Raw genomic sequence first — 57,671 nt, 5'->3', positions numbered from 1 at the left:
GGTGTCCATCGCGGACAGGTCGCTGCCGGCGGCCGGCTCGCTGAACCCGACCGCCGCCAGCTGCCCGCTGGTCAACCGGGGCAGCCAGGCGCGCTGCTGGTCGGCGTCGCCCAGCCGCTGGATCGTCCAGGCGGCCATCCCCTGCGAGGTCATCACGCTGCGCAGCGAGCTGCACAGGCTGCCCACGTGCGCGGTGAACTCACCGTTGGCCGCGCTGCTCGCGCCGAGCCCGCCGTGCGCCGCGGGCACCTGCGCGCAGAGCAGGCCGGCGGCACCGAGCTGGCGCAGCAGCTCCTCGGGCAGCTCACCGGCCAGGTCCCACTTGTCGGCCTGGTCGCCGACCAGCGCGCTGACCAGGTCGCGCTGCCCGGCGAGCGGGTCAGCCATCGGCGGCCGGGGCCGAGTCGCCGCGCAGCCGCAGGACCAGCGCGGTCATCGACCGCACCGAGCGGAAGTTGTCCAGCTTCAGGTCGCCGCCGACGATGCTCACGCCGAACGACTTCTCCAGGTGGACGATCAGCTCCATGGCGAACATCGAGGAGACCACGCCGGAGGCGAACAGGTCCTGGTCCACCTCGGGGGTCGTCCTGGTGCGCTCCACCAGGAAGCCCAGCACGGTGCTGGCGACCGTCTCGGCGGTCACCGCCGAGGCCGCCGTCTGTTCAATGGTCACGACAGTGCCTTTCGGTCGTTGGTCACGACAGTGCCTTGCCGTCGTCGGTCACGACGGTGTCCGTGCGGTCGCTGGTCGCGACGGTGTTGGGTCCGTCGTCGGTCACGACAGCGCCTTTCCGTAGTCGTAGAAACCCCGGCCGGACTTGCGGCCGAGTTCGCCGGCGCGAACCTTGTCCAGCAGCAGCGGGCAGGGGCGGCAGGCCTCGTCCCCGGTTCGCTTGTGCAGCACGGTGAGCGAGTCGACGAGGTTGTCGATGCCGATCAGGTCGGCGGTGCGCAGCGGGCCGGTGGGGTGGCCGAGGCAGCCCTGCATCAGCGTGTCCACCGCCTCGACCGTGGCGGTGCCCTCGCCCACGATCCGGGCCGCGGCGTTGATCATCGGGTGCAGCAGCCGGCTGGTCACGAAGCCCGGGGCGTCCCGCACCACCACGGCCTTCCGGTCCAGTGCGGCCAGCAGCGCGGTGACCGCGGCCATGGTGGCGGCTCCGGTGCGCGGGCCCTGGATGACCTCGACCATCGTGATCAGGTAGGGCGGGTTCATGAAGTGCGTGCCGACCAGCTCGTCCGGCCGGCGCACCCACTCGGCCATCTCGGCGATGGGAATGCCCGAGGTGTTGGAGATCAGCGGAGTGCCCGGGCGGACCACCGAGGACACCTCGCCCAGCACCGCGGCCTTGGCCTCGGGCAGCTCGGTGATCGCCTCGACCACGGCGGTGGCCTCGGCGGCGTCGCGCACGGACAGGCTGGTGGTCAGCTCACCGACGGCGCGGTCGGCCGGCAGCGCGCCCATCAGCTGGGCGTGCCGCAGCTGCTGGCTGATCGCCGTCCGCGCCCGGTCGAGGACGGCCCGGTCCACGTCGACCAGCAGGACGGGGACGCCGTGGCCGAGGGCCATCGTCGTGATGCCGGTACCCATGACACCGGCTCCCACCACGGTGAGCCGGTGCGCTGCCTGGTCGTTGGTCACCGAACCTCCGCAACATCGTCAGGCGCCCGTCGCGGTCCACCGGCGCCGGCCGAGGGAGCTGTCCCGGCGGCGAGCGCACGCAGGTGTGCCGGCAGTGGCCGGTGAATTCGCCGACGGGTTTTCCGACAGGGTTTTCGGACAGGGTTTTCCGATCGGGGCGGAACACGTGCAGGCTATTGATGGCGCACTGCCCCGGTCAATCCCCCTGGTGTGGTGGTGGCGGCACCCCTATCGGCACTTTGTCAGGTCGATATGCGCCCGGCAACAACTGTGCGTGCGCCCACTGCCGCGGCTCGTTAGTGGATTGTTAGCGCGATGTGCTTGGCTGGCCGGGAAGCAGGCGGGGGGATGCTGAAACGGTTGCCGATCGAGAGTCGGGTGAGCTGGGGTGTTTGCTGGGGACGCCGACGTGGTGCACGAGGGGCTGGCCGATTTCGCCGCGGATGTGTTCGCGCCGCTGCCGAGATCGGACCAGCGGGCCAAGGCCGAGCTGTACCTGCGTGGCCTGATGCTGTCCGGTGGGCGCAAGTCGATGCAGCCGATGGCCGAGCGGCTGGGCATCGACCACCAGGCGCTGCAACAGTTCGTGACCTCGTCGACCTGGGACGTCACCGCGGTGCGGGCTAGGCTGGCCCGCCGTGCGGCGGCCGTGCTGCGCCCGGTGGCCTGGGTGGTCGGGGAGGCCAGCTTCCTCAAGGACGGCGCCGGGTCGCCGTGCGTGGCCAGGCAGTACGTCCGTGCCAGGGGCCGGGTGGCCAACTGCCAGCTCGGGGTGAGCGTGCACCTCGTCGGCCAGACCGCGTCCACCTCGGTGAACTGGCGCCTGTTCATGCCCAAGAGCTGGGACGACACCCTTGCCGCCAACCCGGCGCAGGGCTGGGAGACCGCCCGCCGCCGACGCCGCTGCGGCATCCCGGACAGCGAGCGGCACCGCCCGGCGTGGGTGCTGGCGCTGCGCATGCTGGACGAGCTGGTGGGGTGGGGGCTGCGGCCGAACCTGGTGGTGGCCGGCCCCGGCTACGCCGACAACGCCGAGTTCCGGGCCGCGCTGGACCGCCGGCGGCTGCCCTGCCCGACGCAGCCGGACAGCGACGTGGTCGCCGGCGCGGTGATCCGGCCGGCCGAGCTGCACCGCCGGCTGGAGAACGGCCAGCGCGAACTCACCTCGGAGCTGGGGCTGGACCATTTCGAAGGGCGTTCCTGGATTGGCTGGAATCGCCACGTGACGCTGGTTTCGGCCGCGCAGCTCTTCCTGGCGAGTACCCGGGAAAATGGTGCTGGCGCGGTTGGGAAGAATGAGTTGAAAACCGCCTGACAAATTGCTCGGCGGTTTATCTGGTTCGGGGTGGTCGACGCTGGAAAATCAGCGTCGACCACCCCGTCGCATTCCTGGCGGAACAACCCCGCGGTCGGCCGCTAACGCGCCCAGGAGCGCCCCACCTTGTCCAGCACATCCGTCCCGTACAGCCGCAGCGCCTGTTCGGCGGCGAATTCCGCCAGGTACGCGCGGAAGGCGTCCCTGGGCTCGTCGGCGAGGTTGAGCATGCGCCGGTTGGCGGCCACCGCCGGGTTGTCCAGCCGCACCACGGCCGCCTCGACCGCGGCGTCCACCTGCTTGGGATCCACGACCTCGTCGCAGACCAGCCGGGCCGCCGGCTCGTGCGCCCAGATCTTGCGCCCGGACAGGATCACCTGCCGGGACAGCCGGGGACCGGTGATCCGGCTCAACCGGAAGTTGGCCGCGCCGGGCACGATCCCCTCCTGCGCGGCAGGCAGGCTGAAGTAGGCGTCGGCCGCGGCGATCACGTGGTCGAACACCAGCAGCAGCTGCATGCCGCCGCCGATGGCGAACGAGTCCACCGCCGCGACCCACGGCTTGTCCACCCGCTGGCGCGGCCACGCCGCCGGGTCGGTGTCCACCAGCAGCCCGTGCGCCAGCTTGCTGAGGTAGCCGAGTTCGCGGCGCAGCAGGAAGTCCACCAGGGAGATCTGCCCCTGGTGCAGCCTGGTCAGGTTGATGCCGGCGCTGAACACCCGGCGGCCCAGGTGGCGGGGGTGGGTCATCGGCCCGCCGCGCAGCACGCCGACCCGCACCTGCTCGTCCAGCAGGGCCAGGTCGACGGCGACCTCCAGGTCCGCGATCAGCGTCTCGTCCTCGGCGTTGAGGTGCGCCTCGTTGCACACGGTCAGGTGGGCCGCGCCGGCGCGCCGCTCCATGTGCACGGTGTCCAGCCGGACCTGCCCGGTGCGCTGGAACTCCGGCAGCAGCGCCACGGCCCGCTCGGTCGGCAGCAGCATGGTGTCGGCCAGGTGGGCGCCGGCCTCCGGGTGCCGCAGCACCGCGCGGAAGAACAGGCCCTGGTCGATCTCCCGGCCCTCCTTGGCGGCCTGCGCGTGCCGGCGCTCCTCGGCGATCTGCTCCCGGGTGGGCAGCAGGCCCGGCACGGCCTCGGCCGCGGCGAAGGCCAGCTCGGCCAGGCGCGGCCGGAGCACCCGGCCCCGGGTGACCCGGTCGTAGACCTCGCCGACGTGCCGGTGCAGGAACCGGGCGCGCAGCCGCCGGCTGGCGTGGTGCACCTCGTCGGCGACGGCCTGCTGCGCCGCGGACCGCTCCGGCCGGGGTGGCAGTCCGGCGAGCACCGCCTCACCGGCCCGCACGTGTCGCCCCAGCGCGTCCGCGTCCGCCTCGAAGGTTCCGTCGAGCACCACGTCGGGCAGCGCACCCGTGGTCGTCATGGCGGTGCTCACAGCGCGGCCATCGCCGCGGGCCGGGCCTCGGCCGGTGCGGGGGCGCGGCGCAGGGTCCGGTCGCACGCGGCCAGGTGCACGCCCAGCGCCTCCTCGAAGCTCGTGGTCGGCGCGTCCAGCAGCAGCCGGCGGCGGATGGCGAACTCCGGCCCGCGCACCGCGCGCAGGCTCGCCACGGTGCGCTCCACCGCGGTGGCCACGTCCTCGGCGATCTCGTCGACCAGACCCAGCTCGACCGCGCGCGCCGCGGCCAGTTCGGGCGCGCGCAGCAGCAGCTGGCGGGTGCGCGCCACGCCGATCTGGGTGGCCAGCCGGTGCACCAGCATGCCCGGCCAGAACTCACCGGTGTCCGCCGGCAGCGCCAGGCTGGTGGTGGGCGTGGCGATCCGGTAGTCGGTGGCCAGCAGCAGCTCGATGTCCGGGCTGGTGCAGCGGCCGGCGGCGACCGCCACGGTGACCGCGCCCAGCCGCTCCAGCCGGCGCAGCGCCCGCTCCCAGCGGTTCACCGCGTGGATGGTGACATCACCGGGCCAGGACGCGGCCGGCGCCGGCCGGTCACCACCGACCCGGAGCACCGCGACGGTCCCGGCCGGCGCGTCCTGCACGCGGTCGCAGAACTCGTTCACCGCGAGCAGCAACGACTGCGACAGCGAGCCGTCTCCGGCCACGTCCAGGCTGAGCACGTCCTGACCGGCCAACACGTCACTGGAAGACATCGGGTTCACCCATCTCCTAGCCGGGCGGACGGACCACCCGATCGCGAATCAGTGCCACGCCACTGGACGAGTGCCGTCTCGATGGTCGATCCCGGCCCCATCGTCATCAGCACCCCGTATTCGCCCTGCCGCACCAGGCCCTCCTCGACCAGCCCGCTGTAGGAGAACAGGAACGAGCCGCTGGAGAGGTTGCCGTAGTCGCGCAGCACGTTGGTGGTGTGGCGGACGTCGTGCCGGCTGAGCCCGAGGTTGATCATCACCGAGTCGATGACCTTCTTGCCGCCGGAGTGGATGATCCAGTGGGCGATGTCGTCCCGGCGCAGGCCGGTGCCCGCCAGCAGCCGGGAGATGATCAGCTCCGCGTGCGCGCCCACCACGTAGGGCACCTCGCGGTCGAGGAAGAAGCTGAACTTGCCCGCCTCGTCGTCCCAGTCGTAGCGCATGGCGTCGATCGCCTCGGGAACGATGCAACTGGCGAACTTCAGAACCGTCGGGCCCTCCCGCCGGTCCTCGGGGTCGGCCAGCACGGCCACCGCCGCCGACCCGTCCCCGAACAGGCTGTTGACCACCGAGGTCCGCATGGTCCCGTCGAAGACGTAGGCGGCCGAGCACGCCTCGATGCACAGCATCACGGCCAGCTTGCCCGGGTGCGCGCCGGCCCAGCCGGACACCGCGGTGAGCCCGTTCAGCCCGGCGTTGCACCCCATGCCGACCACGTCGAGCCGGCCGCAGTGCTGACCCAGCCCCAGCTCCCGGATCACCAGGGCGCTGAACCCGGGGGTGAGGAATCCGGTCGAGGACACGCAGCACAGGTAGGCCACGTCGTCCAGGTCGGCCTCGGCCTGCTTGAGGCAGGCCTGCAGCGCGCGCACGCCCATCTCGATGCCGTGGGTGCGGTGCTTGGCCAGCAGCTCGCCCTGCGTCTCGATCCGCCGGGTGCCGTCGTCCTGCTCCGGCGGCAGGTTCAGGAAGCGCCGCTCGATCGCGCTGTTGAGGAACACCGACCGGATCCGGGGGTCCTCGATCCGGAACACGTCGAGCAGTTCCTGCTGGGTGTAGGAGAACGCCGGCACGGCCGTGCCCACCCCGATGATCCGCGGTGCCGCGGCCACCGAATCCGGCTCCACAACACGGTCGTCGCCGACCGGTGTCGAGCGCGCCAACTGTTGCGTTTCTGTCATCAGGACTCCGCAGGAACTGTCGGTCGAACCCGGACCGAACGCCGTTGATGATTGCCGGCTATTGCCTGCCGACTGGATGCTAGGCGCGCCGGTGCATAATCGGCAACCTGTGTCGAGAATTTGTTAGGTTCATCGTCTCGGGGTGTGTTGCCGATGTGTTGACTAATTGTCACGCCACCCCCGTCACCTGCGAAAACGTTTTTAGGGGTGGGATGAGGGGTGCCCCGGGAAGCTGATAGGGGGTCCTCCTGAGGTGGGTTGTCAGGGGCACCCTGAGGGAGTGGGTCGGGGTTGTCCCGGAGGATGTCACCCGGATAGCCTCAGGGCGATCTCGTGCACTCGGGCTCATACTGGGGTGAAATTCTCCGAGGCTCCGACGCTGGTGCGGTGAGTTGTGTCGTTTTTTTTGGCGCAATTCACTGGAAACAGCGCGGGCCGATTTTTTCGCGGATGAATTCCGCTCCTCGGTGCTGGTCTCGGCGTGCAGGCGCGTGAGCGAAACCAGGAGGCGACTTCATGGCGCGATCCGAGCTGATCCGGCCGCTGCCCGACCTGCTGCGGGCTCATGCGACGCGGCGCGGCGACAAGGTGGCCTTCGCCGACGCGCGGCGCGCCGTGACCTACGCGGAGCTGGAGCGCCGGACCGCGTGGCTGGCCGGCCACCTGGTGGCCGCCGGCCTGCCCCGCGGCGCCCGCGTCCTGTTCTGGCTCAACAACGGCGTCGAGACCATCGAGAGCTACCTGACCGCTGTCCGGGCCGGCGGCGTCGGCGTGCCGGTCCACCCCCGCACCTCCGCCGACGAACTGGCCTACCTGCTCGACGACAGCGGCGCCCAGGTGGTGATCACCGACGCCACCCACCTCGACCAGCTGCGCGCGGTGGCCGCCGACCGCGCCGGGCTGACCGTGGTGGTCGCCGGTGCCGCCGCACTGCCGAGTGGCGCGCTGGACTACGAGCGGCTGGCCACCACCGAACCGGCCGCCCCGGCCCGCGACGACCTCGCACTCGACGAGGTGGCGTGGATGCTCTACACCTCGGGCACCACCGGCCGCCCCAAGGGCGTGCTGTCCACCCAGGGCAGCTGCCTGTGGTCGGTGGCCGCCTGCTACGTGCCGATCCTCGGGTTGTCCGAGTCCGACCGGGTGCTCTGGCCGCTGCCGCTGACCCACTCCCTGGCGCACGTGCTCGGCCTGCACGGCGTGCTCGCCGTGGGCGCCACCGCGCGCATCGCCGACGGCTTCGCCAGCGACGAGATCACCCGGCTGATGCGCGAACAGCCGTACACCTTCCTGGTCGGCGTGCCCACCATGTACCACGACCTGCTCCGCCAGGCCCGGGGCGAGGGGCTGGACGCGTACGCGCTGCGGGTGTGCATGGTCACCGGCGCGGTCACCTCGGCCGCGCTGAGTCAGTCCTTTGAGGACACCTTCGGTGTTCGACTGGTCGACAGCTACGGCAGCACCGAGACCTGCGGCGCGATCACCATGAGCCGGCCGACCGGCGCGCTGGTGCCCGGCTCGTGCGGCACGGCCGTGCCCGGCTTGAAGGTGCGGGTGGTGGAGCCGAGGACCGGCGCGGACGTGGCCGACGGCGACGAGGGCGAGGTCTGGGTGCGCGGGCCGAACGTGATGCTCGGCTACCACAACCAGCCCGAGGCCACCGCCGCCGCGCTGCGCGACGGCTGGTACCACACCGGCGACCTGGCCCGCCGCGACGAACTCGGCCACCTCACCATCACCGGCCGCACCAAGGAGCTGATCATCCGCGGCGGCGAGAACATCCACCCCGTCGAGGTCGAGGACGTGGTGCGGACCGTGCCTGGCGTGGCCGACGTGGCCGTGGCCGGCAAGCCGCACACCCTGCTCGGTGAGGTCCCGGTCGCCTTCGTGGTGCCGGAAACCGCCGGGCGGGTCGACGCCGAACGCATCCTCGCGGTGTGCCGCGAGCGGCTGTCCTACTACAAGGTGCCCGACGAGATCCACGAGATCGCCGCGATCCCGCGCACCGCCTCCGGCAAGGTGGTGCGGCGCCGGCTGCTGGACGGGCCGAGCCGGCTGGTGGCGGCCAAGGACGCCGTGCACGAGTCACTGTTCCGAGTGGACTGGGTGCCGGTGGCCACCCGGCCGGCGCGGCTGACCGACGCCGCGCACTGGGTCGTGCTCGGCGCCGACGACCTCGGCCTGCCCGCACTGACCCACCCCGACCTTGCCGCGCTGCGCGCCGCCGTGGCCGGCGGCGCACCCGTGCCCGAGGTGGTGCTGGCCCCGCTGACCACCGCCACGCAGCCCGACGCCGGGGCGGCCGACGCGCGGAACCTGCTCGACGCCTGGGCCGCCGACCAACTCCTCGCCCCGGCCCGCCTGGTGGTGCTCACCCGGGGCGCCATCGCCGTCGGTGCCGGCGAGGACGTGCCGGATCTGGCGCACGCCCCGGTGTGGGGTGTGGTGCGCGCCGCGCTCGCCGCGCACCCGGACCGGCTGGCCCTGGTGGACGTGGACGAGAGCGGCCCCACCGACCTGATCGCCTCGGTGCGCGCGGGCGTGCCCCAGGTGGTGCTCCGCTCCGGGGTGCCGCGCTCGCCTCGCCTGGCCCCGGTGCCCGTCACCGCCGGCGCGGTGGCCCCGCGCGCGCTGGACGGCACCGTGCTGCTGGTCGGCGACGAGGACGGGCTCGCCGCGCACCTGACCGACCGGCACGGCGCCCGGCACGTGGTGTCCGTCGACCCGGCACTGGCCGCCGACCGGGACGCCGTGGCCGAGCTGCTGGCCACCCTGCCCGCCGAACACCCGCTGCGCGCCGTGGTGTACGCCGCCGACGCCGAGCCGGCCACCCGGATCGCCGGCGTGCTCGCGCTGCACCACCGCACCCGCGACCACGACCTGCGCGCGTTCGTGCTGTACTCCTCGGCCGCCTCCGTGCTGGGCGGTGCCGCCGACCGCCAGCGAGCCGGGGCCGACGCCCTGCTGGCCGCGCTCGCCCAGCACCGCAGGGCCAACGGCTTGCCCGCGGTCACACTCGCCTGGGGCAGCCGGGCCGGCGCTGCCGACGCCGGGACGGCGGACGGCACCGCACTGTCCACAACGGACCAGTTGGCCCTGCTGGACGCCGCGCTGGCCGCGGACCAGGCGGTGCTGCTGCCGGCCCACCTCGACCAGGCAACAGTGGACGCGTTCGGGCGTGCCTTCGACCACCGCGCCGAACCGGCACCGGCCGCTGGCGCGCACACCGGCCTGCGGGCCCGCGTCGCCGGTCTGGCCAGCGCCGAACAGCAGCGGTTGCTGCTCGCCCTGGTGCGCGCCGAGACCGCCGGTGTGCTCGGCCGGACCGACCCCGACCGGCTGGCCGCGCGCCGGTCGTTCAAGGAACTCGGCTTTGACTCGCGCTCGGCCGTGCTGCTGCGGGACCGGCTCGCCGCGGCCACCGGCCTGGCGCTGCCGGCCACCGCGGTCTTCGACCGCCCGACCCCGGCCGCGCTCGCCGAACACCTGCGCACCGAACTGCTCGGCGGGCCCGAACCGGCACCCGCTCCCGTGGCCTCCGCCGGCCCGGCGGACGAGCCCATCGCGATCGTGGGCATGGCCTGCCGCCTGCCTGGCGGCGTGACCTCACCGGACGAGCTGTGGGACCTGCTGTCCGCCGGTCGGGACGCGCTGTCCGAGTTCCCCACCGACCGGGGTTGGGACCTGGAGTCGCTGTTCCACCCCGACCCGGACCACCCGGGCACCTCCTACGTCCGGCGCGGTGGGTTCCTGCACGACGCGGGCGAGTTCGACGCCGAGTTCTTCGGCATCTCCCCGCGCGAGGCCCTGGCCACGGACCCGCAGCAGCGGTTGCTGCTGGAGACCGCCTGGGAGGCGGTGGAACGCGCCGGCATCGACCCGACCTCGTTGCGCGGCAGCCAAACCGGGGTGTTCGCCGGCGTGATGTTCCACGACTACGCCACCCGGATCGACCAGGCACCCGACGGTGTCGAGGGCTACCTGGGCACCGGCAGCGCGGGCAGCGTGGTGTCCGGTCGGGTGGCCTACACGCTGGGGTTGGAGGGGCCGGCGGTCACCGTGGACACGGCGTGTTCGTCGTCATTGGTGGCGCTGCACCTGGCGGCGCAGGCACTGCGCTCCGGCGAGTGCTCGCTGGCGCTGGCCGGTGGCGTCGCCGTGATGGCGACCCCGACGGTGTTCGTGGAGTTCAGCCGGCAGCGCGGGCTGGCGGCGGACGGCCGGTGCAAGTCGTTCGCGGCCGGCGCCGACGGCACCGGCTGGAGCGAGGGCGCCAGCCTGCTCGTGGTGGAGCGGCTGTCCGACGCGGTGCGCAACAACCACCCGGTGCTGGCCGTGGTCCGCGGCTCCGCGATCAACCAGGACGGCGCCAGCAACGGCCTGACCGCGCCGAGCGGCCCCGCCCAGGAGCGGGTGATCCGCGCCGCACTGGCCAACGCCGGCCTTGAACCGTCCGATGTGGACGCGGTCGAGGCGCACGGCACCGGCACCACCCTGGGCGACCCGATCGAGGCGCGGGCCCTGCTGGCGACCTACGGCCAGCGGCGGGACACCCCGCTGTGGCTGGGCTCGGTGAAGTCGAACATCGGCCACGCCCAGGCCGCGGCCGGGGTGACCGGGGTGATCAAGGTGGTCACCGCGCTGCGCCACGGGATGCTCCCGCGCACCCTGCACGTGGACCAGCCCACCCCGCACGTGGACTGGTCGACCGGGGCGGTGCGCCTGCTGACCGAACCCGTCGCCTGGCCGGCGGGCAACCGGCCGCGCCGGGCCGGGGTGTCGTCGTTCGGGGTGAGCGGCACCAACGCACATGTGATCATCGAAGAGGCACCCCAGGGCTATCCTGTTGCAGCTTTGGGGGGCCGACCGGGTGCGGGTGTCCCGCAGGACACTGTGGAGGCACCGGGTGCGGGTGTCCCGCAGGGCACTGTGGAGGCACCGGGGGCGGGTGCCCCGCAGGACACCGCGCGGGGTCCGGCTGGCGGGCCGGTGGCGTGGGTGCTGTCCGGTCGCACCGAGCGGGCGCTGCGGGCGCAGGCCGAGCGGCTCGCCTCCCACGTGGACGGACTTGACCCGGTTGACGTCGGCTACTCGCTGGCCACCACCCGGGCCTTCCTCGACCACCGCGCCGTGCTGGTCGGTGCCGACCGGGACGAGCTGGTCCGCGGCCTGCGGGCGGTCGCCGCCGGGGAGGCCGACAGCGGCGTCGCCGACCTCGACGGCGGACCGGTGTTCGTCTTTCCCGGCCAGGGCTCGCAGTGGGTGGGCATGGCGACCGAACTGCTGGCGGCCGAGCCGGTGTTCGCCAGGGCGATGGCCGAGTGCGCCGAGGCCATCGAGGCGCACGTGGACTGGTCGGTGCTGGACGCGTTGTCCGGGCCGATGGACCGGGTGGACGTGGTGCAGCCGGTGCTGTTCGCGGTGCTGGTGTCGTTGGCCGAGTTGTGGCGCGCGCACGGGGTCGAACCGGCTGCCGTGCTGGGCCACTCGCAGGGCGAGATCGCCGCGGCCTGCGTGGCCGGTGCGCTGTCCCTTGCGGACGCGGCGCGCGTGGTGGTGCTGCGTTCCCGGCTGATCGCGGAGGAGCTGGCCGGCCGGGGCGGGATGGTGTCGGTGGCCCTGCCCGTCGAGGACGTGCTGGCCAGGATCGAGCAGTGGGTCGGCCGGGTGTCCGTGGCCGCGGCGAACGGCCCGTTCTCGACGGTGGTGTCCGGTGAACCGGACGCGCTGGCCGAACTGGTGGCCGTCTGCACCGCCGAGGACGTCAGGGCCAGGACGATTCCGGTGGACTACGCGTCCCACTCCGCACAGGTGGAACTGGTCCGGGACCGGCTGCTGGCCGCGTTGGCCGACCTCGCCCCGACCGCCCCGCGCGTCCCGTTCTTCTCCACGGTGACCGGCGACTGGCTGTCCGGGTCCACAGTGGACGCCGAGTACTGGTACACGAACCTGCGCCAGACCGTGCGGTTCGGCGACGCCGTGCGGAGCCTGGTCGACCAGGGGCACCGGGCGTTCATCGAGGTCAGCCCGCACCCGGTGCTGACCATGAGCATCGAGGAAACCCTGACCGACGGGCTGGTGCTCGGCACGCTGCGCCGCGACGACGGCGGCCTCGACCGCTACCTGCGGTCACTGGGCCAGGCCCACGCCCGGGGTCTGGCGGTGGACTGGGCGGCGGTGTTCGCCGGTCGCGGGCAGCGCGTTGACCTGCCGACCTACCCGTTCCAGCGGCAGCGGTACTGGCTGGAGTCCGGGCGCGGCCCCGGCGACGCCGCCGGGCTGGGGCTGAGTTCCGCCGACCACCCGCTGCTGGGCGCGGCCGTGCGCCTGGCCGACGGTGACGGACTGGTGCTGACCGGCCGGCTGTCGGTGCGGACCCACCCGTGGCTGGCCGACCACGTGGTGCTCGGCACGGTCATCGTGCCCGGTTCCGCGTTCGTGGAACTGGCCATGCGCGCCGCCGACGAGGTGGGCTGCGACCAGCTCGACGAGCTGACCCTGGAGACACCGCTGGTGCTCGCCGAGGACGCGGGCGTGCGGATCCAGGTCCTGGTCGGCGCGCCAGACCACAGTGGACACCGGACGGTGACCATCCACTCGCGACCGGCCGGTGCCGACGCCGACCAGCCGTGGACGCGGCACGCCAGCGGCCTGCTGGCGCCGGACGGGCAGCGGAGTGCGCTGCGGGTCGAGGCGACCGAGTTGGCGGTGTGGCCGCCGCAGGGCGCCGAGCCGATCCCGGTCGAGGACTTCTACGAGCGGCTGGCCGACACCGGCCTCGGCTACGGCCCGGCGTTCCAGGGCCTGGTGGCGGCGTGGCGGCGGGACGGCGAGGTGTTCACCGAGATCCACCTGCCCGCGCACCTGCAGGACCAGGCCGGGCGGTTCGGCGTTCACCCGGCCGTGCTCGACGCGGCCGTGCACGGCATGGACCTCGGCCTGATCGAACCGGGGGAGCGGCGGTTGGCGTTCGCCTGGAACGGTGTCACCCTGCACGCCTCGGGCGCCGCGACCCTGCGGGTGCGGCTCGCCTCGGCCGGCCAGGACGCGGTGTCGCTGCTGGCCGCCGACTCGTCCGGGGCGCCGGTGATCTCGGTGGCGGCGCTGACCGTGCGCGCGGTCCCGGCCGGGAAGCTGGGCGCTGCCCGGGCACACCGCGACGCACTGTTCCGAGTGGACTGGCGGCCGGTGGCCGTTGACCGGCCGGCCGCGCTGCACTGGGCCGTGCTGGGCGGCGCCGACCCCCGGCTGGACGGCTGGCTGACCGCCGCTGGCGAGCAGGCCAGGGGCTACCCGGACGTGGCCGCCCTGGGCGCGGCGGTGGCCGCCGGCGAACCCGCGCCCGACGCGGTGCTGCTGACCTGCCCGACCGGAACCGGTGTGCTCGCGGGCGACACCGGTGCCGCACTGGCCAGTTCGGTGCGGCAGGTGCTCGACGAGGTGCTGGCCCAACTGCGGTGCTGGCTGGCGGACGAGCGGTTCACCACCACCCGCCTGGTCGTGCTGACCACGAACGCGGTGGCCACCTCGACCGAGGCCGCCCCACCGGACCTGGCGCAGGCACCGGTCTGGGGACTGCTGCGCTCGGCCCAGTCCGAACACCCCGGCCGGATCACCCTGGTCGATGTGGACGGTGAGGACGGCTCGCACTGGAGCCTGCCCGAAGCCCTGGCCGTGACCGAGCCCCAGGTGGCGGTGCGCGCCGGCCGGGTACTGGTGCCCCGGCTCACGCGAGTGGCAACCGACGGCACGGTCCCGGTGCTCAACCCCGAGGGCACCGCGCTGGTCACCGGCGCCACCGGCGGGCTGGGCCGGCTGGTGGCCAGGCACCTGGTGACCGCGCACCGCGTGCACCACCTGCTGCTGCTGTCCCGCGCCGGCGAGGACCAGGAGCTGACCGCCGAACTCACCGGCATGGGCGCCGAGGTCACCTGGGCGGCCTGCGACGTGGCCGACCGGGACGCGCTGTCCCGGCTGCTGGCCGACATCCCCGAACAGCACCCGCTGACCGCCGTGCTGCACACCGCCGGCGTGGTGGCCGACGGACTGGTCGAGTCCCTGACCGCCGAGCAGGTGGACGCGGTGCTGCGGCCCAAAGTGGACGGTGCGCTGCACCTGCACGAGCTGACCGCGGATCTGGACCTGGCCGCGTTCGTGCTGTTCTCCTCGGCCGCCACCACCTTCGGCGCGCCGGGGCAGGGCAACTACGCGGCGGCCAACGCCTTCCTGGACGCACTGGCCCAGCACCGGCGGTCCCTCGGCCTGCCGGCGGTGTCACTGGCCTGGGGCCTGTGGGCCGAGGCCAGGGGCATGGGCGGCCGACTGCACGAGGCCGACCTGGCCAGGATGGCGCGCGGCGGCACGCTGGCGCTGTCGGCCGACCAGGCACTGGCCCTGCTCGACGCCGGAATGGGCCTTGGCGAGGCCAGTCTGGTGCCGGTCCGCCTGGACATCGCGGCGCTGCGGGCCCAGGGCGCGGCCACACCCGAACTGCTGCGCGGCCTGGCCCCGGTCCGGTCCCGGCGCACCGCCCGCTCCGGTGCTGGTGCCCTCGGCGGTGACGCCGACCTGGCCGGGCGGCTGGCCGGACTGTCCACAGCGGACCGCTCAAGGGCGCTGCTGGACCTGGTGCTGGCCAACGCGGCCACCGTGCTCGGCCACGCCCCGGGCACCGACATCGATCCGGCGCGGCCGTTCAAGGACCTCGGGTTCGACTCGCTGACCGCGGTCGAGTTGCGCAACCGGCTCAACACCGCCACCGGGCTGCGCCTGCTGCCCACCCTGATCTTCAACCACCCCACGCCGGTCGCCCTGGCCGACCACCTGGCCGAGGAACTGTTCGGCGGCCAGGACCCGGCCGACACCGGCCGGAGCAGGGTCGGCGCGGCCACCACCGACGACCCGGTGGTGATCGTGGCCATGAGCTGCCGGTTCCCCGGCGGGGTGAACTCGCCCGAGGACCTGTGGCGGGTGGTGGCCGACGAGGTGGACGTGATCGGCCCGATGCCCACCGACCGCGGCTGGGACCTGGACGGGCTCTACCACCCCGACCCCGACCAGCCGGGCAGGACCTACCTGCTGGAAGGCGGTTTCCTCGACGGCCTCGGCGAGTTCGACCCCCAGTTCTTCGGCATCAACCCGCGTGAGGCGCTGGCCATGGACCCGCAGCAGCGGCTGCTGCTGGAGACCGCGTGGGAGGTGTTCGAACGCGCCGGCATCGACCCGGCGACACTGCGCGGCACACCGGTGGGCGTGTTCGCCGGCACGCACGGCCAGGACTACGGCGCGCTGCTCGCCGCGGCCCCGCCCGACCTGGAGGGCTACAAGGCGACCGGCACCGCCGGCAGCGTCTTCTCCGGCCGGCTGTCCTACACCTTCGGCCTGGAGGGGCCCGCGGTCACCGTGGACACGGCCTGCTCGGCCTCGCTGGTCGCCCTGCACCAGGCCGCGCAGGCGCTGCGCGCCGGTGAGTGCGACATGGCCCTGGTCGGCGCGGCCTCGGTGATGTCCACTCCGGACCCGTTCGTCATGTTCAGCCGGCAGCGGGTGCTCGCCGTGGACGGCCGGTGCAAGTCGTTCTCGGCAACGGCCAACGGCACGGGCATGTCCGAGGGCGTTGGCATGCTCCTGGTGGAGCGGCTGTCCGACGCCCGGCGCAACGGCCACCCGGTGCTGGCGGTGCTCCGCGGCAGCGCGGTCAACCAGGACGGCGCCAGCAACGGCCTGACCGCGCCGCACGGCCCGTCCCAGGAACGCGTGCTGCGCCAGGCACTGGCCAACGCACGACTGTCCACATCCGACATCGACGTGGTGGAGGCGCACGGCACCGGCACCGCGCTGGGCGACCCGATCGAGGCGGACGCGCTGCTGGCCACCTACGGCCAGGACCGCGAAGAGCCGCTCTGGCTGGGCTCGGTCAAGTCCAACCTCGGCCACACCCAGGCGGCGGCCGGCATGGCCGGCTTGATCAAGATGGTGCTGGCCATCCAGCACCGCACCCTGCCCAGGACGCTGCACGTGGCCGAGCCGTCGCCGAACGTGGACTGGTCCACCGGTGCGGTGCGGGTGCTCACCGAGGCGCGGGAGTGGCCGGACCCCGGCCGTCCGCGCCGCGCCGGGGTGTCCTCGTTCGGCATCAGCGGCACCAACGCCCACGTGATCCTGGAAGAGGCGCCGCGGGTCGTCGACGCGCTGGCCGAGGCACCCGCCGACCGGGAGAACTCCTCGACGCTGCCGCTGCTGCTGTCCGGCAAGACCGAGGACGCCCTGCGTGCCCAGGCCGGCCGGCTGCGCGAGCACCTGACCGCCCACCCCGAACTCGCCCTGCCGGACGTGGCCTTCTCCCTGGCCACCACCAGGGTCGCGTTCGACCACCGGGCCGCGGTGCGCGCCGAGGACCGCGAGCAGTGCCTGGCCGGGCTGGCCGCGCTGGCCGCCGGGGGCACCGCGCCGACCGTGGTGCGCGGCCTCGCCGCCGGGAACGGCAAGCTGGCCATGGTGTTCCCCGGTCAGGGCTCGCAGTGGCCGGACATGGCGCGGTCGCTGCTGGACTCCTCGCCGGTGTTCGCCGCCAGGCTGGCCGAGTGCGCCGACGCGCTGGCGCCGTTCGTGGACTTCGCGGTGCTGGACGTGCTGCGCCGGGTGCCTGGCGCGCCCGAACTGGACCGGCTGTCCGTGGTGCAGCCGGTGCTGTTCGCGGTGATGGTGTCGCTGGCCGAGGTGTGGCGCGCGCACGGGGTGCGGCCGGTCGCGGTGGTCGGCCACTCCCAGGGTGAGGTGGCCGCCGCCTGCGTGGCCGGCGTGCTGTCCCTGTCGGACGCCGCCCGGGTGGTGGCACTGCGCTCACGGCTGATCGACCAGGAGCTGTCCGGGCAGGGCGGGGTGGTGTCGGTGTCGCTGTCCGCGGCCGACCTGGAACCGCGACTGGCCCGCTGGGGCGACCGGCTGTCCATCGCCGCCATCAACGGACCGGCCTCGCTCGCGGTGTCCGGCGAGTCCGACGCGCTGGACGAACTCATGGCCGAACTGTCCGAACAGGACATCCGGGCCCGGCGGATCAGGGGCGCGCACGCCGCCGGCCACTCCGCCCAGATGGAGGTGCTGCGGGAGCGGTTGCTCAGCGAACTGGCCCCGGTCGCGCCCCAGCGGTCGACGATCCCGTTCTACTCCACGGTGACCGGTGGCCTGGTGGCCGACACCACCACGATGGACGCCGAGTACTGGTACCGCAACGCCCGCCAGCCGGTGCTGTTCGAGCAGACCGTGCGCGCACTGGCCACCGCGGGGCACGGCACGTTCATCGAGTCCAGCCCGCACCCGGTGCTGGCCGCGGTGATCCAGGAGACCGTGGACAGCGCGGTGGTCGTTGGCACGCTGCGCCGCGACGAGGGCGACCGGTTCCCCACCTCACTGGCGGAGGCGCACGCGCACGGCGTTGCCGTGGACTGGACGAGCGCGCTGCCCGGCGGCGCCAGCCGGGTCGACCTGCCCACCTACCCGTTCCAACGCCAGCGCTACTGGCTGGACGTGCCGGCCCGGGCCGGTGACGTGGCCGCCACCGGCCTGGTCGCCACCGAACACCCCTTGCTCGGCGCGGCGGTCGCCGTGCCCGACCTGTCCGCGATCCTGCTCACCGGGCGGGTCAGCGCGCACACCCACCCGTGGCTGGTGGCGGGCGAGCCCACCGCCGCCCTGGTGGAGATGGTGTTCCGGGCCGGGGAGGAGGTCGGCTGCGACCAGATCACCGAACTGACCGTGGACACCCCGCTCGTGCTCGCCGACCACGCCTCGCTCAGCGTCCAGGTGCTCGTCACCGACCAGGACGACACCGGCCGGCGGACCGTGACCGTCCACTCGCGACCCGACGCCGACCAGCCGTGGACCAGGCACGCCACCGCCGCGCTGGGCGTCGGCGGCCCCGCCGCGCCGGTGGAGTTGGGGACGTGGCCGCCGGCCGGCGCGAACCCGGTCCCGGACGCGCCGTTCCCGGCGTGGCAGCGCGGCACCGAGCTGTTCGCCGACCTCGACCTGCCGGAGCAGTCCCGGCCCGAGGCCGAGGACTACGGCCTGCACCCGGCACTGCTGGACCTGGCCCTGCACGCGGCCGGACTGGCCCTGGGCACCGAGGAGACCGCCGCGCACTGGCGGGACGTGCGGTTGTCCGCCACCGGCGCGACCCGGCTGCGGGTCCGCGTCACCGCCACCCCGGCGGAGCAGGCGGCGGCCAGCGCGGGCACGGTGTCCCTGCTCGCCGCCGACGAGACCGGAGCGGCCGTGCTCACCGCGGCCCGCATCGAGTTCCGCCCGATCACCACCGCGCCGACGGCCGGTCCGGGCGACGCGCTGTTCCGGCTCGACTGGACCCCGCTGGCGCTGCCGGCCACCGCGTCCGCCGAACCGACCGGCCACTGGGTCACCCTCGGCGAGCAGTACCCGGACCTGAGCGCGCTGGCCGAGGCGATCAGCGCGGGCGCGGCCGTGCCGGATGTCGTGGTGCTGCCCCGGATCGGGACCACCGGCACCGCCGCGGACGTGCCCGCCTCGGCCCACGCCACCACCCACGACGTGCTCGACCAGCTGCGCACGTGGTTGGCGGACGAGCGGTTCGGCCGCGCCCGGCTGGTCGTGCTGACCCGCGGCGCGGTGAGCACCGGAACCGGCGACGGCGCTCCGGACCTGGCGCACGCCCCGACCTGGGGACTGCTGCGCTCGGCCCAGTCGGAGAACCCGGACCGGCTGGTCCTGGTCGACGTGGACGCCCACGAGGCGTCCCAGAACCTGGTACCGGCCGCCGTCGCCACCGGTGAACCCCAACTGGCCGTGCGCGCGGGCACCGCCCACGCCCCCCGCCTGGGCAGGGCCGCGGTCCCCGCGACCACCCGCGAACTCGATCCACAGGGGACGGTGCTGGTCACCGGCGGCACCGGCGCGCTGGGCCGGCTGCTGGCCAGGCACCTGGTCACCGCGCACGGCGTGCGCCACCTGCTGCTGACCAGCCGGCACGGCGGCCACCAGGACCTGGTCGACGAACTGGCCGCACTGGGCGCCTCGGTCGCCGTCGCCGCCTGCGACTCGGCCGACCGCGACGAGGTGGCCGCGCTGCTGGCCGGCGTGTCCCCGGAGCACCCGCTGACCGCGGTGGTGCACGCGGCCGGCGTGCTCGACGACGGCGTGGTCACCTCGCTGACCGCCGAGCAGGTGGACGCGGTGCTGCGGCCCAAAGTGGACGGTGCGTGGCACCTGCACGAGCTGACCAGGGAACTGGACCTGTCCCTGTTCGTGCTGTTCTCCTCGGGCGCGGCCACCTTCGGTTCACCGGGGCAGGGCAACTACGCGGCGGCCAACGCCTTCCTGGACGCACTGGCCCAGCACCGGCGCTCCCTCGGCCTGCCGGCGGTGTCACTGGCCTGGGGCCTGTGGGCCGAGCGCGGCGGCACCGCCCGCGACCTGGACGACACCGATCTGGCCCGGATGGCCCGCAACGGCACCAGGGAGATCTCCGCCGAGCAGGGCCTGGCCCTGTTCGACGCCGCCACCGCCGTCGAGGACCAGGCGGTGCTGGTGCCGACCCGACTGGACCTGGCCGTGCTGCGCGGCAAGGCCAGGGACGGGTCCCTGCCGGCGCTGCTGCACGGCCTGGTCCGCGCTCGGGCGCGGCGGGCCACCGGAGCCGAGACCTCGTCGCTGGTCGCGCGACTGGCCGGACTGTCCGCTGTGGACCGCGCCGACCGCCTGCTGGACCTGGTGCGCGCCAGCGCGGCCACCGTCCTCGGACACACCGACCCGGGCGCGATCGGCGCCCGCCGGGCCTTCAAGGAACTCGGGTTCGACTCGCTGACCGCGGTCGAGTTCCGCAACCGCCTGCAGAGCGCCACCGATTTGCGCCTGCCAGCCACCCTGGTCTTCGACCACCCGACACCCGAGGCGGTCGCCGAGCACCTGGCCGCCGAACTGTTCGGCCAGCGGGCCGCGGCCGACGAGCCGGCCACGGTGGACGCACCGGCCGGGGCTGACGAACCGATCGCGATCGTCGCGATGAGCTGCCGGCTGCCCGGTGGGATCCGGTCCCCGGAGGACCTCTGGGACCTGCTCGTCTCCGGTGGCGACGCCATCGGCGGACTGCCGGACAACCGCGGCTGGGACCTGGACGAGCTGTACCACCCCGACCCGGACCACGCGGGCACCAGCTACTGCCGGGCCGGTGGCTTCCTGACCGACGCGGCCGACTTCGACGCCGGCTTCTTCGGCATCAGCCCGCGCGAGGCCGTGGTGATGGACCCGCAGCAGCGGCTGCTGCTGGAGACCGCGTGGGAGGTGCTGGAGCGGGCGGGCATCGACCCGACGACCCTGCGCGGCAGCCGCACCGGCGTGTTCACCGGCACCAGCGGCCAGGACTACGCCAACCTCGCCGGCAACGTGCCCGAGGCAGACCAGGGCTACCTGGTCACCAGCACCGGCGCCAGCGTGATGTCCGGCCGCATCTCCTACCTGCTCGGCCTGGAGGGGCCGGCGATCAGCGTGGACACCGCGTGCTCGTCGTCGCTGGTGGCGCTGCACCTGGCCGCGCAGGCCCTGCGGGCCGGCGAGTGCACGCTGGCCCTGGCCGGCGGGGTGACCGTGCTGGCGACACCGCAGACCCTGATCGCGGCCAGCCGGCAGCGCGGCATCGCCCCGGACGGCCGGTGCAAGGCGTTCTCCGACCAGGCCGACGGGTTCGGCATGGCCGAGGGAGCCGGCCTGCTGCTGCTGGAGAAGCTGTCCGACGCCCAGCGCAACGGGCACACCGTGCTGGCCGTGCTCCGCGGTTCCGCGGTCAACCAGGACGGCGCCAGCAACGGCCTGACCGCCCCGAACGGTCCGTCACAGCAACGGGTGATCCGGCAGGCGCTGGCCAGCGCCCGGCTGTCCACAGCGGACATCGACGCGGTGGAGGCGCACGGCACCGGCACCGCACTGGGCGACCCGATCGAGGCGCAGGCGCTGCTGGCCACCTACGGGCAGGACCGCGACCGTCCACTGTGGCTGGGCACGGTGAAGTCCAACATCGGCCACACCCTGGGCGCGGCCGGCGTGGCCGGGGTGATCAAGACCGTGCTGGCCATCCAGCACGGGACGCTGCCCAGGACACTGCACGTCGACCAGCCGACGTCGCACGTGGACTGGTCGGCCGGGTCGGTGCGGCTGCTGAGCGAAGCCGTCCCGTGGCCACAGACCGGGCGGCCGCGGCGAGCCGGGGTGTCCTCGTTCGGCATCAGCGGCACCAACGCGCACGCCATCATCGAGCAGGCGCCCGCGGCCGCGCCCACCGCCACCGCGCCGAGCACCCTGTCCGGCCCGGTGCCCCTGCTGCTGTCCGCCCGGGGTGCGGACGCCCTGCGCGCCCAGGCGCGGCGGCTGGCCGCACGCGTGGCCGACGACCCCGAGTTCGACCTGGCCGACCTCGGCTACTCGCTGGCCACCAGCCGGGCCGCACTGGAGCACCGGGCCGCGATCATCGCCGCCGACCACGACGAGCTGCGGCACGCGCTCGACGTGCTCGCCGCCGACGGGGTGGCCGCGAGCGTGCTGCGCGGCGTGGTCCGCGACGAGACCAGGACCGCGTTCGTGTTCTCCGGCCAGGGTTCCCAGCGGCCGGGCATGGGCCGTGAACTGCACGCGACCCACCCGGCGTTCGCGCGGGCCTTCGACGAGGTCTGCGCCGAACTGGACCGGCACCTGGCCGGCCACGTCGACCGGCCGGTCCGCGACGTGGTGTTCGCGGCCGAGGACAGCGCCGACGCCGAACTGGTCGACCAGACCGTGTTCACCCAGGCCGGCCTGTTCGCGTTCGAGGTGGCGCTGTACCGGCTGCTCACCGGGTGGGGACTGCGGCCGGACTACCTGATCGGCCACTCCATCGGCGAACTGGCCGCGGCGCACGTCGCCGGGGTGCTCGACCTCGCCGACGCCGCCGCGCTGGTCGCGGCCAGGGGACGGCTGATGCAGGCCCTGCCCAGCGGTGGTGCCATGGTCTCGGTGCTGGCCGCCGAAGCCGACGTGCTGGAACTGCTGGACGAGCACGTCGCCGTCGCGGCCGTGAACGGTCCACAGTCGACGGTGATCTCCGGCGCGGTGGACGCGGTGAACCGGGTGGCCGAGGAACTGGCCGCCAGGGGCCACAAGACCAGGCGGCTGCGGGTCAGCCACGCGTTCCACTCACCGCTGATGGAGCCGGTGCTCGCCGAGTTCACCCGGATCGCGCAGGGCCTGACGTTCCACGCGCCCCAACTGCCCCTGGTGTCCAACCTCACCGGGCGGGCGGTCACCGACGAGGTCCGTTCGGCCGAGTACTGGGCGCGGCACGTCCGCGCGGCCGTGCGCTTCCAGGACGGGGTGCGCTGGCTGGCCGGGCAGGGCGTGAACACCTTCCTGGAGATCGGCCCGGACGGGGTGGCCACCGCCATGGCCAGGGACTGCCTCGACCAGTCGGCCCTGCTGGTGGCCGCCTCCCGCAAGGACCGCCCGGAGCCGGCGGCGCTGATCACCGCGCTGGCCCGGCTGCACACCCAGGGCACCACGCTCGACTGGGCAGCCGTGTTCGGCGGCGGACACCGGGTGGACCTGCCCACCTACGCCTTCCAGCACCGCCGCTACTGGCTGGACGGCCAGGGCGACACACCGTCCGGTGTGGACTCCTGGCGGTACCGGGCGGTGTGGCGGCAGACCGAGGAGTTTGGCCGCCCAGCACTGGCCGGCCACTGGCTGGTGGTGGTGCCCTCGGGTGGCTCGGACAGCGAGTGGCTGTCCTGGTCGTCGAGCGCGCTGGCCGGCTTCGGCGCCGAGGTGACCACCGTGGACCTGGACGTCACCGAGGACCGCGCCGCGCTCACCGCCCGCCTCGCCGCGCTGCCCACCCCGGTCAGCGGGGTGTTCTCCCTGCTGGGACTGGACGAACGGGCGCACCCGGAGCACCCGTCGGCCTCGCGCGGCCTGTCCGCCACCGCCGTGCTGTTGCAGGCGCTGGGCGACGCCGGGGTGACGGCACCGCTGTGGTGCGCCACCGAAGGCGCGGTGGCCACCGCACCCGGCGAGCAGGTGACCGGCCTGGTGCAGGCCCAGCTGTGGGGCTTCGGCCGGGTCGCCGCCCTGGAGTACCCGACCCGGTGGGGCGGCCTGATCGACCTGCCGTGGTCACTGGGCGAGGCCAACCTGGCCCGGGTGGCCACCGTCCTGTCCGGAGCGACCGGGGAGGACCAGGTGGCCGTGCGCGACCACGGCATCCTGGCCCGCCGACTGGTCCCCGCCTCGGTCGCGGAGAACCCGGTCACCTCCTGGAAACCCAGTGGCACCGTGCTGGTCACCGGTGGCACCGGCGCGCTGGGCGGCCACGTGTCCCGGTGGCTGGCCGCGGCCGGCGCCGACCACCTGCTGCTGACCAGCCGGCGCGGCCAGGACGCGCCGGGCGCGGCCGAGTTGGTCGCCGAACTCACCGAACTCGGTGCCCGCGTCACCGTGGTCGCCTGCGACATGGCGGAGCGGGACCGGGTGGCCGAGCTGCTGGAGTCGGTGCCCGAGGAGTTCCCGTTGACCGCGGTGGTGCACACCGCCGGCGTGGTGGCCGACGGCATCATCGACTCGATGACGCCGGCGCGCATCGCGGAGGTGATGCGCCCCAAGGCCGATGCCGCGCTGCACCTGCACGAGCTGACCAGGCACCTGGACCTGTCCGCGTTCGTCCTGTACGCGGCCATGGCCGGCGCGGTGGGCAGCCCGGGCCAGGGCAACTACGCGGCGGCGAACACCTTCCTGGACGCGCTCGCCGAGCACCGCAGGGCCCAGGGCCTGGTCGCCACCTCGGTGTCCTGGGGCTGGTGGGAAGGCGAGGGCATGGCCAAGCTGGACGGCGTCGACCAGTCCCGGTTGCGCCGCAACGGGTTGCGGCCGATGGCGCCGCAGCGCGCGGTGCGGGCGCTGAGCCGGGCACTGGACCACGACGACACCACCCTGCTGGTGACCAATGTGGACTGGCCCGGGTTCGTGCCCACGTTCACCTCGACCCGGCCCAGTCCGCTGCTGGAGCTGATGTCGGCCGAGCGCGCACCGTCCACCACGGACGCCCGTCCGGCACCCGTCGAGCCCGAGCCCTCGGCGCTGGCCCAGCGGCTGGTCGGGGCGGGTGAGGCCGAGCGGGACCGGATCGTGCTGGAGATCGTGTGCGCACACGTGGCCGAGGTGCTCGGCTACGGCGCCAACGACCCGGTCGAGGTCAACCGCGGCTTCCTGGAACTGGGCTTCGACTCGCTGACCGCGGTGGAACTGCGCAACCAGCTGGCCGCCCGCACCGGGCTGCAACTGCCGCCCACGCTCATCTTCGACTACCCCAACCCGGCGGCACTGGCCGACCGGCTGCGCGAGCACCTGGTGGCGCAGCTCGCGTCCGGTTCGGACACCGACCCGAGGGAGGCCGAGATCCGCGGCATCCTGGCGGCCATCCCGCTCAACCGACTGGCGGAGGCGGGCCTGCTCGACGACCTGCTGAACCTGGGCCGCGCGGGCACCGGTGGCAGCGCCGGCGAGACCGACGGCGACAGCCCGACCACCAACGGCGACACCGCACCCCCCGACGCCGACCTGATCGACGACCTGGACGTCGCGAGCCTGGTCGCCCTGGCGCGGGAAAACCTTGAGTCATGACGGAGCACACCATGACCGACACCGCCAACCCGGACGTCGTCGCGGCACTGCGGGACTCGCTGAAGGAAGTCAACCGGCTCCGTCAGCAGAACCAGCGGCTGGTCGCCTCGGCCAGGGAACCGATCGCCATCATCGGGATGGGCTGCCGCTTCCCGGGCGGCGTCCGCTCAGCCGAGGACCTGTGGCGGCTGGTCGCCAGCGGCACCGACGCCCTGTCCGGCTTCCCCACCGACCGGGGTTGGGACCTGGAGACGCTGTTCCACCCCGACCCGGACCACCGCGGCACGTCCTATGTGCGGGAGGGCGGCTTCCTCCACGACGCCGGTGACTTCGACGCGGGATTCTTCGGGATCTCCCCGCGCGAGGCACTGGCCACCGACCCGCAGCAGCGGCTGCTGCTGGAGGTCTGCTGGGAGACGGTCGAACGGGCCGGCATCGACCCGGAGTCGCTGCGCGGGACGCGCACCGGGCTGTTCGTCGGCACCAACGGGCGCGACTACCCCATGCTGCTGCTGGACGCACCCGAGGAACTGGAAGGCCACCTCGGCATCGGCAACGCGGCCAGTGTGCTGTCCGGCCGGGTGGCCTACACCTTCGGTCTGGAGGGGCCGGCGGTCACCGTGGACACGGCGTGCTCGTCGTCGTTGGTGGCACTGCACCTGGCGGCGCAGGCGCTGCGCGCGGGGGAGTGCACGCTGGCCCTGGCCGGCGGGGTGTCGCTGCTGACCACCCCCGAGGGGTTCATCGGGTTCAGCCGGCAGCGCGGACTGGCCACCGACGGCCGGTGCAAGGCGTTCGCGGCCGCCGCGGACGGCACCGGCTGGGGCGAGGGCGTCGGCGTGCTCGCCCTGGAACGCCTGTCCGACGCGCGGCGCAACAACCACCGGGTGCTGGCGCTGGTGCGCGGCAGCGCGGTCAACCAGGACGGCGCCAGCAGCGGGCTGACCGCCCCGAACGGGCCGTCCCAGGAGCGGGTGATCCGGCAGGCGCTGGCGAGCGCCCGGTTGTCCGCGGCCGACGTGGACGTGGTGGAGGCGCACGGCACCGGCACCAGGCTGGGCGACCCCATCGAGGCCAACGCGCTGCTGGCCACCTACGGGCAGGACCGCGACCGTCCACTGTGGCTTGGCTCGGTGAAGTCCAACATCGGCCACACCCAGGCCGCGGCCGGGGTGGCCGGCGTGATCAAGGTGGTGCAGGCCATGCGGCACCAGGAGTTGCCGCCCAGCCTGCACATCGACCAACCCACCCCGCACGTGGACTGGTCGGCCGGGTCGGTGCGGCTGCTGACCGCGACCGTGCCGTGGCCGGCCGGCGAGCGGCCCCGCCGCGCCGGGGTGTCCTCGTTCGGGGTGAGCGGCACCAACAGCCACGTCGTCCTGGAGGAACCGCCGCCGGTGGCTGAGGAGCCGGCACCGGCCCGCCCGGCGGCCACCCCGCTGCCGTGGGTGCTGGCCGCCAAGACCGAGGCGGCCCTGCGCGCCAGGGCCGGCCAGCTGCTGTCCACAGTGGATGAGCTGGACCCGGTGGACGTGGCGCACTCGCTGGTGACGACCAGGTCGGCGTTCGCCCACCGCGCGGTCGTGGTCGGCGCCGACCGCGCCGAACTCCGCGCCGGCCTGCGGGCGCTGGCCGGCGACGAACCAGCACCGAACGTGGTCCGTGGCACAGCCGAGCGGCGCGCTGACCGGACGGTGTTCGTCTTCCCCGGCCAGGGCTCCCAGTGGGCCGGCATGGCGGTGGACCTGCTGGCCTCGGCGCCGGCGTTCGCCTCGGCCTGGGCCGAGTGCGCCGAGGCCATCGAGCAGCACACCGACTGGTCGCTGACCGAGGCGCTGCACGGCCCACTGGACCGGGTCGACGTGGTGCAGCCGGTGCTGTTCGCGGTCCTGGTGTCGCTGGCCGCGCTGTGGCGCGCACACGGGGTCGAGCCGGCCGCGGTGGTCGGCCACTCCCAGGGCGAGATCGCCGCCGCGCACGTGGCCGGCGCGCTGTCGCTCGCCGACGCGGCCAGGGTGGTCACCCTGCGCGCCCAGCTGATCAGCGCCGAACTGGCCGGCCGGGGCGGCATGGTGTCGGTTGCCCTGCCGGTCACCGAGGTCGGCGACCGGATCGGAGCCTGGGCCGGCCGGATCTCGGTCGCGGCGGTCAACGGTCCACACGCGACAGTGGTGTCCGGTGAACCCGAGGCGCTGGCGGAGCTGGTCGCCGCGTGCGCGGCCGAGGGCATCAGGGCGAAGACCATCCCGGTGGACTACGCCTCGCACTCCGCCCAGGTCGCAGACATCCGCGCCGAACTGCTGGCCGCGCTCGACGAGGTCCGGCCCACCGCCGGGTCGGTCCGGTTCTTCTCCACCGTCACCGGCGACTGGCTGGACACGGCCACGATGGACGCCGAGTACTGGTACACCAACCTGCGCGACACCGTGCGCTTCGCCGACGCCGTGCACGCCCTGCACACCCAGGGCTACGGGCCGTTCATCGAGGTCAGCCCGCACCCGGTGCTCACCGCAGCCATCCAGGAGACCGTTGCGGACGGTGTGGCCGTCGGCACGCTGCGCCGCGACGAGGGCGGCCTGGCCCGATTCCTGCTGTCCCTGGGCGAGGCGCACGCACACGGTGTGCCGGTGCACTGGCCGGCGGTGTTCGCCGGCACGCCGACCCGCACCGTGGACCTGCCCACCTACCCGTTCCAGCGCACCCGGTTCTGGCCGCAGCCCACGGCCGGCCGGCCCGGTGACGCCACCGGCCTCGGTCTCGGCCAGGCCGACCACCCGCTGCTCGGCGCGGCGGTGCGCCTCGCCGACGGCGACCGCGTGGTGCTCACCGGCCACCTGTCGACCAGGACGCACCCGTGGCTGGCCGAGCACGCCGTGCTGGACACGGTGATCGTGCCCGGCTCGGCCTTTGTCGAACTGGCCCTGCGCGCCGGCGCCGAACTCGGCCGCACCGGCTTGGACGAACTCACCCTGCAGGCCCCGCTGGTGCTGGCCGAGGGCAGCGCCCGGCACGTGCAGGTGATCGCCGACGCCAGCGCGGTGAGCATCCACTCCCGACCGGCCGACGCCGCACCGGACGAGCCGTGGACCCGGCACGCCACCGGCACCTACGCCCAAGCGGTCCACAGGGGACGGGACAGCGCCGGCGCCGGGGACTGGTCGGCGCAGTGGCCGCCGGCCGGGGCCGAGCAACTGGACGTGGCCGATCTGTATCCCCGGCTGGCCGCCTCCGGCATCGGCTACGGTCCGGCCTTCCAGGGGCTGTGCGCGGCCTGGCAACGCGACAACGAGGTCTACGCCGAGGTGCGGTTGCCCGAGGACGCACGCGGCCAGGCCGCCCGGTTCGGCATCCACCCCGCCCTGCTGGACGCGGCACTGCACGGCATGGGCGTCGGCACGGTGTTCGGCCGGCCGGACGCCGAGGACGGCCGGGGCAGCATCGCGTTCGCCTGGAGCGGCGTCACCCTGCACCGCGCCGGCGCGTCCGGGCTGCGGGTGCGGCTGGCACCGGCCGGGCCGGACGCGGTGGCGGTGGACATCGCCGACGAGACCGGCGCACCGGTCGCCTCGGTGGAGTCACTGGTGATGCGCCCGGTGTCCAGCGAGCAGTTGGGCGACGCCGGCCGGGTGCCGCGCAACTCGCTGTTCCGGGTGGACTACCTGGAGGTCCCGGTCCCGCCCGAGCCGGCGGCGCTGACGCGGTTCGCGCTCGTCGGCGCGGACCGGTGGGGCTGGGGCAACTGGCTGAGCATCGGCGAGCACACGGGTGCGTTCGCCACCCTGGACGAACTGGGCGCGGCCGTCGCCTCGGGCGCCCCCACCCCGGATGTCGTGGTGCTGACCTGCACGGGCCCCGAGGGCACCGGCGCGGTGGTGGCGTCCGTGCGCGACGTGCTCGGTGAGGTGCTGGCCCAGCTGCGGTCCTGGCTGGCGGACGAGCGGTTCGCCACCGCCCGACTGGCCGTGGTGACGCGGGGCGCGGTCCTCGCGTCCGGCGGGCCGGACCTGGCCAGCGCGTCCGTCTGGGGCCTGGTGCGCAGTGCCCAGTCCGAGCACCCCGACCGGTTCGTGCTGATCGACGTGGACGACGTGGCGACATCGGTCAGCCTGCTGCCCGCCGCGCTGGCCACCGGTGAACCGCAGCTGGCTGTCCGGGGTGGACGGTTGCTGGCACCGAGGCTGGCCAGGGTGCACCCGGCCGAGCCGACCGGCCTCGGCCTCGCCGCCAACGGCACCGTGCTGATCACCGGTGCCACCGGCGGGCTGGGCCGGCTGGTGGCCAGGCACCTGGTCGCCGAGCACGGCGTGCGCGACCTGGTGCTGCTGTCCAGGCGGGGCATGGACGCGGACGGCGCACCCGAGCTGTCGGCCGAGCTGGCCGCGCTGGGCGCCAACGCCGTCTTCGTCCCGTGCGACGTGGCCGACCGCGACCAACTCGCCGACGTCGTCGCGGCCATCCCCGCGACCCGGCCGCTCACCGCCGTGGTGCACACCGCGGGCGTGGTGGCCGACGGCGTGGTCGAGTCACTGTCCGCCGAGCAGGTGGACGCGGTGCTGCGGCCCAAAGTGGACGGTGCGTGGCACCTGCACGAGCTGACCAGGGACCTGGACCTGGCCGCGTTCGTGGTGTTCTCCTCCGGCGCGACCACGTTCGGTGGGCCGGGGCAGGGCGGCTACGCCGCGGCCAACGCGTTCCTGGACGCCCTGGCCGAACACCGGCGCGCCCAGGGACTGGCCGGGGTGTCGTTGGCCTGGGGCATGTGGGCCGAGGCCAACGGCATGGGCAGCCGCCTCGACGAGACCACGATGGCGCGGATGGCCCGCAACGGCGCCCTGCCGATCACCGTCGAGCAGGGGCTGGCCCTGTTCGACGCCGCGCACGGCCTGGCCGAGGCCGTGCTGGTGCCGGTGCGACTGGACCTGGCGGCCATGCGCGGGCAGGCCGACGCGCTGCCACCGCTGTTCCGCGACCTGGTGCCCGCGCCGACCAGGTCGGCCGAGGAACCCGACGGCGGCTCACTGCTGAGCCGCCTGGCCGGGATGTCCGAAGTGGACCGGAAGCGGGAACTGCTGGACCTGGTGCGCGCCAACGCCGCCGTCATCCTCGGGCACGCCTCGGCCGCGTCGGTCGAGCCCAACCGCCCGTTCCTGGAGTTGGGCTTCGACTCGCTGACCGCGGTGGAGCTGCGCAACAGCCTGGTCCGGGCGACCGGGGCGAAACTGCGGGCCACCCTGATCTTCGACTTCCCCACCCCCGCCGACCTGGCCGGCCACCTGCGGGACCAGTTGGAGCTGACCGAGGCATCACCCGCCGACCCGGTGCTGGCCGACCTCGGCCGGGTGCGGGCCGCGCTGCCCGCTGCCCTGGCCGACGAGCAGGCCCGGGACCAGGTCACCGAGCTGCTGCGGGAACTGCTGGTGCTGTGCGGGGCGAGCGACCACCAGTCCGGCGGCGATCTGGACGCCGCCACCGATGACGAGCTGTTCGCGCTCATTGACGACGGCCTGGACCGGGGAGTTGAGATCGCGTGACCGAGCAGGACAAACTCCGCGACTACCTCAAGCGGGCCATCAACGACGCCCGTGCGGCACACCGCAAGCTGCGCGAGGTCGAGGACCGGAACCACGAGCCCATCGCCATCGTGGGCATGGCGTGCCGCTACCCCGGCGGCGTCAGCTCACCCGAGGACCTGTGGCGGCTGGTGGCCACCGGCGGTGACGGCGTGTCCGGGTTCCCCACCGACCGGGGCTGGGACGTGGCCGCGCTGGTCCACGCCGACCCCGACCACCCCGGCACCACCTACACCCGGGAAGGCGGTTTCCTGGCCGAGGTGGGGGACTTCGACCCGGGGTTCTTCGGCATCTCACCGCGCGAGGCCACCGGCATGGACCCGCAGCAGCGGCTGCTGCTGGAGACCGCCTGGGAGGCGTTCGAGCGCGCCGGCATCGTGCCGGCGGCCCTGCGCGGCAGCCGCACCGGGGTGTTCGCCGGCATCAGCGGCATGGACTACGGCGCGGTGCTGGCCAGGACCCGGCAGGGACGCGACGGCACGCTGTCCATGAGCACCGGCGGCAGCCTGGTGTCCGGTCGGGTGGCCTACACGCTGGGGTTGGAGGGGCCGGCGGTCACCGTGGACACGGCGTGTTCGTCGTCGTTGGTGGCGCTGCACCTGGCGGTGCAGGCGCTGCGGGCCGGGGAGTGCGAGCTGGCCCTGGCCGGTGGGGTCACGGTGATGTCCGTGCCCGACCCGTTCGTCACGTTCAGCCGGCAGCGCGGGCTGGCCGCGGACGGGCGGTGCAAGGCGTTCGCCGCCGCCGCCGACGGGTTCAGCCTCGCCGAGGGCGTTGGCGTGCTGGTGGTCGAGAAGCTGTCCGACGCGCGGCGCAACAACCACCGGGTGCTCGCCGTGGTGCGCGGCAGCGCGGTCAACCAGGACGGCGCCAGCAGCGGCTTCAGCGCGCCGAACGGGCCGTCCCAGGAGCGGGTGATCCGGCAGGCACTGGCCAACGCCCGGCTGGCACCCTCCGATGTGGACGTGGTGGAGGCGCACGGCACCGGCACCAGCCTGGGCGACCCCATCGAGGCCAACGCGCTGCTGGCCACCTACGGGCAGGACCGCGACCGTCCACTGTGGCTCGGCTCGGTGAAGTCCAACATCGGCCACACCCAGGCCGCCGCCGGGGTCGCCGGCGTGATCAAGGTGGTCGAGGCCATGCGGCACGGGGTGCTGCCGCGCACCCTGCACGTGGACCAGCCCTCACCGCACGTGGACTGGTCGGCCGGCGACGTGCGGCTGCTGACCGAACCCGTTGCCTGGCCGGGGGACGACGACCGGCCACGCCGGGCCGGGGTGTCCTCGTTCGGCATCAGCGGCACCAACGCCCACGTGATCCTCCAGGAGGCACCCCACCAGGTCGGTGCGACCACCGCGGCGCCGGCCGCGTCCGGACCGGTGCCGTGGCTGCTGTCCGGCCGGACCGGCGAGGCGCTGCGCGCCCAGGCGCGGCGGCTGCGCGCACACCTGGCCGCGCACCCCGAGATCCACCCGGCCGACATCGGGCTGTCCCTGGCCACCACCCGATCGATGCTGGAGCGGCGCGCCGTTGTCGTGGGCGCCGAGCGCGCCGACCTGCTGGCCGGCCTGACCGCGCTGGCCGACGGCGGGTCGGCGGCGAACCTGGTCGAGGGCACGGCCGGCGCCGAGGGCCGGCTGGCGTTCGTGTTCCCCGGCCAGGGCTCGCAGTGGGCCGGCATGGCCGCGGAACTGCTCGACACCGCACCGGTGTTCGCCGCACGGCTGGACGAGTGCGCGGCGGCACTGGCCACCCACGTGGACTGGTCCGTGGTGGACGTGCTGCGCGGTGTGCCCGGTGCCCCGGCCCTGGACCGGGTGGACGTGGTGCAGCCGGTGCTGTTCGCGGTGCTGGTGTCGCTGGCCGAGCTGTGGCGGTCGGCCGGCGTCGAACCGGCGGCCGTGGTCGGCCACTCGCAGGGCGAGATCGCCGCGGCCTGTGTGGCTGGTGCGCTGTCCCTTGCGGACGCGGCGCGCGTGGTGGTGCTGCGTTCCCGGCTGATCGCCGAGGAGCTGGCCGGCCGGGGCGGCATGGTGTCGGTTGCCCTGCCCGTCGAGGACGTGCGTGCCCTGATCACGCGGTGGCCGGACCGGATCTCGGTGGCCGCGGTGAACGGCCCCACCTCGGTGGTGGTCTCCGGCGAGCCCGACGCGCTGGCCGAGCTGGTCGCCGCCTGCACCGCCGAGGACGTCAGGGCCAGGACGATCCCGGTGGACTACGCGTCCCACTCCGCACAGGTCGAACTGATCCGGGACCGGCTGCTGGCCGCGTTGGCCGACCTCACCCCAATCAGCGGCAAGATCCCGTTCTTCTCCACGGTGACCGGTGACTGGCTGGACACCGCCACGATGGACGCCGAGTACTGGTACACCAACCTGCGCCAGACCGTGCGGTTCAGCGAGGCGGTCGAGCGCCTCGCCGGCCAGGGCTACCGGTCCTTTGTGGAGACCAGCCCGCACCCGGTGCTCACCATGTCGATCCAGGACACCGTGCCGGACGCGGTGGCGCCCGGCACGCTGCGCCGCGACGAGGGCGGCCTCGACCGGTTCCTGCGGTCCCTGGGCGAACTGCACGTCGCCGCGGGCGCCGAGGTGGCATGGGCCGCGCTGTTCCCGCACGCCAACGTGGTTGACCTGCCCACGTACGCGTTCCAGCACAAGCGGTACTGGCCGGAGCCGAGCGCCGAGGTGCCGGGCGACGCCGGCTCGCTGGGCCTGGCCACGACCAACCACCCACTGGTCGGTGCGGCCGTGCCGGTGCCGGCCGTGGACGGGTTCCTGTTCACCGGCCGGCTCTCCCTGCGCACCCACCCCTGGTTGGCCGACCACACCGTGCTGGACACGGTGATCCTGCCCGGCACCGCGTTCGTGGAACTGGCTGTGCGGGCCGGCGACGAGGTCGGGCTCGGCCGGGTGGACGAGCTGACGCTGGAACGGCCACTGGTGCTGCCGGACCAGGGCGAGGTGTGCCTGCAGGTGCTGGTGGGCGCGCCGGAGCAGCACGGCGGCACCGGGCGACCGGTGACCATCCACTCGCGACCGGCCGACGCCGCACCGGACGAGCCGTGGACCCGGCACGCCACCGGTACCCTGCTGCCTGCCCAGCCCGACCAGCCCGATATCGCCGGCGCCCCACCGGCGGGCGCCCAGTGGCCGCCGGCGAACGCCACGGCCATCCCGGTCGATGAGGTCTACGCGGCGCTCGCCGAGGCCGGCATCGGTTACGGACCGGTGTTTCAGGGGCTGCGCGCCGCCTGGCAGCGCGACGGCGAGGTCTTCGCCGAGGTTCGACTGTCCACACCAGATGATTCGGGCGAACCGGGTGATCCGGCTCGGTTCGGCATCCACCCGGCCCTGCTGGACGCGGCCCTGCACCCGGCCGACCCGGTGCTGGACCGCGCCGACGCCGGTGCCCGGCTGCCGTTCTCCTGGCGGGGCGTGACCCTGCACGCCTCGGGCGCGACCGAGCTGCGGGTGCGGGTGGTCTCCGCCGGCCCGGACGCGCTGTCCCTGACCGCCACCGACGAGGCCGGTCGCCCGGTGGTGTCGGTCGACTCCCTGGTGCTGCGCCCGGTGTCGGCCGACCAGCTCGGCGCGGGCGAGCCGCACCGGGACGCACTGTTCCAGGTGGACTGGCTACCGGTCGCCGCCGTCGGCGAACCCGTGCCGGTGCTGGACGACCTGGTGAGCCTGCGGCGGGCCGTCGAGTCGGGCGGGCCGGTGCCCGAGGTGCTGGCCGTGCGCTGCCCCTCGGCGGCGGCGGAGCACATCGGCCGGGCCGCCCGCAACGTCCTCGGCGACGTGCTGGACCTGGTGCGCTGGTGGCTGGCGGAGGAACGGGTCGCGTCGTCCCGGCTCGCGGTGGTGACCAGTGGCGCGGTCGCCGTCGGCCGAACCGGGATCACCGACCTGGCCCAGGCCACCGTGTGGGGCCTGGTGCGCAGTGCTCAGTCCGAGCACCCCGGCCGGCTGGTCCTGGTCGACGTGGACGAGCACCGGGAGCTGATCCCGTTGCCCGCCGCGGACGAGCCCCAGGTGGCGCTGCGGGCGGGCACGGCACACGTGCCGCGGCTGGCGCGCGTCCCGGCGCCAGGGTCCGCGGCCGCGGCGCCCGATCCCACAGCGCTCGATCCCACGGCCTTCGTCTCCACGGCGCTCGATCCCACGGGGACGGTGCTGATCACCGGGGGCGCCGGCACCCTGGGCGGGTTGGTGGCCCGGCACCTGGTGACCGCGCACGGCGTGCGCCGGCTGGTCCTGGCCGGCCGCGGCGGCGGTGCCGCGCCCGCCGCCATCCGGTTGGCCGAGGACCTGACCGCGCTCGGCGCCGAGGTGCGCTTCGCCGCCTGCGACGTGGCCGACCGGGACGCGGTGTCCCGGCTGCTGGCCGACATCCCCGAACAGCACCCGCTCACCGCGGTCGTGCACACCGCCGGCGTGCTCGCCGACGGTGTGGTCACCTCGCTGACCGCCGAGCAGGTGGACGCGGTGCTGCGGCCCAAAGTGGACGGTGCGTTGCACCTGCACGAGCTGACCGGGGACCTGGACCTGGCCGCGTTCGTGCTGTTCTCCTCGGCCGCCACCACCTTCGGCGCGCCGGGGCAGGGCAACTACGCGGCGGCCAACGCCTTCCTGGACGCACTGGCCCAGCACCGCCGGTCCCTCGGCCTGCCGGCGGTGTCACTGGCCTGGGGCCTGTGGGCCGAACGCAGCGGCCTGACCGGTGACCTCACCGAGAGCGATCTCGCCAGGATGGCGCGCAGCGGGTCGGCACCCATGTCCACAGCGGACGGGCTGGCCCTGTTCGACGCCGCCCTGCGCGGCACCGCGCCGGTGCTGGTGCCGGTGCGGCTGGACGCCGCCAGCCTGCGCGCCCAGGCCGCCGCCGGCACGCTGCCCGCGCTGCTGCGCGGCTTGGTCCGCGGGCCCAGCCGAGGCACCGTGGAACCGACCGAGCGGCCCGGCACCGCCGAGCTGACCGGACTGTCCGAAGTGGACCGCCGCACGCGGCTGCTGGCCCTGGTCCGGCAGCACGCCGCGCAGGTGCTGGGACACGACAGCGCGGACGCGGTCGAGCCGGACCGCGCGTTCAAGGAACTGGGCTTCGACTCGCTGACCGCGGTCGAACTGCGCAACCGGCTGACCGCGGCCACCGGGCTGCGGCTGCGGGCCACGCTGGTCTTCGACCACCCCACCGCCGAGGCGCTGGCCGCGCACCTGTCCGAACAGGTCGGCGGCGGCCAGCCCAGCCCGGCCGAGTCCGTGCTCGCCGAGATCGAGCGGATGGAGGGCCTGCTCGCGGCCATGGAGACCGCCGACCGGGACCGGATCACCGTGCGGCTGCGGGCGCTCACGCTGCGCAGCGAAACCGGAGCCGGTGGCGAGACCACCGCGGCGACCCGGCTGAGCACCGCCAGCGATGAGGAGATGTTCGCCTTCATCGACCAGGAACTCGGCGCCTGACGTGCCACACCAGGGAGACCCAATGTCCAACGAGGACAAGCTTCGCGACTACCTCCGCCGGGTGTCCGCGGATCTGCACGACACCCGCCAGCGCCTGCGGGCCGTGCAGGACCAGCAGCACGAGCCGATCGCGATCGTCGGCATGAGCTGCCGCTTCCCCGGTGGTGTGCGCACGCCGGACGACCTGTGGCGGCTGGTCGCCGAGGGACGGGACGCCATCGGCCCCTTCCCCACCGACCGGGGCTGGGACATCGACGGCATCTACGACCCGGACCCCGACCACCCCGGCACCACCTACGCCAGGGAGGGCGGCTTCCTCGACGACGTGGCCGACTTCGACGCCGACTTCTTCGGCATCAGCCCGAGGGAGGCCGTCACCATGGACCCGCAGCAGCGGCTGCTGCTGGAGTCCGCGTGGGAGGCGGTGGAACACGCCGGCATCGATCCGACCACCCTGCGCGGCTCAGCGACCGGTGTGTTCGCCGGCGCGATGTACCACGACTACGGCATCCGGCTCACACCGTCGCCCAAGGGCACCGGCCGGTACCTGAGCAACGACAGCATCGGCAGCCTGGTGTCCGGGCGGATCTCCTACACCCTGGGCCTGGAGGGGCCGGCGGTCACCGTGGACACGGCGTGCTCGTCGTCGTTGGTGGCGCTGCACCTGGCGGCGCAGGCGCTGCGCTCCGGCGAGTGCACGCTGGCCCTGGCCGGCGGGGTCGCGGTGATGTCCACCCCGTGGCTGTTCGTCGAACTCAGCCGGCAGCGCGGGCTGGCCTCGGACGGGCGGTGCAAGGCGTTCGCCGCGGCCACCGACGGGGCCGGGTTCTCCGAGGGCGTTGGCGTGCTGGTGCTGGAACGGCTGTCCGACGCCGAGCGCAACAACCACCGGGTGCTGGCCGTGGTGCGGGGCAGCGCGGTCAACCAGGACGGCGCCAGCAACGGGTTCAGCGCCCCCAACGGGCCGTCCCAGGAGCGGGTGATCCGCCAGGCACTGGCCAGTGCCAGGCTCACCGCCAAGGACATCGACGCGGTGGAGGCGCACGGCACCGGCACCACGCTGGGCGACCCCATCGAGGCGCACGCCCTGCTGTCCACCTACGGGCAGGACCGCGACCGTCCACTGTGGCTCGGCACGATCAAGTCGAACATCGCGCACGCGCAGGCCGCCGCCGGTGTGGCCGGGGTGATCAAGGTGGTCGAGGCCATGCGGCACGGGGTGCTGCCGCAGACCCTGCACGTGGACGAGCCCTCGCCGCACATCGACTGGGCGTCCGGCAGGGTCGAGCTGCTGACCAAGGCGCGGGACTGGCCGGAGACCGGCCAACCGCGCCGCGCCGGGGTGTCCTCGTTCGGCATCAGCGGCACCAACGCGCACGTGATCATCGAACAGGCCCCGGCATCGGCCGAGCCCGCGAGCGGGACCGAGCCCGCCGCCCGACCGGTCGCGGTGGCGCCGTGGGTGCTGTCCGCCAGGACCGCCCCGGCCCTGCGCGCCCAGGCCGCCAAGCTGCTGTCCCACGTGGACTCGCACCCCGAGCTGTCCGCGCCGGACATCGGGCTGTCCCTGGCGACCACGCGGACCGCGTTCCGCCACCGCGCGGCCGTGGTCGGCGCCGACCGCGACCAGGTGCGGGCCGCGCTGGCCGCGCTGGCCGAGGGCGCGCCAGCGGCCGGCCTGGTGCAGGCCGTCGCCCAGCCCGAGCCGCGCGCGGTGTTCGTGTTCCCCGGCCAGGGCACCCACTGGGTGGGCATGGCGAGCGACCTGCTGGACACCGCACCGGTGTTCGCCGAGTCCATCGCCGCGTGCGCCGGCGCGCTGGCCGAGTTCGTGGACTGGGACCTGCTGGGTGTGCTGCGCGGTGCCCCGGACGCGCCCCCGTTCGAGCGGGTGGACGTGCTGCAGCCGACCGTGTTCTCGGTGATGGTCTCGCTCGCGGCGCTGTGGCGCTCCTACGGGGTCGAGCCGGCCGCGGTGGTCGGCCACTCCCAGGGTGAGATCGCCGCCGCGCACGTGGCCGGCGTGCTCAGCCTCGCCGACGCCTGCCGGGTGGTGGCGCTGCGCAGCCGCGAACTGCTGGCCATCTCCGGCCAGGGCGGGATGGTGTCGGTGGAGGCACCCGAGGCGGTGGTGGCCGAGTGGCTGCGCCCGTGGGCGGATCAGGCGGCCATCGCCGCGGTAAACGGACCGTCCTCGGTGGTGGTGTCCGGTTCGGACAGCGCGCTGGCCGAGTTCGGCCGCACGCTGTCCGCCGAGGGTGTGCTGCGCTGGCAGATCCCGGGTGTGGACTTCGCCGCGCACTCCGCGCACATCGACGCCCTGGCCCCCAGGCTGCGCGAGGTGCTGGCGCCGGTGACCCCGAAACCAGCCAGCATCCCGTTCTTCTCGGCCACCGACAGCCGCTGGGTCGGCGGAACCGAGCTGGACGGCGAGTACTGGTACCGCAACCTGCGTGCGACCGTCCGGTTCGCCTCGGCCGCCGAGGCGCTGATCACCAGCGACCACACGGTGTTCGTTGAGGTGAGTCCGCACCCGGTGCTGGCCATGTCGGTGGAGGCGACCGCGGACGAACTCGGCCGGCCGGTGGCCGCCCTGGGCTCGCTGCGCCGAGGCGAAGGCGGACTGGACCGGTTCCTGCTGTCCCTGGGCCAGGCGCACGTGCACGGCATCAGTCCGGACTGGACGGCGGTGTTCGCCGGGGCGCGGCCCGTGGAGCTGCCCGGGTACGCCTTCCAGCACGAGCGGTACTGGCTGGACGCCACCGCCGAGGTGTCCGACGCGACCGGTCTCGGCCTGGCCCCCATCCAGCACCCGCTGCTCGGCGCGGCCGTGGCCCTGCCCGATGTGGACGGTTACCTGCTGACCGGGCAGCTGTCCACGCACACCCACCCCTGGCTGGCCGACCACTCGGTGATGGGCACGGTGATCCTGCCCGGCACGGCGTTCCTGGAGCTGGCCCTGCGTGCCGGTGACGAGGTCGGCTGCGGTCGGGTCGACGAGCTGACCATCGAAACCCCGCTGGTGCTGCCCGAACGCGGCGGCCTCGCGCTGCAGGTGATGGTCGGCGCGGCCGACGAGTCCGGCGCCCGCCAGGTCAGTGTCCACTCCCGACCCGACTCGGGGGAGCGGCCCTGGCTGCGGCACGCCAGCGGCGTGCTCACCCCGAGCGAGTCCACCGCGTCCGACGAACTGGCCGCCTGGCCGCCCGAGGACGCCACACCCGTCGACGTCACCGGCTTCTACGACCGGATCAACCAGACCAGCCTGCACTACGGGCCGGCCTTCCAGGGGCTGCGCGCGGCCTGGCAGCGGGGCCGGGAGGTCTACGCCGAGGTCCAGCTGCCCGACCAGGTCGAGGCCGCCCGGTTCGGCATCCACCCGGCGCTGCTCGACGCGGCCCTGCACGGGTTGGGGCTGGGCTCGCTGCTGGACACCACACCCGACCCGAACCAGGTGCCGCTGCCGTTCTCCTGGACCGGCCTGAGCCTGCACGCCTCGGGCGCGTCCCGGGTGCGGGTGCGACTGTCGCCGGCCGGCACCGACGGCATCGCGGTGCTCGTCACCGACGAGACCGGCGCACCGGTCGCCTCGGTCGACTCACTGGTGGTGCGGCCGGTCTCGGCCAGCCAGCTGCGTGACGCCCGGGGCAACGACGGCTCGCTGTACCGGGTGGACTGGACCCCGGTCGCCGCCGGTGCGACCGCACCGGCCCGCTGGGCGCTGCTCGGCACCGACGGGTTCGGGCTCGGCATTCCCGAGCAGTACCGGGACCTGGCCGACCTGCCCGCCGGTTCGGCCCCGGAGGCGGTGGTCGTCACGTTCGCACCGCGGCCTGCCAGCTCCACAGTGGACCGTGCCGTGGCGGAGACCGTGACCGGCGCGGTGGCGCTGCTGCGGTCCTGGTTGGACGACGACCGGTTCGCCGACTCCAGGCTGGTGCTGGTGACCAGGGGTGCGGTGGCCACCTCCGCCGAGGACGACGAGCCCGACCTGGTGCACGCCCCGCTGTGGGGCCTGGTGCGGGCGGCCCAGTCGGAGAACCCGGGCCGGTTCGTGCTGGTGGACCTGGACGGCCACGACGCGTCCCGCGCGGCCCTCACCGCGGCCGTGGCCACCGGTGAGCCGCAGCTGGCGATCCGGGCCGGCGCCATCTCGGTGGCCCGGCTGGCTCGGGTGCCGTCGCACGGCGAAACCCTGGTACCACCGGACGGCACGCCCTGGCGACTGGACATCCCCACCACCGGCACGTTCGACAACCTGGTGCTCGCACCCTGCCCACAGGTGCTGGAACCGTTGGAGCCGGGCCAGGTCCGGGTGGCGGTGCGGGCGGCCGGGCTGAACTTCCGCGACGTGCTCTACGGCCTCGGTCTGTCGCTGGGCGAGGGCTCGTTCGGCGGGGAGGCGGCCGGGGTGGTGCTCGACGTCGGCCCCGGCGTGACCGGCCTGGCCCCCGGGGACCGGGTGATGGGCGCGATCGCCGGCTCGTTCGGGCCGATCGCCGTCGCCGACCACCGGATGATGACGCACATCCCGGCCGGCCTGACCTTCGCCGAGGCGGCCACCGTGCCGATCGCGTTCCTCACCGCCTACTACGGCCTGGTCGATTTGGCCGGGCTGCGGGCCGGGCAGACGGTGCTGGTGCACGCGGCGGCCGGCGGGGTGGGCATGGCCGCGGTGCAGCTGGCCAGGCACCTGGGCGCCGAGGTGTTCGCCACGGCCAGTGAGTCCAAGTGGGACACGCTGCGCGCCAACGGCTTCGCCGACGACCACATCGCCTCGTCGCGGTCGCTGGACTTCGCCGACAAGTTCACCTCGGTCACCGGCGGGCGCGGCGTTGACGTGGTGCTGAACTCACTGGCCAGGGAGTACGTGGACACCTCACTGCGGCTGCTGCCCAGGGGAGGCCGGTTCCTGGAGATGGGCAAGACCGACAAGCGGCAGCCCGACGTGGTGGCCGGTGACCACCCCGGTGTCGTCTACCAGGCGTACGACCTGCAGGAGGCCGGCCTGGAGCGCATCCAGCAGATGCTGGTGGAACTGCGCGCGCTGTTCGAGCGGGGTGTGCTCCGGCCGCTGCCGCTGCGCGCGTGGGACGTGCGCAGGGCGCCGCAGGCGTGCCGCTTCCTCAGCCAGGCCAGGCACGTCGGCAAGCTGGTGCTGACCATGCCACCCGCTGCCCGTCCACACGGGACCGTCCTGGTCACCGGCGGGTCCGGCACCCTGGGCGGTCTGGTCGCCAGGCACCTGGTCACCGAGCACGGTGTCCGCCACCTGGTCCTGGCCAGCCGGAGCGGCCGCGTCCCGGCCGCGCTCACCGACGACCTCGCCGCGCTCGGCGCCGAGGTCACCGTTGCCGCCTGCGACGTGGCCGACCGCGCCGCACTGGCCGACCTGCTCGCCGCGATCCCCGCCGACCGGCCGTTGACCGGCGTGGTGCACGCGGCCGGCGTGCTGGCCGACGCGGTGATCGGCTCGCTCACGCCCGAGCGGATCGAGCACGTGCTGCGGCCCAAGGTGTTGGGCGCGCTGAACCTGCACGAGCTGACCCGCGAGGCAGACCTGTCCCTGTTCGTGCTGTTCTCCTCGGGCGCGGCCACCTTCGGCTCGGCCGGGCAGGGCAACTACGCGGCGGCCAACGCGTTCCTGGACGCGCTGGCCAGGCAGCGCCGGCTGGCCGGGCTGCCCGCGGTGTCACTGGCGTGGGGGCTGTGGGCACAGCGCAGCGCGCTCACCGCCCAACTGGACCAGACCGACCTGACCAGGATGACCCGCAGCGGTGCGGTGGCACTGTCCACAGCGGAGGCGCTGGACCTGTTCGACACCGCGGCGGCCAGGGACGAGCCGGTGCTGGTCCCGGTGCGGATGGACCTCGCGGCCATGCGCGCGCAGGCCGGGGCGCTGCCACCGCTGTTCCACGACCTGGTGCGGGTGCGGTCCCGCCGTTCCGCGGCGCGCACCAGCACCGCCACCGAGACCAACCTGGTGGCCCAGTTGCCTGGAATGTCCGAAGAGGACCGCCGGGCCGCCGTGCTGGACCTGGTTCGCGCGCACGCCGCCGCCGTGCTCGGCCACGCCTCGGCCGACGGGGTGGAGCCGGACCGGGCGTTCAAGGAACTCGGCTTCGACTCGCTCACCTCGCTGGAACTGCGCAACCGGCTCACCGCGAGCACCGGGCTGAAACTGCGGGCCACGCTGATCTTCGACTACCCGACCCCGGTCGAGCTGGCCGACCGGCTGCTGACCGACCTGGTGCCGGACACCACGCCCGCGGCGGCCGGCGACCACGCCGACGCCGAGATCGAACGGCTGCTGCGCTCGGTGCCGGTCGCCCGGATCAGGCAGGCCGGGCTGGTCGACGCGCTGCTGCGGCTGGCCACCCCGCGGACCCAGCAGACACCGGCCGGAACACCAACCGCTGAGCCGAGTTCGCCCGAGTCGGGTGCCGCCGAATCGAACGCCATTGACGCCATGGACGTGCAGAGCCTGCTCGCCAAGGCACGACAGAGCCTGGGCTCCTGAGGCCGTCCGGGGCAGTGGGAGGAGCATGATGGACGCGTCCACCGAGGAAGTGGTCACGGCGCTGCGCGAGTCGCTCAAGGAGATCGAGCGGCTGCGGACGCAGAACCAGCAACTGGTCGACGCGGCGGCCGAGCCGATCGCGATCGTGGGCATGGCCTGCCGGTTCCCCGGTGGCGTCCGGTCCCCGGAGGACCTGTGGGACCTGGTCGACAACGGCGTCGACGCGATCACCGAGTTCCCGGCCGACCGGGGGTGGCCGCACCAGGGCGGTGGCGGTTTCCTGCCCGACGCCGGCGAGTTCGACGCGGCGTTCTTCGGCATCAGCCCGCGCGAGGCACTGGCCACCGACCCGCAGCAGCGGCTGCTGCTCGAAGTGTCCTGGGAGGCACTGGAACGGGCCGGCGTGGACCCCGGTTCGCTGCGCGGCACCCGCACCGGCGTGTTCGTCGGCACCCACGGCCAGGACTACCTCGGCCTGCTCACCAGGGCCGAGGAGAGCGACGGCCTGTTGGCGACCAGCACCAGCGCCAGCGTCATGTCCGGCCGCCTGGCCTACACCCTCGGCCTGGAGGGCCCCACCCTCACCGTGGACACGGCGTGTTCGTCGTCGCTGGTGGCGCTGCACCTGGCGACCCAGGCGCTGCGGGCCGGGGAGTGCTCGCTGGCCCTGGTCGGCGGCGTGTCCGTGGTGTGCACCCCGGACGGACTGGTCGCGTTCCAGCGCGCCGGCGGCATGGCACCCGACTACCGGTGCAAGGCGTTCGCCTCGGCGGCCAACGGCACCGCGTTCGCCGAGGGCGTTGGCGTGCTCCTGGTGGAGCGGCTGTCCTCGGCGCGGCGCAACAACCACCGGGTGCTGGCCGTGGTGCGTGGCTCCGCGGTGAACTCCGACGGCGCGTCCAACGGCCTGACCGCGCCCAACGGCCCGGCCCAGGAGGCGGTGATCCGCCAGGCGCTGGCCAGCGCCGGACTCTCCCCGTCCGATGTGGACGCGGTGGAGGCGCACGGCACCGGCACCTCACTCGGCGACCCCATCGAGGCACACGCCCTGCTGGCCACCTACGGCCAGCACCGCGACCGTCCACTGTGGCTGGGTTCGCTGAAGTCCAACATCGGCCACGCCCAGGCCGCCGCCGGCGTCGCTGGGGTGATCAAGACGGTGTTGGCGCTGCGGCACGGGGTGCTGCCAAGGACGCTGCACGTGGACGAGCCGTCCCGGCACATCGAGTGGGAGTCCGGCGCGGTCGAACTGCTCACCGAGGCGCGGCCGTGGCCGGAGACCGGGCGGCCCCGCCGGGCCGGCGTGTCCTCCTTCGGCATCAGCGGCACCAACGCGCACGTGATCCTGGAGGGAGTGCCGGCCGAGAACCCGCCGGCCACCGAGGACACCGGACAGGTGCTGCCCTGGGTGGTGTCGGCCAGGAGCGCCACCGCCCTGCGGGCTCAGGCCGAGCGGCTGGGCGCGCACCTCGCCGCGCACCCCGAACTGGGCGCGGCCGACGTGGCGGCGGCCCTGGTGACCACGCGCGCCGCGTTCGCCCACCGGGCCGTGGTCCTCGGCCGGACCCGCGCCGAGCTGACCGCCGGTCTGGCCGCGCTGGCCGCCGACGAGCCGGCGCCGTCGGTCGTGCGCGGCACGGTCGGAGCCGGCCGGACGGCGTTCTTGTTCTCTGGTCAGGGGTGTCAGCGGCCGGGGATGGGTGGGGAGTTGGTGGGGCGTTTTCCGGTGTTCGCGGAGGCGTTCGGGGTGGTGTGTGCGGAGTTGGATCGGTGGTTGGAGCGGCCGTTGGGGTCGGTGTTGGGGTCGGAGTTGGTGCATCGGACGGAGTTCGCGCAGGCGGGGTTGTTCGCGGTTGAGGTGGCGTTGTTCCGGTTGTTGGTGGGGTTGGGGTTGCGGCCGGATTTCGTGGTGGGGCATTCGGTGGGGGAGTTGGCCGCGGCGCATGTGGCTGGGGTGTTGTCGTTGGCGGATGCGGCGCGGTTGGTGGTGGCGCGGGGTCGGTTGATGCAGGCGTTGCCGGTGGGTGGGGTGATGGTGTCGGTGCGGGCGGCTGAGGCTGAGGTGGTGGGTTTGTTGGATGAGCGGGTGGCGGTGGCGGCGGTGAACGGTCCGTCCTCGACGGTGTTGTCGGGTGAGGAGGACGCGGTGTTGGCGGTGGTGGAGGTGTTGGCGGCGCGGGGGTACAAGACCAGGCGGTTGACGGTGTCGCACGCGTTCCACTCACCGCTGATGGAGCCGATGCTGGCCGAGTTCCGCCGCGTCGCCGAAACCCTGACCTACCACGAGCCGAGCATCCCGGTGGTCTCCAACGTCACTGGCGAGGCGGTCACCACCGCACTGACCGATCCGGACTACTGGGTCGACCACGTGCTGCGCACCGTGCGCTTCCACGACGGACTGACGTGGCTGCGCGAGCACGGGGTGCGCCGGTTCGTGGAGGTCGGCCCGGACGCCGTGCTCACCGCCATGGCCACCGAGTGCGGCGCCGAGCACGCCGTGGCGACCAGCCGGGCCGGCCGCTCCGAAGTGGACACCCTGCTCGGTGCCCTGGCCCAGCTGCACGTGCTGGGCCTGCGCCCGGACTGGGCCGCGGTGTTCGCCCCCTGGGGTGCCCGGCAGGTGGACCTGCCCACCTACGCGTTCCAGCGGCAGCGCTACTGGCTGGAGGACAGCAGCGCACCCGAGGGCGACCCGACGCGGCTCGGCCTGCGCACCGCCGACCACCCCCTGCTGGGCGCCGCCGTCGGCCTGGCCGAGGGTGACGGCCTGGTGCTGACCGGGACGCTGTCGGCGCTGACCGGGCGCTGGCCGGACGCGGCACTGCTGGAACTGGTGCTGCGGGCCGGCGAGGAGGTGGGCTGCGACCGGGTTGACACGCTCTCGGTCGACACACCGCTGACCGGCGACGCCGACGGGCAGTTGCAGGTCCTGGTCGGTGCGGCCGATGCCGGCCGCCGGACGGTGACCGTCCACTCCCGACCCGACGTCGACCAGCCGTGGACCAGGCACGCCACCGGTGTGCTGACCGCGGGCGCGGCTGGTGCCGAGGACCTGGCGGTGTGGCCGCCGGCCGACGCCGAGCCGCTCGACCTGGTCGGGGCTGAGCAGGCCTGGCAGGTGGGTGATGAGGTGTTCGCCGAGCTGCGCCTGGCCGAGGACGAGACCGCGGCCGCCGACCGGTTCGGCATCCACCCCGGGCTGCTGACCGCGGCACTGCACCTCGTCGACGACACCGGCACGGCGGCGGCGTGGCGCGGGGTGTCCCTGCACGCCACCGGCGCCGCGGCCCTGCGGGTGCGGCTGCGGCCCGCCGGCCAGGACGCGGTGTCGCTGCTGCTGGCCGACCCGACCGGCGCGCCAGTGGCCACAGTGGACTCCGTGGTGCGGCGCGAGCTGCCGGCCCAGCGCAGGGCCAGGTCGCTGCTGCGCCTGGCGTGGACGCCCCGGCCCGGCGGCGGCGGTCAGCCCACCCAGGCGTGCTACGCCGTGGTGGGCGTGGACGAGCTGAAGCTGGGCGTCGCCCTGGCCGGGGTGGGGGCGACCGTGGTCGCCTGCCCGAGTCTGGCGGAGCTGCCCGACCCCGTGCCCGAGGTGGTGCTCGTCCCGTGTGGACCGTGGTCGGGTGCGGTTCCCGGTGCGGTCCGGCAGGCCACCGCCGCGGTGCTGGGTCAGCTCAAGGCGTGGCTGGCCGACGACCGGTTCGCCGCCGCCCGCCTGGTCTTCGTCACCAGGGACGCGCCCACCGACCTGGTGGCCGCACCGCTGTGGGGCCTGGTGCGGTCGGCGCAGCTGGAGCACCCGGGCCGGTTCGGCCTGATCGACCTGGACGGGGCCGAGACCTCCGGTGCCGTGCTGGCCGAGGCGTGCGGCTGCGGTGAGCCGCAGTTGGCGTTGCGCGGCGGCGAGATCCAGGTGCCCAGGCTGACGCCGGCCGAGGTGGTGGACGGCGACGAGGGGACCCCGGTGTTCGACCCGGCGGGCACCGTGCTGGTCACCGGCGCCACCGGCGGGCTCGGCCGGGTGGTGGCCAGGCACCTGGTCGTCGCGCACGGCGTGCGCGAGCTGCTGCTGGTCTCCCGCGAGCCGAGCACCGACGGGTTCACCGACGAGCTGACCGAACTGGGCGCCCGCGTCACGCACGCGGCCTGCGACGTGGCCGACCGGGACGCGCTGGCCGGTGTGCTCGCCGGCGTTCCCTCGGACCGGCCGCTGACCGGGGTGGTGCACCTGGCCTGCGTGACCGATGACGGGCTGCTCGACTCGCTGACCGAGGAGCGGATCGACCGGGTGCTGCGGCCGAAGGCCGATGGCGCGTTCCACCTGCACGAGCTGACCAGGGAGCACGACCTGTCGGCGTTCGTGCTGTTCTCCTCGGCCGGCGCCACCGTGGGCAGCCCGGGGCAGGGCAACTACGCCGCGGCCAACGCGTTCCTGGAGGCACTGGCCGCGCACCGGCACGCGCACGGCCTGCCCGCGACCGCGCTGGCCTGGGCGCCCTGGCTGGAACCGGGCGGCATCACCGGCCGGCTGGCCGACCGGGACCGCGCCAGGATCACCCGGGGCGGGGCCATCCCGTGGGACACCGAGTCGGCACTGGACCTGTTCGACGTGGCCTGCGCCTCGGACGCGGCAGTGCTGACCCCGATGCGGGTGGATGCCGCGGTCCTGCGTGAACAGGCGCGGGCCGGAACCCTCCCGCCGGTCCTCAGTGGACTCGTGCGGGCCAGGCGGGCGGCGCGGTCGGCCGAGGCCGGCCCGGCCGAGACGTCACTGGCCAGCCGGCTCGCGGCACTGTCCGAACCGGAGCGCACCGCCGCACTGCTCGACGTGGTCCGCACCCACGCGGCCACCGCGCTGGGGCACTCGACAGCCGAGGCGATCGAGGCGAGGGCGGCCTTCCTGGAACAGGGTTTCGACTCGCTCAGCGCCATGGAACTGCGCAACCACCTCAGCACGGCCACCGGGCTCACCCTGCCGGCCACCCTGGTGTTCGACTTCGCCTCACCTCAGGCACTGGCCGAACACCTGGCCGCCCAGGTCGCCGCCACCACCGGGGCGGCCGGCGCGGACCAGGCCACCGGGGTGGTGTTCACCGCAGGGACGCTGGACTCGGACGCGGCCGGACCGCTGGCCGCGCTGTACTGGCAGGCCTGCGAACTGGGCAAGATCGAGGAGTCGGTACACCTGCTGGAGGCCGCCGCCCAGCTGCGGCCCATGTTCGACGTGGGCGATCTGGACCGGGCACCCGACACGGTTCGGCTGGCCAAGGGGGACGCGGACCCGCTGCTGATCTGCTTCCCGTCGTTCGCGCCGGTGGCCGGGCCGCACGAGTTCGCCAGGTTCGCCGCGAGCTTCCAGCGGTCCCGGGAGGTGTGGGCGATCCCGCAGCCCGGGTTCATCAAGGGGCAGCGGCTGCCGGCCACCATCGAGGCGCTGGCCCTGATGCACGCCGCCGCCGTGCGCGACCGCGCCGGCGACCGGCCGTTCGTCCTGGTTGGACGGTCGGCCAGCGGATGGCTGGCGCAGGAGATCGCCTACCAGTTGGAGGCACAGGGCGGTCGGCTGCCCACCGCCGTGGTGCTGATGGACAGCTCCTCACCGGAGCACATGGCCAAGACCGGCGTGGCCAACGCGATGGGTGGCGCCATGGCCGACCGGGAGAGCGGCTTCGACCTGCTCAGCGACGTCCGGCTGGCCGCGATGGGCGGCTACTCGCGGATCTTCGACGGCTGGCGGCCCAAACCCGTTGTCACGCCGACGCTGCTGCTCAGCGCGCTCGACCCGTTCTCACCCGACCTGCTCGACCCGGCCAACCCGCACCACGCGGACTGGCGCTCCTTCTGGGAACTGCCCCACGAGGCCGTGGACGTTCCAGGAGACCACTTCTCGATTCTGGAGAAACACGCCGACTCCACTGCCGCGGCCGTGGAGAAATGGCTCAACCACAACGTCTGAACGGCTTGGCCGGAAAGGTTCGTGCAATGAAAGTCGTCATCATCGGAGCGGGATTCGGGGGCATGGCCTGTGCCATCTGGCTGGCCGAGGCCGGGCACGAGGTCGAGCTGTACGAGCAGGCGCCGGAGGTGCGCACCACCGGCAACGGCGTGCTGCTGCTGCCCAACGGCACCGGCCTGCTGCGCGAGCTGGGGGTGGACCTGACCGGGCTGGGCGCCCGGATGGACTCGGTGGACGGGCTGTTCCGGGACGGCACGCCAGCGCTGAAGGTGCGGCTGTCGGTGATCGCCGAGCGGTTCGGCAACCCGGTCCTGGTGGCCTCGCGCGGCCGGATCGCCGAGCGGATGGCCCAGCGGTTGCCCGACGGCGTGCTGCGGGTGGGCATGCGGTGCACCGGGATCGAGCAGATCGGCGAGGGGCCCGGCTCGGTGGTGGTGTCCTTCGCGGACGGCACCCAGGTCAAGGCGGACGCGGTGATCGGCGCGGACGGCCAGCGCTCGGTGGTGCGCACCGAGCTGTTCGGCGCCGACCCGGCGCGCTACCTCGGTGACGCCACCTGGCACGGCATCACCGACATGCCCGGCGCGTTCGCCGAGGGGCACGCCGTGCACAGCATCTTCGGCGACGAGGGCATCTGCGTGATGCACCCGGTCGGCGAGGGCCGCGTGTACTGGGCGTTCGAGCTGCCGTTCAGCGACGGGGACCGGCTGCCGCCCGGCGCGGTCGGCGACACCACCTCGCTGAAGGGCGAGGGGTCGGCCGTGGCCAACCTGCGGGCCCGGTTCGCCCACTGGACCGCGCCGGGGCTGCGGGAACTGCTCGCCGCCATGCGCGATGCGGACGTGAGCGTGTTCCCGCACATCATCCACCGGGCGCTGCCCGAGTGGGGCAAGGGCCCGATCACCCTGGTCGGCGACGCCGCGCACGTGGTGCCGCCGCGGGTGGGCATGGGGCTGAGCCAGGCACTGGAGGACGCCTGGGTGCTCAGCCGCGCGCTGTCCGGCCCCGGGGACGTGGCGGCCAGGGTGCGCGGTTACGAACAGGTCCGCATCCGCCGGGTGCGCGGCATGCAGAAGGCGGCCATGGCGTTGGGCCGCAAGACCGTGCCGGCGCCGCCGTGGCTGCTGCGCCGGATCGGCAAGCTGCTGCCGGTGACCAAGTTCAACCTCGCGCAGGTCAAGAACTCCAGCAACTACCTGAACAACGACCTGTCCACGGTCGGCTAGGAGCAGCCCGATGATGCACGCGGCGGTACTGCACGCCTTCGGGCAGGCGCCCCGGTTCGAGGAGTTCCCCGAGCCCACGCCCGGTGAGGGCGAGGTGCTGGTCAGGGTCACGGCGGCGGCGCTGACCCCGCTGGCCCGCTGGGTGGCCAGCGACCGCGACTTCGCCCGGGGCCGGGAGGTGCCGTTCATCTGCGGCACCGAAGGGGTCGGTGAGCTGGCGGACGGCTCCCGGGTCTCCTTCGGGGTGGTGCGCGCGCCCTACGGCGCCATGGCCGAGTACGCGGTCGCGCCGCAACGGCTGTGCACGCCGATCCCGGACGAGGTCGACGACGTCACCGCGGCCTCGATGATGAACCCGGCGGTGTCGTCGTGGAACGCGCTTGCCTTCGGTGCCAAGCTGGTGCCGGGGGAGACCCTGCTGGTGCTGGGGGCCACCGGGGTCGCCGGGCAGGTGGCCATCCAGGTGGCCAGGCTGCTCGGCGCGGGCCGGGTGGTGGCCGCCGGCCGCGACGAACGGGTGCTCGCCCGGCTCGCCGAGAACGGCGCCGACGCGGTGATCCCGTTGGGACAGTCCGATGTGGACCTCGCCGAGGCGTTCCGGCGCGCGGCCGGCGAGGAGGGCTACCAGGTGGTCCTGGACTACCTGTGGGGCCGCCCGGCGCAGGTGCTGCTGGACGCGCTGCCCCGCCGGTTCATGGTCTCCCGGGAGGTCCGCTACCTCCAGCTGGGCAACAGCGCGGGCAGCACGATCTCGTTGCACGCCAACGCGTTGCGCCGCACCGGCGTGACCCTGGGCGCGGGCAGTCCGCCCCCGATCACCCAGCTCCAGGAGTTGTACGCGCAGGTCATGACGCACGCCGCCAACGGAAACCTGCGGGTGGACCGGGATCCGGTCGCCCTCGCCGATGTGGAGAGCGCCTGGCAGCGCGTTGTCAGCGGGCGCCGCACCGTCGTCATTCCCTGATCAGGAAGGTTGTCATGGACTCACTGGCCCAGGCGGCGCTGAACGGCGCCAGCTCTGACGAACTGCTCCGCCACCCGGTCCCGACCGAGTACCTGGCCGCGCACACCAGGATCGAGGACATCGGCATGTTCGGCGGTGCCGAGGACAAGGACGTGCGCAAGTCGCTGCGGGTCGGCCGGGTGCCCATGCCCGAACTGGCCCCCGACGAGGTGCTGGTCGCGGTGATGGCCAGCTCCATCAACTACAACACGGTCTGGTCCGGCACGTTCGAGCCGGTGCCGACGTTCAGCTTCCTCAAGCAGTACGGCAAGCGCGGCTACTGGGAGCGCCGCCACGACCAGCCCTACCACGTGCTCGGCTCGGACGCGGCCGGGGTGATCGTGCGGGTCGGTGTCGGCGTGCGCCGCTGGCAGGTGGGCGACCACGTGCTGGCCAGCCCCATCCAGGTGGACGACCAGGAGGCGGTCACCCACCACGACGGCATGCTCGGCGAGGGCCAGAAGGCGTGGGGCTACGAGACGAACTTCGGTGGCCTGGCGCACTACGCGGTGGTGCGGGCCAGCCAGCTCATCCCCAAACCCGCCCACCTGACCTGGGAGGAGGCCGCGAGCACCCCGGCCTGCGCGGGCACCGCCTACCGGATGCTGGTCAGCGACCGGGGCGCCCGGATGAAGCAGGGCGACGTGGTGCTGATCTGGGGCGCGGCCGGCGGACTCGGCGTCTACGCCGTGCAGCTGGTCAAGCAGGGCGGCGGCATCCCGGTGGGGGTGGTGGGCTCCGCGGAGAAGGCGCGCAAGCTGCGCGCGCTCGGCTGCGACGTGGTGATCGACCGGTCCGAGATCGGCATCGGCGACGACGACGGCAGCGACCCGGCCACGGTGATCGAGGCGGGCAAGCGGCTGGGCCGGATCATCCGCCGGGAGACCGGCGAGGACCCGCACATCGTCTTCGAGTACGTGGGCAGGGCCACCTTCGGCATCTCCATGTTCGTGGTCCGGCGCGGCGGTGTCGTGGTGACCTGCGGGTCCAGCACCGGTTACCAGCACCAGTACGACAACCGCTACCTGTGGATGAAGCTCAAGCGGCTGATCGGCAGCCACGCCGCCAACCTCCAGGAGCAGTGGGAGAGCAACCGGCTGATCGACATGGGCCGGATCATGCCGATGCTGTCCTGCGCCTACCCGTTGGAGGACATCGGCGAGGCCGGCCGACTGGTGCAGACCAACGCGCACACCGGCAAGGTCGGCGTGCTGTGCCTGGCCCCGGAGCGCGGCCTCGGCGTCACCGACCCGGACAAGCGCGCCCGCATCGGCGAGGACCGGATCAACCCGCTGTGGAACGGATGAGCCATGACAACCCAGTCGGTCGGCATCCTGGGCACGGGGTCCTACGTGCCAGCACAGGAGATCACCAACGAGGATCTGGCTCCGGGGTTGGGCGTGACTCCGGAGTGGATCGTGCGCAAGACCCAGATCGAGACGAGGCGGTACGCCGCACCGCACGAGGCCACCTCGGACCTGGCGATCAGGGCGGCGGTCGAGGCGCTGGACCAGGCCGGGCTGACCGCGGACCAGCTGGACTACCTGATCGTGCCCAGCACGACCGGTGACGCGCCGCTGCCACCGACCTCGTGCCTGGTGCAGGCCGCGCTGGGCGCCCGAAGGGCGGCCTGCTTCGACATCAACATCGCGTGCAGCGGCTTCGTGTACGGGCTGGCCATCGCCCAGGGGCTGGTGGCCGCCCGGCCCGGCGCGCACGCCCTGGTGGTCGCGGCCGACGTGTGGTCCCGGTTCATCGACCCCACCGACCGGGCCACCACCGTGCTGCTCGCGGACGCGGCCGGCGCCGCCGTGGTCGGCCCGGTGCCCTCGGGGTACGGCATCGTCGAGACCGACCTGCTCGGGCACGGCGACCAGGCACCGCTGCTGGTGATCGAGGCCGGCGGCAGCCGGCGGCCGGCCTCGGAACGGACCGTGGCCGAGGTCGGGCACGTGCTGCGGATGCGCGGTCGGGAGGTCACCGAGTTCGTGCTGGGCAACGTGCCGCCGTCGATCAAGGAGGTGTTGGCCAGGGCCGGGGTCCGGCCCGACGAGGTCACCCACTTCGTGCCGCACCAGGCCAACGGGGTGCTGCTCGGCAAGCTCGCCGAACAGTCCGGTTTGGACAACGCGGTCACGCACCGCACCATCGAGCGGTACGGCAACTCCGGGTGCGCGTCCCTGCCGGTGACCCTCGACGACGCCAACCGGGCCGGCGCGCTTGGCGACGGGGACCTGGTGCTGCTGGCCGGGTTCGGCGGTGGCATGGCCGTGGGCACCTGCCTGCTGCGCTGGTGCCCGACCGGCGGGACGGCGACCCGGTGAGCGGCGAGGGCAACCCGGTGGACGGCACGGCGGGTGGTGCGGCCGAGCGGATCAGCCGGGTCGGCGTGGTCGGCTGCGGGCTGATGGGCGCCGGCATCGCCGAGGTGTGCGCCCGGCCGGGAACGAGCGTGCTGGTCGCGGTGACCTCGGAGAGTTCCCTGGCCGCCGGGCGCAAGCGGATCACCGAATCGCTGGACCGGGCCGTGCGCAGGGGAAAGCTCAGCGACGCCGAGCGGGTGGACGCGCTGGCCCGGATCGCCTTCACCACCGACCTCGGTGATCTCGCCGACCGCCAGCTGGTCATCGAGGCGGTCACCGAGCACGAGCCGACCAAGCTGGCGGTGTTCGCCCAACTCGACGCCGTGCTGACCGACCCGGACGCGATCCTGGCGACGAACACCTCGTCGCTGCCGGTGATGAAGATGGCCAGGGCCACCAGCCGGCCCGGCCAGGTGGTCGGGATGCACTTCTTCAACCCGGTCCCGGTGCTGACCCTGGTGGAGCTGGTCGGCACGCTGCTCACCGAGGAGCGCACCATCACCAGGGCGGCCGCGTTCGCCACCGGCACGCTGGGCAAGCAGACCGTGCGCTCGCGGGACCGCGCCGGGTTCGTGGTGAACGCGCTGCTGGTGCCCTACCTGCTGGCCGCGATGCGGATGGTCGAGTCCGGGTTCGCCTCGGCCGAGGACATCGACAGGGGCATGACCCTGGGCTGTGCCCACCCGATGGGCCCGCTGCGGCTGGCCGACCTGATCGGCCTGGACACCCTGCACGCGGTGGCGACCGGGCTGTACGCGGAGTTCAAGGACCCGGTCTACGCGGCGCCGCCGGTGCTCTCCCGCATGGTCGACGGCGGGTTGCTCGGCGCGAAGTCGGGGCGCGGCTTCCACACCTACCAGTGAACGGGACACCATGCAGACAATCACGCGGACCCGGGTGGCCAGGGCGGTGCGGCCGGGCGGACCCGACGTCATCGAACTGTCCGTTGTGGACCTGTCGCCGCCCGGTCCGGGCGAGGCGCTGGTCCGCGTCGAGGCGGTCGGGCTCAACCACGCGGACACCCTGATCCGCTCCGGCGACTACGCGGTCACCATGCCGTTCCCGCTCGACGTCGGTGTGGAGGCGGCCGGAACGGTGGTGGCCACCGGGCCGGAGGTGGTGCTGCCGCCGGGCACCCGGGTGGCCGGCACCGGCTGGCTGGGCGCGTGCGCGGACTTCGTGACCGTGCCGGCCGAACGCCTGGTGCCCGTTCCGTCCGAACTGGACACCGAGGCGGCGGCCTGCGTGGCGCACGCCGCCGCGGCGGCCGGCGCGCTCACCCGGGTGTGGCCGGTGGCCGGTCGGACCGCGGCGGTGTGGGGCGCGGCCGGCGCGGTGGGCCGGCTGCTGGTGCCGCTGCTCACCGCGCTCGGCGCGGAGGTGGTCGGCATCGCCAGCGGGGACCGGGTGGCCGTGCCGCGCGCGCTGGGCGCGGCGCACGTGGTGGACCGGTCCGCCGGGCGGGTGGCCGAGGACGTGCGCGCGGCCACCGGCGGGCGCGGCGTGGACGTGGTGTTCGACCCGGTCGCCTCGGCGACGTTCCGCACCAGCCTGGCCATGCTGGCGCCGCGCGGCTGCCTGGTCAACTACGGCCAGCTGGACGGTCCGATCAGCGGCGCGGACTTCGCCGAGCTGTACCGGGCCGGCGGGGTGTTCGTCACCAAGTTCAACGCCGGCGCCTACGTGAGCGGCTACGACGACGTGCGCGGGCTGATCGCCGCCGGGCTCGACCTCGCGGCCACCCGGCCCGGCGTGGTCAGCCCGGTCGCCGGCCGGTTCGGGCTCGACGAGGTCGCCGCCGCCTACCGGGCGCTGGAAGCGGGCGCGCCGGGCAAGGTCCTGGTGCTGCCCACCCGGGGCGGCCGCTGATGTACACCACCAGCACGGCCTTTCTGGAGGCACTGGGCGAGGCCGGCGTCCGCTACGCCTTCGCCAACCTGGGCAGCGACCACCCCGGGCTGATCGAGGCCTACGCCGCGGCCAGGGCCGAGGGCACCGCGCACCGGTTCCCCGAACTGATCATCTGTCCACACGAGAGCGTGGCCATGTCGGCCGCCCAGGGCTACGCCCAGGTGACCGGGCAGCCGCAGGCGGTGATCGTGCACGTGGACTGCGGCACCCAGAACGTCGGCGGCATGCTGCACAACGCGGCCAAGGCGCGAGTGCCGGTGCTGCTGTTCGCCGGCGCCTCACCGGCCACACAGGACGGTGAGCTGCCCGGCAGCCGCAACGAGTTCATCCACTGGATCCAGGACGTGCACGACCAGCGCGGCATCGTGCGCGGATACACCAAGTACGACAACGAGATCCGCACCGGCCACAACGTCAAGACCCTGGTGCGCCGGGCGTTGCAGATCGCCACCAGCGCGCCGGCCGGCCCGGTGTACCTGGTGGGCGCGCGCGAGGTGATGGAACAGCCCCTGGAGCCGGCACCGGCCGCCCCGGCCGGTTTCGCCGCCACCGCGCCGACCGCGCTGGCCGCCGACGTGGTGCACCGGATCGCCGGGGCACTGGCCGGGGCGCGCGACCCGCTGGTGGTCACCTCCTACCTGGGGCAGCGGCCGGACGCCGTGCCGGAACTGGTGCGGCTGTGCGAGCTGCTGGCGGTTCCGGTGCTGGAGTCCATGCCGATGTACGTGAACTTCCCAGCCGACCACCCGCTGCACGTGGGTTACCAGTGGAACACCCGCGCGCAGAACCCGGTGCTGGCCGAGGCCGACGTGGTGCTGGTGCTGGGCAGTGACGTGCCGTGGATCCCCACCAGCAACCGGCCGGCCCGCGACGCCAGGATCTTCGTGGTGGACGTGGACCCGCTCAAGGAGCAGATGCCGCTGTGGCACGTGCCGGCCGAGGTGTTCGCCCAGGCCGATCCGGGCACGGCCGTGCGGCAGCTGGCCGACCGGGTCGCCGGCCTGCCGGTGGACGCCGACGCGGTGGCCGCGCGCCGGGAGCGGGCCGCCGCCGAACACCGCCGGCTGGCGGCGGAGCTGGCCGAGCGGGAACGTCCTGGCGAGGTCATCACCCCCGAGTACCTGGTGGCCTGCGTGCGGGAGGCCGTTGACGCGGACACCCTGGTGCTGTCCGAGGCGATCACCAACTTCCAGGTGGTCAACGAACACCTGCGGCGCACCGTGCCCGGCTCGCTGCTCAGCTCGGGCGGCGGGTCGCTCGGCTGGTACGCGGGCGCGGCCATCGGCGCGAAACTGGCCGCGCCCGACCGGCTGGTGGTGTCCCTCGTCGGCGACGGCACCTACCTCTTCGGGGTGCCGTCCTCGGCGTACTGGGTGGCCAACCGCTACCAGGCGCCGAGCCTGACCGTGGTCATCGACAACCAGGGCTGGAAAGCGCCCAAGATGTCCACGCTGGGCGTGCACCCGCACGGGGTCGCCGCGGCCAACGACGACTTCAACGTCAGCTTCGCGCCCGGGGCGGACCTGCCCGGGATCGCCGCCGCCGCCGGTGGTGTGGTCGGCCAGACCGTCACCGACCCGGCCGAACTGCCGATCGCGCTCAAGGCCGCGGTCGACCTGGTGCGCGCCGGTCGCGGCGTGGTGCTCGCGGTGCGCGTGCCCGGCGTGTGACACCGGCGGGCGCGCGGCCCGGTCGGCCTGCCCCGACCCGGCCCGGAACAACCACGGGCGGTGGTAGGGGGCCGCGGTAGGGGTTACTCATGGTGATGGTCGCTGACATACTGCTCATGTGGCCCCGGTGATCACCCGAACACCTCGACCGGGTGGGAACAGGCGATGTCGTCGGCTCGTGCCGGCCAGCCGGAGCCGGCCACGGCAGCATCCCCTGGTGGCCACCCCGACGGGAGCCGCGCGGCCCTCGGCGGTCGGTCTGGCCGGAAAGGACGACCAACGACTATGGCACGACGCGCCGGACCTGACGCCAGCCGGTGGACACGGCGTTACCGACCGGCGTGGCATGCCAGTGCCAGACTGATCTGCCTGCCACCCGCGGGCAGTGCGGCCGACTTCTTCTTCCCGCTCGTCCAGTCGATGCCGTCCACAGTGGACATGGTCGCCATCCAGTACCCCGGCCGGCAGGACCGCGACACCGAACCGTGCGTCGCGGACCTGGGCGCGCTGGCCGACCAGGTGGCCGGGGCGGTGACCGAGTTGGCCGACCTGCCGGTGGCGCTGTTCGGCCACGGCATGGGCGCCACCCTCGGTTTCGAGGTGGCCGTCCGGTTGGAACGCGACGACGTCACGCCGCTCGGGTTGTTCGCCTCGGGCAGCCGCGCCCCGTCCGAGCCGCGCGCGGTGCCCCTGCACCAGTGCGACGACGACACGCTGCTCGCCGAGATCACCGCGCTGGCCGGCGTCGAGACCCAGGCGGGCGCGGACGCCGCGATTCCCCGGGCGGCGCTGCCGGTGCTGCGCGGCGACTACCGGGCCGCCGAAACCTACCGGCCCGCGCCGCACACCCGGGTGCGGTGCCCGATCCTCGCGCTGATCGGGGACAGCGATCCCACAACCACGGTGGACCACGCCCGCGCCTGGCAGCGGCACACCACGGCCCGGTTCGACCTGCACGTGTTCTACGGCGGGCACTGCTACCTGAACTCGTGCACGGCCACCGTGGTCAACACGGTGTCCGAACACAT

Annotated in this window: 20 protein-coding genes (2 of these 20 cut by a window edge); 14 read left to right on the top strand and 6 right to left on the bottom strand. The window is 74.0% G+C overall.

Going from position 1 to position 57,671, the window contains the following annotated elements; translation table 11 throughout:
• The 3 genes from LX83_RS27420 to LX83_RS27410 form a co-directional block, all read right to left on the bottom strand.
• On the bottom strand, positions 1 to 387 hold the beginning of the coding sequence (locus LX83_RS27420; RefSeq protein ID WP_253776483.1) for an acyl-CoA dehydrogenase family protein. The gene continues 723 nt to the left of window position 1, outside the view; 387 of the gene's 1,110 nt are visible here — the first part of the coding sequence; it begins with the start codon at positions 385 to 387; the stop codon falls past the left edge of the window.
• Positions 380 to 673, bottom strand: a complete 294-nt coding sequence (locus tag LX83_RS27415) for an acyl carrier protein (protein WP_253776482.1) — start codon at positions 671 to 673, stop codon at positions 380 to 382. Before LX83_RS27415 ends, LX83_RS27420 begins: the two co-directional genes overlap by 8 nt.
• 102 nt (positions 674 to 775) lie before the next feature.
• Positions 776 to 1,642, bottom strand: coding sequence for a 3-hydroxyacyl-CoA dehydrogenase family protein (locus tag LX83_RS27410; protein ID WP_308204062.1), 867 nt, complete (start codon positions 1,640 to 1,642; stop codon positions 776 to 778).
• Between the two features lie 388 nt (positions 1,643 to 2,030).
• Between LX83_RS27410 and LX83_RS27405 the strand changes: the two genes are divergently transcribed.
• Positions 2,031 to 2,957: an IS701 family transposase gene (locus tag LX83_RS27405; RefSeq protein WP_253776480.1), complete on the top strand. Its 927-nt coding sequence runs from the start codon at positions 2,031 to 2,033 to the stop codon at positions 2,955 to 2,957.
• Positions 2,958 to 3,058: 101 nt separating this feature from the next.
• On the opposite strand, the gene dpgC is transcribed toward LX83_RS27405, so the two are convergent.
• From dpgC to dpgA, 3 genes are read right to left on the bottom strand one after another with little or no spacing between them, the layout of a single operon-like run.
• A complete protein-coding gene (dpgC, locus tag LX83_RS27400) occupies positions 3,059 to 4,378 on the bottom strand; it encodes a (3,5-dihydroxyphenyl)acetyl-CoA 1,2-dioxygenase DpgC (RefSeq protein ID WP_253776478.1) in 1,320 nt (439 codons plus the stop codon).
• An 8-nt stretch (positions 4,379 to 4,386) separates the two neighbouring features.
• Positions 4,387 to 5,106 (bottom strand): enoyl-CoA-hydratase DpgB, encoded by a 720-nt coding sequence (gene dpgB / locus LX83_RS27395; RefSeq protein WP_253776476.1) that lies wholly within the window; start codon positions 5,104 to 5,106, stop codon positions 4,387 to 4,389.
• Positions 5,107 to 5,111: 5 nt separating this feature from the next.
• Positions 5,112 to 6,287: a 3,5-dihydroxyphenylacetyl-CoA synthase DpgA gene (dpgA, locus tag LX83_RS27390; RefSeq protein WP_253776474.1), complete on the bottom strand. Its 1,176-nt coding sequence runs from the start codon at positions 6,285 to 6,287 to the stop codon at positions 5,112 to 5,114.
• Between the two features lie 516 nt (positions 6,288 to 6,803).
• On the opposite strand from dpgA, the gene LX83_RS27385 reads away from it, so the two are divergent.
• The 13 genes from LX83_RS27385 to LX83_RS27315 all read left to right on the top strand — a co-directional run.
• Positions 6,804 to 24,959 (top strand): type I polyketide synthase, encoded by an 18,156-nt coding sequence (locus tag LX83_RS27385; RefSeq protein WP_301328999.1) that lies wholly within the window; start codon positions 6,804 to 6,806, stop codon positions 24,957 to 24,959.
• A 47-nt stretch (positions 24,960 to 25,006) separates the two neighbouring features.
• On the top strand, positions 25,007 to 30,490 hold the full coding sequence (locus LX83_RS27370; RefSeq protein WP_456356013.1) for a type I polyketide synthase: 5,484 nt from the start codon (positions 25,007 to 25,009) through the stop codon (positions 30,488 to 30,490).
• A complete protein-coding gene (locus LX83_RS27365; protein ID WP_253776470.1) occupies positions 30,487 to 35,994 on the top strand; it encodes a type I polyketide synthase in 5,508 nt (1,835 codons plus the stop codon). The genes LX83_RS27370 and LX83_RS27365 overlap by 4 nt, the downstream gene beginning before the upstream one ends.
• 1 nt (position 35,995) lies before the next feature.
• Positions 35,996 to 42,514 carry an SDR family NAD(P)-dependent oxidoreductase gene (locus LX83_RS27360; RefSeq protein WP_407649677.1) on the top strand — a complete coding sequence of 2,173 codons (6,519 nt, stop codon included), beginning with the start codon at positions 35,996 to 35,998 and terminating at the stop codon, positions 42,512 to 42,514.
• A 49-nt stretch (positions 42,515 to 42,563) separates the two neighbouring features.
• The gene (locus LX83_RS27355; protein WP_456356012.1) at positions 42,564 to 48,470 is read left to right on the top strand and encodes an SDR family NAD(P)-dependent oxidoreductase; all 5,907 of its coding nucleotides are present in this window, start codon (positions 42,564 to 42,566) and stop codon (positions 48,468 to 48,470) included.
• A gap of 26 nt (positions 48,471 to 48,496) precedes the next feature.
• Positions 48,497 to 49,696 (top strand): FAD-dependent oxidoreductase, encoded by a 1,200-nt coding sequence (locus LX83_RS27350; protein WP_253776463.1) that lies wholly within the window; start codon positions 48,497 to 48,499, stop codon positions 49,694 to 49,696.
• Between the two features lie 13 nt (positions 49,697 to 49,709).
• Positions 49,710 to 50,660, top strand: a complete 951-nt coding sequence (locus LX83_RS27345; protein ID WP_253776461.1) for a quinone oxidoreductase family protein — start codon at positions 49,710 to 49,712, stop codon at positions 50,658 to 50,660.
• A gap of 14 nt (positions 50,661 to 50,674) precedes the next feature.
• The gene (ccrA, locus tag LX83_RS27340; RefSeq protein ID WP_253776459.1) at positions 50,675 to 52,006 is read left to right on the top strand and encodes a crotonyl-CoA carboxylase/reductase; all 1,332 of its coding nucleotides are present in this window, start codon (positions 50,675 to 50,677) and stop codon (positions 52,004 to 52,006) included.
• A gap of 3 nt (positions 52,007 to 52,009) precedes the next feature.
• Positions 52,010 to 53,023, top strand: coding sequence for a 3-oxoacyl-ACP synthase III family protein (locus tag LX83_RS27335; protein WP_253776457.1), 1,014 nt, complete (start codon positions 52,010 to 52,012; stop codon positions 53,021 to 53,023).
• A 50-nt stretch (positions 53,024 to 53,073) separates the two neighbouring features.
• A complete protein-coding gene (locus LX83_RS27330) occupies positions 53,074 to 53,925 on the top strand; it encodes a 3-hydroxybutyryl-CoA dehydrogenase (RefSeq protein ID WP_308204065.1) in 852 nt (283 codons plus the stop codon).
• A gap of 10 nt (positions 53,926 to 53,935) precedes the next feature.
• On the top strand, positions 53,936 to 54,931 hold the full coding sequence (locus LX83_RS27325) for a zinc-binding dehydrogenase (protein ID WP_253776455.1): 996 nt from the start codon (positions 53,936 to 53,938) through the stop codon (positions 54,929 to 54,931).
• Positions 54,931 to 56,643 (top strand): thiamine pyrophosphate-requiring protein, encoded by a 1,713-nt coding sequence (locus LX83_RS27320; RefSeq protein ID WP_253776453.1) that lies wholly within the window; start codon positions 54,931 to 54,933, stop codon positions 56,641 to 56,643. The genes LX83_RS27325 and LX83_RS27320 overlap by 1 nt, the downstream gene beginning before the upstream one ends.
• 285 nt (positions 56,644 to 56,928) lie before the next feature.
• Positions 56,929 to 57,671: the 5' portion of a thioesterase II family protein gene (locus tag LX83_RS27315; RefSeq protein WP_253776451.1), read on the top strand. The gene runs 34 nt beyond the window's last position; 743 of the gene's 777 nt are visible here — the first part of the coding sequence; it begins with the start codon at positions 56,929 to 56,931; its stop codon lies beyond the right edge, outside the window.

This window comes from Goodfellowiella coeruleoviolacea (assembly GCF_024171785.1).
GTDB lineage: Bacteria > Actinomycetota > Actinomycetes > Mycobacteriales > Pseudonocardiaceae > Goodfellowiella > Goodfellowiella coeruleoviolacea.
Note: the sequence above shows the minus strand (reverse complement) of the source record. Positions and strands in the feature narration are given on the sequence as shown.

Coding starts and splice junctions, on each gene's coding strand:
- dpgC (WP_253776478.1), bottom strand. CDS start 4,378: ATGACGACCACGGGTGCGCTGCCCGACGTGGTGCTCGACGGAACCTTC.
- dpgB (WP_253776476.1), bottom strand. CDS start 5,106: ATGTCTTCCAGTGACGTGTTGGCCGGTCAGGACGTGCTCAGCCTGGAC.
- dpgA (WP_253776474.1), bottom strand. CDS start 6,287: ATGACAGAAACGCAACAGTTGGCGCGCTCGACACCGGTCGGCGACGAC.
- LX83_RS27385 (WP_301328999.1), top strand. CDS start 6,804: ATGGCGCGATCCGAGCTGATCCGGCCGCTGCCCGACCTGCTGCGGGCT.
- LX83_RS27350 (WP_253776463.1), top strand. CDS start 48,497: ATGAAAGTCGTCATCATCGGAGCGGGATTCGGGGGCATGGCCTGTGCC.
- LX83_RS27345 (WP_253776461.1), top strand. CDS start 49,710: ATGCACGCGGCGGTACTGCACGCCTTCGGGCAGGCGCCCCGGTTCGAG.
- ccrA (WP_253776459.1), top strand. CDS start 50,675: ATGGACTCACTGGCCCAGGCGGCGCTGAACGGCGCCAGCTCTGACGAA.
- LX83_RS27335 (WP_253776457.1), top strand. CDS start 52,010: ATGACAACCCAGTCGGTCGGCATCCTGGGCACGGGGTCCTACGTGCCA.
- LX83_RS27325 (WP_253776455.1), top strand. CDS start 53,936: ATGCAGACAATCACGCGGACCCGGGTGGCCAGGGCGGTGCGGCCGGGC.
- LX83_RS27320 (WP_253776453.1), top strand. CDS start 54,931: ATGTACACCACCAGCACGGCCTTTCTGGAGGCACTGGGCGAGGCCGGC.